We start from the raw sequence: 43225 nt of genomic DNA on the forward strand, positions 1-43225 counted from the left end.
CGTCATGCACTAGGGTGTGGTTTAGCAGCAGATTTTGCAGGTATTAGTGCCGCCATCGGTGTGTGTTATTGGTTTTATGGTTAAAAATCAATTATCGAAATCAATAATATAAATAAAAGGCCGATAAATATATCGGCCTTTTTTTTGTACTAATTGTATTATCTCTAGCTGAGGTTACTTAGTTTGTGTAGGTCGCCATTGTGCCCATTCATCTTGCATATTCTCATGCAATGGGAAACGTTCGGTTGCATTGATACGATTACTATCTGATGTTGTATCTTGGGTCGCAAATGCTATACCACCGGCGAGTATCGTTTCTAATGAGCCTGTTTCTAACTGTGCACCCGAAAATAAACCGACGTCTAATTTAATACCAGAGGCATCCCAAAACTGGCTAGTCTGGTTAATTAAGTGACCATATTCAGCATTTACATGGGCAAACAACGTAATTTCAATCCCTGAGTCATCCAACCTGTATCCATCAATTTGTCCGACTTTAATTCCGCGGAAAAATAGCGGTGTACCGACCTTAATAGAACCTAGTTGATCGTCAACTAATTGGAATGCTAATGCATCTTTAGGTACGGTAGCCTCAAAGCTCGAGTGAGGTTGGGCAACAAAATTATCAATAATTTCTGTGCTGTTACCTGGGATAACACCAATATAAGGACCCGTTAACAGTGTTTCTGGGGCATTAATACCCGCTAAAGAAATTTGTGCATCGACGATAAAAAATTCAGTGTCACTGGCACTAAAATGGTTTACGTAATGGCCATAAATATAAGCTTGTGCATTCTGAGTGTTTAAATCTTGATTTAGTTTAACCTGTGACACTTCACCAATTTTATGCCCTTGATAGCGAATAGCCGCTTTTTCTGACACTTTAGTACTCACAGGCAGAGTGAGGTTGATGACTTTAGCCTGCATGAGTGCGAGTGACTTGTTGTCATATAATCGTAGATTAGGTTGATTATTTTCAGTATCAACTCTGTCGTCTATATGTCCAAGGGTAATACTGCCATTTATTGCACCTTTCAATGGTGCAACATTGATATCGACACCGGCTAAACTGGCATTGATGGCTACAGCGTCATTACGCCAAAAAACCGTAGTGGGCTTAATTAACGGAACAAATTTATTGTCGATATTGATATCGATATTAAATTTATCCGTTTTAGCTAACCAATTGACTTTATTCACTGAGCCTATTTGCATTTTTTTGTAATAAATTGGCGAGCCTTCAGCTAAGTCGGCACCATCAATACTAGTTAAAGTAAAGGGTGTCAGCTGTTGTTGAGCGTAAAGCGTTTGGGCCGATTCAATTGATTCGTGCAGTGTTAAAGTACTATTAGCCGAAAGCAGCATTTCGCTGTTACCCGGAATTAAGCTAATAGCGCCTTCCAACATCGTAGTGAGGTCGCGAGTTTTAACATTAACGCCCTCTAGTGAAGCATTAATGGCTATTGCACTTTCAGGAACAAAGAAGCTTCCCTTAGTCAGCAAACTCTTAAACTCTGGTTGAATTTCAATGTTATATTCAACAGTTGAAAAGTCTTTACTTAAACCAATACTGGTTATCTGCCCAATAGGCAATTGTTTATATCGCACTTGCGCGCCATTACTGACACCTGTGTGAGTCGTGGCAACTACCGTCAATTTAAGTTTGTCTTGACTGAGCAAATCGGGAGCATGTGATGCCAATTCAAATTGCATCGCCTCTTCGGTTATTTGAGTGCCTGGTAAGACATTAATAACACTGCCAGTAACCAGTCTACTGATATTTTTGACACCTTTTAATGATAACTCGGCACCACTTATCCAAAATTGGCTATCGTTGGTAATTAATGCTTTGTAATGATGTTCAACCCGAGCAATAAGCTTCACTCCAGTGCCGGTTAAGGTTACTTTTTCTATTTCACCAATAACGATACCGCGGTAGGTGATGGCGGTGCCTTCATTAACATCTTCACTGCTAGATGCAGTTAAATCAAAATGAACACCTCCAATAGCGGTAAGCTCATCCTCATATAGGTTGTAAACATCACCATTTTGGGCCTTTTCAGTGTAGCTGCCGGTATCAAAGCTGATGCCGCCGGCCAAAATAGACGCGATACTTTCAGTGCTGACTTTTATCCCCGCTAAAGAAGCATCGATTTTCAAGCCCGATACATTCCAAAAATGGGAGTCTTTATTGACTAAATGGGCATATTGTTCTTGAACAAATGCGCTGATAATTATTTGTTTATTTCCGTCGAGGCGATAACTGACAATGCTTCCGACAGGTGCTTGACGGTAAAATACAGGCGAGCCAACATCAATCGAACCCAGTTTAGGGGATTTTAGTTCGATCATGAGTCCTTCACTGCCGGGGAGTATTGCAGGCGCTTCACGTTGTGCTTCAAATACGGTTGCAGAGCGACCATCACCAGGTTGAAGGGCAATATAATTACCAGAAAATAACGTATCGAGCCCTTCAACTCCGGTAATACTTGCTTTAGGTTTTACTAACCAAAAAAGGGTGTTTTTATTGAGGAAAGGGTCGGCACGGTAATCCATAATAACTTTAACGTTTACCCCTTTTAGATCATCGTCAATACCAATGTCAGTGACTTTACCTACCGTCAACCCTTGGTATTTGACCAACGTTTTGCCGATATCAATACCCGTAGCACTAGGGAAATGTATTAATATTTCAATGCCGGATTCTTTAATGCTTTTGACCCCTAACCAGGCACCTAATATCAAAGCAACAACCGGTAATAACCATATTGGCGAGAATAACTTTTTCTTCACAATTTTAGGCGATTCAATTTGTGTCATCAGTGTTTTCCAAGCGGTCCCAAAGTAATCGAGTATCTAACACTTTTGCTGCGACTTGCGTTAGTAAGATAACTAACGCAAATGCTGTCGCGGCAGGTGCAGGTTTTGCGTCTAATAATTGCCCCATATTAACTAAGGCAACTGTTAATGAAATAACGAATAAATCGAGCATTGACCAGCGGCCGATCCATTCAATAATGTGAAACCCAACCATTAATTTTCTTTTTGATATTGGTAAGTTAAAACTAATAGCCGTCAAGTAAGTCGCTAAGCCAATAATTTTAAGCCAAGGTACTAAAATACTGGCAGTGAAAACAATGATAGCAATCGGAAACATACCGGTTTTGACTAAATGACTAATGCCACTAAAAATGGTGTCATTGGTGACCACTCCGCGATTAGTTAACAAGGTAATAGGGTAAATATTGGCGACAACAAGTAAAATTGTCGCGGTAACTAATAAAGCCCAACTTTGTTGGATGCTGGCATAACTACGGCTACTTAATTGACTAAAACAACGTCGACAATGACTGTTACTTGTGACGTTAAGTTTGCGACAAACAGGGCATAAACATAAGCCCATTTTCTTGCCCTGAATATGAGGTAAAACCTCAGTTTTCGGCTCGTTATCGGTATTCGCAGTTTGCTTAGGGCTGTCCACTATATGTTCATTGGATGGTGTAATTGGAGTACTAGGCATCTACATAACTCCACATGTGTTCTAGATTATATTCACGTTGTAAAAATAAGATGATGATAAACAACATTGTAAAACTGAATGTTCCCATACCAAAATACACATCGGAAAAGTCTGATAACTGAAAGGCCGACACGAGAAAACTGATGACATAAATTTCTAACATGGTCATTTGTGATATCAAACCATGATTTTTTAACAATGTAGTGTAGGTTCTTTGCCAAAATGAGTTGTGCAGTTTTAATTTTACAATTACAACTTGAGCCATAATTGACAAAATCAATAGCCCAGGCGCGATAACTGCAGCAACCATTACCGCTAGGCCTACAACCCAATATCCTTCGGCCCAAACCGTCACAGCAGCTTGCAGCACCGTAGTGGTTCGTACACTGCCAAGGAAGTGGATTTCGAGTACTGGCAATAAATTAGCAGGAATAAAAATAATTAACGCCGCAACGCATAACGCTAGCATGCCATTAATGGAGCAATAAGGTGAATCATAGAGCGCCGTGTGGCAACGCGGACAAAGCGCACGGGCACTTGAAGGCAAAGCTCGTTTTCTCACTGCCAAATCACATGATTGGCATAAAATTATAGAATCATGATCATCAAATTCATGCATGAAGAATTAATCTAATCCATAGTAAAACACATTATTGGGTAGCGAAGAGTCAAACCTCTCTGCTTGGCCTTATATTGGCAGAAAAATGAGTTAATTGTTAAATAATCTCGATTTTCTTGTGCTTGATAATATCAGAATAATCAGAACACTTGCATCATAAGTTAACTATGTGAGATTCTATGCACTGTATATAAAAACAGTGAGGATTACATCATGGCAGTGATAACCCAATTTGTCGTGGTCAGAGAAGGGGTGGAAAAGATGACATTTATATCGAAGAAAGAGGCTGATGCCTACGATAAGATGCTCGATATTTCCGATAACCTAGTGCCATTTCTTATTAAGGCAGACCTCGGACTTGATGAAAATAAATGCGAACAGCTGGCATTTTATCTAGCAAACAATAAAGATGAGCTTTCTAACTTGCTAAAAGGCATCGTACAGGTTAAAAACGCTCCTACAGCGAAAACTAAAAAGACTACGGCTAAAACTACATCTGCAGAATAGTCGTATTCATCACTCATTCTTCGATTGAGTGTCAGCTTAAGGAATGGACATGAAAACCGAATTTTACCAAACATTAAATCGTCAAGCACAAGCTTTACTTGAAGGCGAAGATGATTTGATTGCTGCTATGGCAAATTTTTCAGCGTTGCTAAATGACAACCTAGAAGACCTAAATTGGGCAGGTTTTTATATTAAGCGTGGTGAACAATTAGTCCTTGGACCATTCCAAGGTAAAGTGGCTTGTACCCGTATCAATATCGGCAAAGGTGTTTGTGGCACTGCCGCAGCAGAAAATAAAACCCAACGAGTTGCCGACGTTCATCAATTTGATGGCCACATTGCATGCGATTCTGCCAGTAATTCAGAAATCGTGATCCCTGTTAGGCAGGGTAATGAGGTTGTAGCAGTGTTAGATATTGACAGCCCATTACTGAATCGATTCGATCAAGATGATCAAATTGGTTTAGAAAACATGGTAAAAAGTTTCGAAACTTGCCTATTTGGTTAAATAGCGAACAAATTAGATTAAATCATGGTCGCATTCGCTGTCGCGGGCTTTATAATATGCCGCTATACGCATTTGTGCTGGATTTACTGATGAGCGATGATTAAGCTGAGAGTAAGTTTGGTTAAATTGTTAAGGTTTGTTTCAATGACTTTAGCAAACTGGCGGATAGTGATATTTTGTACGTTAAGCCTTAACAGTAAGGTTTAACGAAAGATGAACGACTGCAAGGCAAATTGTATGCCGCATAATCAGTCCCTTTATTAACGTGGAAGTAAAAATGGAATCAACAGACAAGTTGACCGACACCAACGCAATTTTAGCGTATTTATATGAAACCTTTCCTTTATGCTTTATTGCAGAAGGTGAAACGAAGCCATTAAAAATTGGTTTGTTTCAAGATTTGGCTGAACGGTTAGCTGATGATTCTAAAGTCAGTAAAACACAATTACGTGTAGCGCTTCGTCGTTACACAAGCAGCTGGCGCTATTTGAAAGGCGTTAAAGCAGGTGCTAAACGTATAGATCTTGACGGTAATGAATGTGCTGAATTAGAACAAGAGCACATTGACCATGCTATTTTGACGCTTAAAGAAAGCCAAGATAAAGCTAAAGCAAAACGTCAAGCGTTAGCGCCTAAAAAGCCGGCAAAGAAAGTGGCACCTAAACGTGCTCCTGCCGTTAAAAAGGAACGTCCTGCACCGGTAGCGGCTCCAGTGATTAAACTTGTGCCGGCTAAGCTAGAAGATTTAAAACAAAAACAACGCGTTAATGTTAAATTAGGTGCCACACCTGTTCCTGGTGTTGTGACTGATATTAATAAAGAGGATGTGCTTGTTCAATTAGATTCTGGCTTATCCATCAAAGTACGTGCTGAGCACATACTATTATAGAAATTTAAGGAGTACTTGTTGATGCGAAAACTTACCTTGGCCGCGTCAATTGCCAGTTTATTTGTCGGCTTTTCGGCATGGGCAATTTCACCAACGATTCAAATCAGCGAGTTACCTAAACTAGCACAAGAGCCACAACATAAAGTGGCTAGCAAGCGAGTAACAACTTTGTTTACTCGCTCGCATTATCATCGTTTTGTACTTGACGATGCATTCTCTGAGCAAATATATACCCGTTTTCTTGAGCAACTTGATTATCGTCGTAATGTGCTGACTGCGGCAGACATTGCGAGCTTTAGTCAATATCAAAACCAGTTTGATAACATGGTTGAATCAGGCGATATTAGCCCTGCATTTACCATGTACGACCTAGTACAGAAACGTCGTTATGAGCGTTTTGCTTATGCGTTGTCTTTGCTTGATAAAGAGTTCGATTTTACTCAAGCTGGCGATGCGTATGAATTTGATCGCAAAGATGCGCAATGGCCAAAAGATGAAGCCGAAGTGAATGAACTTTGGCGTCAGCGCGTTAAATATGACGCGTTAAATCTTAAATTAACCGGTAAAAAGTGGCCTGAAATTGTTGAAGTGCTCGAGAAGCGTTACAACAATGCCATTAAGCGTTTAAGCCAAACACAAAGCGAAGACGTGTTTCAAACAGTCATGAATGCGTTTGCTCGTAGTGTTGAACCTCATACAAGTTATTTATCACCTCGTAATGCAGAACGTTTCCAAATGGAAATGAATTTAAGTCTTGAGGGTATTGGGGCCGTGTTGCAAATGGATGATGACTACACCGTCATCAAAAGTTTAGTGGCCGGAGGGCCTGCTGCCAATAGCGAGAAATTATCACCAGAAGATAAAATTGTTGGTGTTGGTCAAAAAACCGGTGACATTGTTGATGTCATAGGTTGGCGTTTAGATGATGTTGTTGATTTGATCAAAGGGCCAAAAGGAAGTGAAGTCGTATTACAGATTTTACCGAATAAAGGCGGGGCTAATGCTAAACCTTTTGAAGTGGTCATTACCCGAGATAAAATTCGTTTAGAAGACCGTGCCGCGACCTCAAAAGTGGTTGAGCCTAAAGAAGGCCAGTATGCCAATCGTAAAGTCGGGGTGATTCAAATCCCTGGATTTTATATGAATTTGTCACAAGATGTGGCTAAAGAAATCACTAAACTTGAAAAAGACAATGTTGAAGGGATTATTATTGACCTCCGTGGTAATGGCGGTGGAGCATTAACCGAAGCGACATTACTCACAGGCCTGTTTATTGACATGGGCCCAGTTGTTCAAATCCGTGATGCTAATGGTGGCATTAATCAAAATCGTGATAATGATGGCGCCAGTGCATATAATGGCCCATTGGCGGTGATGGTTGATCGTTATAGTGCATCGGCTTCAGAGATTTTTGCTGCGGCTTTACAAGATTATGACCGTGCACTTATCGTCGGTGAGTCTACCTTTGGTAAAGGGACTGTTCAGCAACATAAAAGCTTGGGTCGTATTTATGACATGTATGAAAAGCCAATTGGTCACGTACAATATACTATCGCTAAATTTTACCGTATTAATGGTGGCAGCACTCAATTAAAAGGCGTTACGCCTGATGTCCGTTTTCCAAGTGCTTTAGAGGCTGGCGAATACGGCGAGTCAGAGGAAGAGAATGCTCTGCCATGGGATAAGGTTCCCGTTGCTCAGTACTCTACTTTAGGGAATATCAACCCTATGCTGATCAACAATCTTGATGTTAAACATAAAGAGCGTATCAGCAAAGATGTAGAGTTCAGTTATATATACCAAGACATTACTGAGTTTAAAAAACATCATAAAGACAAAACAATATCACTTGTTGAGAGTGAACGAATTGCTTCTCGTGAAGACGATGATAAGCGTGCTTTAGACCGAGCAAACGCACGTCGAATCCATCAAGGTTTGGCTGCCGTGAAGTCTTTAGACGATATTGAAAAAACAGATGATAGCAAGTTACCTGATCCCTTTTTAGATGAAACGGCTTATATCACCCTCGATATGGCTGACGTAGAAAAAATAGCTAAAACTAACTCAAAGTAATTTTTTATTACTGTTAAAAAACGCGCTTAGGCGCGTTTTTTCTTAATCACAATCACTAAAAACAGTACCAATTCGATAAAGACCACGCCCATTTAATCATATTGGCATTAGTACCGTTCAAGAGGAACATGTATGAACCAAGCGCAAGAAAAACACCTAAAAGATTATACCAAGCCTTCATTCACCATTACCCATGTTGATTTGAACGTTATTCTGGATGGCAAAAACACTAAAGTGACAGCCATCAGTAAGGTGATCCGTAATGGTGAGCATCAGCATGATTTAGTGCTTGATGGCGAACAACTTTCGCTAAGTACAGTGAAACTTAATGGTGTAGCAGCTAACTATCGTCAACACGACAACCAATTAATAATTAGTACGGACCAAAATGAGTTTGAATTAGAAGTGGTCACTTTGCTTGACCCTGAGGCAAATTCGAGTCTTGAAGGGCTTTACATGTCAGACGGTGCTTATTGTACCCAATGTGAAGCAGAAGGATTTCGCCGGATCACCTATTTCTTAGATAGACCCGATGTTCTGGCTATTTATACCGTGCGCGTTGAAGCCGATAAACAGGCATTTCCATTTTTGTTAAGTAACGGCAATTTAATTGATAAAGGGGAGATGCCTCGTTCTGGTCGTCATTTTGTCAAATGGCATGATCCATTCCCTAAACCAAGTTACTTATTTGCCTTGGTCGCTGGAGACTTTGATTTACTTAATGACAGTTTTACGACTCAAACTGGTCGTGAAGTCAAACTGCAAGTTTTTGTTGATAAAGGCAACTTACATAAAGCTGATCACGCTATGGCATCATTGAAGAAATCAATGAAATGGGATGAAACTCGTTTCGGTCTTGAATATGATCTTGATATTTATATGATTGTTGCAGTTGATTTTTTCAATATGGGTGCGATGGAAAATAAAGGCTTGAATGTCTTTAATACCAAATACGTGCTCGCTGATAAAGCCAGTGCAACAGATGAAGATTATCATGGTATTGAGTCGGTTGTAGGCCATGAGTACTTCCATAACTGGACAGGTAACCGAGTCACGTGTCGTGATTGGTTTCAGTTAAGTTTAAAAGAAGGCTTAACGGTATTTCGTGATCAAGAATTTAGTTCCGATGTTGGGTCGCGCGCAGTTAACCGAATTCATGCTATTCGAGTGATGAAAAATCAACAGTTTGCTGAAGATACCGGTCCAATGTCACATCCTATTCGGCCTGAAAGTGTAATTGAAATGAATAATTTCTACACTGTGACGGTATATAATAAAGGCGCTGAAGTTATCCGCATGATGCACACCATTCTAGGCGAAGAAGGCTTTCAAGCTGGAATGAAGTGCTATTTTGAGCGTCATGATGGCCAAGCGGTAACCTGCGATGACTTTGTTAATGCTATGCAAGATGCTAGCGGTAAAGATTTAACCTTATTCCGTCGTTGGTATAGCCAAGCTGGTACACCCGTTGTGACGGTAAAAGACCGTTTTGATGCGGATAAAGGTGAGTACCATTTAACCGTTACTCAACAAGTGATGTCGCAAGGTGTGAAGGGCCAAACCTTGCATATTCCGTTCAGTGTTGAGCTGTTGGATAGTGTAGGGCAATCAATAGTCAATAAAGTGCTAGATGTGACTAAGGCCAACCAAACCTTTGTGTTTGATGGACTAGAAAGCGCACCTATAGCATCTTTACTACAAGATTTTTCAGCACCTGTTAAATTGGTTTACGATTTTAGCATTGATCAACTTGTGCATCTTATGCGCCATGCTTCTAGCGAAGTGGCGCGTTGGGAAGCATCTGTGCAGTTAGTGAGCCAAGCCATTTGGAATAACGTTGCTCAGTTGCAAAAGCAGCAAGTCATGATGGTTGATACTCGTGTTGTTGAAGCATTTAGAGGCGTCATTTTAGATGCGAATATAGACCAAGCTTTAGTGGCTGAAATTTTGTCTATTCCTACTGCTTCTGCATTAATTGAGCAGGTAGATAGTGTTGATTTAGATGCTTTGGCCAAAGCCAGAGAGTTTGTTGTTGAAGAACTTGCATCAGCTTGTGAAGATGAATTATTGGTACGTTATCGAGAGCTGATACTTTTAGATAACGCTGGTGCTCGTGCATTTAAAAACATTGCCTTGTCATTGTTATGTCAAGTGACCGATACTCATGAATCGTTAGTTGAAAAGCAATATTATTCAGCTAAAAATATGACTGATAGCTTAGGGGCTTTGAAAGCGGCAGCTACAGCCAAACTAGCCTGTTTACCTATGTTATTAAGTGACTTTGAGTCTACGTGGGAATCAACGCCATTAGTGATGGATAAATGGCTGACATTACAAGCGTTAGTGAATAGCGATGAAGTGATAGATCAAATTAAAACGCTGACAAAACACAGCAGTTTTAGTTTTTCTAACCCGAACCGAGTACGTTCATTGATTGGGGCTTTTGCCGCCGCAAACACTTATCAATTTCATCGTGCTGATGGCGAAGGCTACCGTTATTTGACTAAAATTTTAGTCAAATTGAATAAGTCGAATCCACAAGTCGCATCGCGAATGATCACACCATTAATTCAGTTTGCCAAATTCGATCAACATCGTCAGCAATTAATGAAACAGTGTTTAGCAGAGTTAAAAGCTTTACCGGATTTATCGAAAGATTTATATGAAAAAGTCACTAAATCATTGGCCGAATAATAGCGTCAACGACTATTCATCTAGTATGAATAGTTAGACTGTTTAGTATGTTAAAAAGGAGAGCTTGCTCTCCTTTTTATGGAGTAAATTATGGAGTTATTATTTTCTCTTAACGTAAGTTATGAAGCATTTCTACCATATTACCAAGGACTTGCAGAGAAAGTGCAAGTAAGAGATCACCACGGTCGTGTGTTGCATATCAATGGTAAGTATTTTAGACCTTATTTAACCCCTCAAGGTATTCAAGGACAGTTCAAATTAGTCCTTAACCAAGATGGGAATTTCAAATCACTTAATAAATTATAGAGTATTTACTTCAAACGTTTGATTGATTAGTGGTGTGTGAAGTAGCACCCCGTTAATATATATAAGTCTATGAAAATAAACTTTTTTCGTTAATGGTTAAATGACTGTAATTATATCGTCTGTGTTAATTCAAATATAGGCTGGTTTTATTTTGTCGTTTTTACCCCGACATCGTTAATTTTCTTAAACATTTTCTTTTTTTTGACCTTGCTCAATATAGTTAAATGCTGTAACAATGGTGTTGCCTGTGGGCTAACAAGATGTTGGTTAAATTCCTATAACAACTAATCCAACAGGTTACGGAGATGAACTAAAATGAATATTGTTAAAAAAAGATTTAACAAGTCGGCTCTCGCTTTGGGGGTGGTGTCGGCATTATGTTTGGGGATGAGCACTTCAGCCTCAGCCGTTTCTTTTGATTGGGGTGATGTACGAGGTACATTTGATTCAACTTGGACTGCAGGTGCGAGTTGGCGTGTGTCAGACCGCGATTGGAATAATCAAATCGGAAAGGTAAACCAACCACAATTCGATTGGTCTGGTTATTCGGCATTTGGTGGTGCGTTTGGATCAACCAAATATACCTCAACAGAAATTTGGACTCAGCCTGGTTCTTATTCAAGCAACAATGACTTAAGTAATTTGTTGTATGCACAAGGTGATACCACGTCTGAGATTGTTAAAGGTCTCCACGAATTATCATTAAAGTATGAAAACTACGGTATCTTTTTACGTGGTATGTATTTTTACGATCGCAAATTAAATGATGGTGATTATGGCTTTAACGATCCATTAACCGGAAAAGAATTTGATCCTTGTGAAGATAGCAAAGCGTCAGAAGTGCAATGTAAAGATATTCGCTTACTAGATGCATTTGTTTACGGTAACTGGGATTTAAATGACGGCGCTAACCCATTAAGTGTTCGTGTCGGTAACCAAGTCGTTTCATGGGGCGAAAGCACCTTGATTTCTCACGGTATTGCTGAAATCAATGCTGTAGACTTAAATATTCTTAATGCACCAGGTGCGGAGCTCAAAGAAGCATTCCGTCCACAAGGCATGGTTTGGGCATCGTTAGGTTTATCTGAAAACTTAAACCTAGAAGCATTCTATCAGTATGATTGGCAGCCAATTTGGATCCCTACACCGGGGTCAAACTTTGCAACCAATGATTTTGCTGGATATGGTGGCTATAACCAAAATGCACAATTGGGTTTCAACTCCAATCCAGATATCAACCAAGATTTCCTTATTTCAGAATATTCACGTTTATATGAAGCTGCAGCCGCTACTGGGTTTAACTCAGCATATGCCGCTTACATGACTGCTTATTCAACTAAGGTTGCTTTGGTTCAAGATGCTGCAGATCCTAGTGATGATGGCCAATTTGGGGTTAAATTAGGCTATTACTCTCCAGAACTGGGCGAAACTGAGTTTGGTTTTTATTACATGAATTACCACAGTCGTCGTCCAATTATTAGTGGTACTGCCTCTAACTTTACTGCAGAAGCTATTGGTCGTGATTATGGCCGTTTAGCACAAAGTGGTGGGAACATTGACCGCGAACTTTTGTTAAGTATGGAAACCTTTACCAAATCGCAAATTGTATATCCTGAAGATATCCAGTTGTATGGTTTTAGTTTTAACACTTTGGTAGGCGATACTTCTGTTGCTGGTGAAATTTCTCATCGTGTTGATGAGCCATTGCAAATTGACGACGTTGAATTACTTTTCTTAGCGATGCCTCAGCAACTAGCTAATGCGGGTCTTCGTCCTGATTTAGATGGTATTTCACAAATGGATAATGTGGAGCCTGGCTCAAACGCTGAGGGGTATATACTTACCGATACGACTCAAGCACAGGTAACCTTTACCCACTTATTCGGCCCGACATTAGGTTTAGATAATCTAACCATGCTTGCTGAAGTCGGTGGTGTGTGGATCCATGATATGCCTGGTTTTGACGAATTACGTCTAAACGGTCCAGGAACCGCTCGTTCTGGTGGTAACCCAGAAATGACTGGTATTATTGCCGCATTGCATAATGGTCCTGAAACCAATCCATTCCCAACAGATTTTGCGTGGGGTTATCGTTTAGTGGCGAAAGCTGACTTTAACAATGTGTTTGCTGGTGTGAACATGTACCCAAGAGTGATTTTCTCTCATGACGTTGATGGCATTACACCGGATCCAATGTTCTTATTCACCGAAGGCAGAAAATCTGTCGCTTTGGGTGTGAACTTTGATTATCAAAGTCGTTGGGGCGCAGATATTTCTTACAACAGCTTCTTTGGTGGCGTAGGAACAACAAATGCGATGACAGACAGAGATTACATCTCTTTCAACGTCAAGTATTCGATTTAGAAGGATAATTATAATGAAGAAACTGACGATATTATCGGCAGCAGTGATGCTAGCACTAAGTGCACCTGCTGCGCTGGCGAAAGTATCACAAGCTGATGCAGACAAATTGGGTACAACATTAACCCCTATGGGTGCAGAAAAAGCGGCTAATGCCGATGGTTCAATTCCTGTTTGGAGTGGTGGTATTAGCAAACCTATAGCCGGTTACACTAAGGGTATGCATCATCCAGATCCTTTCCCAACTGACAAAGTGCTATTTACGATCACTAATGAAAATAAAGCCCAGTATGCTGAGTTTTTAACCCCGGGTCAGAAACAATTATTTGAAGTATATCCAGATACTTACAAAATGAATGTCTATGAAAGTCGCCGTACTGCAGCCGTACCTCAATATGTTTATGATGCGACTAAAGCCAATGCCGTTAGAGCTGAGTTAGTTTCACAAGGTAACGGTATTACTGGGGCGACCATTGGTGTGCCATTTCCAATCCCTGCTAACGGTTTAGAAGTGATTTGGAATCATATTTTACGTTATCGTGGTGTTGATGTAGAAACCTATCGTAGCCAAGCTGCGCCGATGTCTAATGGTTCTTACACTTTGGTTGAAAACGCTGAGGAAATTCGTTTTGAATATTCTCGTCCAGAGGTGACATTAGAGAAACTTAAAGAAACAAATACATTGTTTTACTTTAAACAAGTTGTGACTCAACCAGCACGTCTTGCTGGTACAGCATTACTTGTAAAAGAAACCATGGATCAAGAGGCTCTTCCACGCCAAGCTTGGACTTATAACACTGGACAACGCCGAGTTCGTAAAGCGCCTAACGTAGCTTTTGATACACCTGGTACTGTGTCTGATGGATTAAGAACAACAGATGATTTCGATATGTTTAACGGCTCTCCAATGCGTTATAACTGGGAATTAGTTGGTAAGAAAGAGATTTATATTCCATACAATGATTATCGTTTACATTCAGATGCGTTGAAATATGACCAAATTTTAAAACCTGGCCATATTAACCCTGAATATCCACGTTATGAAAAACATCGCGTATGGGAAGTCAAAGCGACGTTAAAAGAAGGCATGCGTCATACATATAAAACTCGCGTGTTTTATATTGATGAAGATTCATGGCAAGTTGCAGTAACGGATATATATGATAATCGCGATGAGCTTTATCGTGTTGGTGTCGCTCATCTAATCAACTATTATGAAGTGCCTGCGCTTTGGAGTACCTTAGAAGTGTTCCACGATCTTCAATCTCGCCGTTATTTAGCAATGGGTCTAGACAACGAAGGTCGCATGTATAATTTTGATGCATCGCTTTCTGAAGCTAACTTTACCCCAGACGCCCTAAGACGTGCCGGTATTCGTTAACAAGCCATAAATAAAATGGGGCGCGGTTGCGCCCCTATAAATTGTAAAGGAAGTTTGTATGACGTTTAGCATGCTTCGCAGTGCAGTGGCGATTGGGATTAGTGCATGTTTATATACTACTTCAGTAGATGCTCAACTCGATCCACTCTCTGTTCAGATTCAACCCCTAGCTCAATCCTCTTTATTGCTTGATATTGCTAATGCTGGTGACAAACTTGTCGCGGTAGGCCAACGCGGTAATGTGTTGCTTTTGGACAATAATCAATGGCACCAAGTCGCGACCCCTGTATTGTCTCAATTAACCAAAGTGTTTTTTTTCGACGACAAACAAGGTTGGGCTGTCGGCCATGATGCCACTATCATCCACACTCAAGATGGTGGATTAACGTGGTCGGTGCAGATGCAATCTGCTGAAATAGAGAAACCTTTTCTAGATATTCGTTTTTATAGTCCCGTTGATGGTATTGCGGTGGGCGCTTATGGATTATTTTATCGCACCGCTGATGGCGGTAAAACATGGCAACAAGAATTTCATCAAGAATTATTATTTGAAGAAGATATTGCCTATTTAAATGAACTTAAAGCAGAAGATGAAGCATTGTATTTATCTGAGCGAGCTTCATTATTACCCCATTTCAACCGTTTAATTCGCCTGAAAGATAAACGATTGTTGCTTGTGGGTGAGCTTGGCTTGGTCGCGGTATCGAGTGATAACGGCCAAACATTTTCGAAAACTAACTTTGATTATGATGGTTCAATGTTTAATGCCATTGAAGTTGGCGAAGATGTTTATGTCATGGGCTTACGTGGTCATGTGTTTAAGTCAGACTTAACGCTATCCGCATGGCAAGAAGTTAATTTACCTGTCCAATCATCAATTAATAGCGCACTTATTACCGCTAGTAATGACTTATACCTGGTGGGAAATGCTGGGATTGTGTTGTCAGTAGATGATGATAAAGCAACAATTGTTGCCAGACGCCAAGGTGAAAATATAGTGGCAATTGCTAAAGACAGTAAAGGCCAGTTATGGTTTGCCGGTTCTAAGGGACTGTTCCAGCTTGATTAACCTTTTGGTTAAACTGGACAATTAAAACAACAATAATAGGGCCGAAAAGATGTTAGAAAAACTGGTCAATGGATTTGAATCTCATTTATTCCGCAATCGAAAATGGGTCATCATTTCGTTTATTTTTATTACTTTTTTCTTAGGGTATCAAGCCAGCCAATTAAAAATGGATGCTGCTTTTAGTAAAAATATCCCACTCAATCATTCGTACATGCAAACGTATACCAAACATCAAAAAGATTTTGGTGGTGCTAACAGTATTATGGTGGCGGTAGAAGATACCAGTGGCAATATATTTAACCCGGTATTTTTTGATGCGCTCAAAAATGTGCACGATCAATTATTTTTTATTCCGGGTGTAGAACGTTCTCAGGTTAAGTCGTTATTCTCACCTTCAACTCGTTTTACCGAAGTCGTAGAAGACGGCTTTGCCGGTGGTCCGGTGATCCCTGCTGATTTTAGTAATGATGATTACGGTCTTAAAATCGTTCGTGATAACATTGAAAAAGCTGGCATTGTAGGCCGACTTATCGGTAATGATTACACCTCTGCCATGGTGTCTGCGCAGTTAATGGAGTTTGACCCTCAAACGGGTGAGGCTATTGATACTATTGCGTTTGCAAATCAATTAGAGCAAGAGCTTCGTGGCAAGTTTGAAAACGATAAGATCAAAATTCATATTATCGGTTTTGCAAAAATGGCTGGGGATGTTGCTGAGGGCGCTAAAGGCGTACTGCTGTTCTTTTTAATCGCCATTGCGATTACTGCTGTAATGGTATACCTATTTTCAAAATCGATAGTGCTAACCGTCTTGCCACTAGTGTGTAGTTTGGTTGCAGTATTTTGGCAATTAGGATTATTAACCGTGGTTGGCTTTGGTTTGGACCCAATGTCGATTTTAGTGCCGTTTTTAGTGTTTGCTATTGGTGTTAGTCACGGGGTACAGATGATCAATGCTGTACGTCGTCGTGTGCTTGATGGCCAAACAACTAAAGCCGCTGCAGCGTCCGCATTTCGTAGCTTATTAGTGCCCGGTGGTGTTGCATTATTATCTGATACGGTTGGTTTTTTAACCTTACTGTCAATTGATATTGGTATTATTCGTGAGTTGGCTATTTCTGCATCGTTAGGTGTCGCGGTTATTATTTTAACCAATCTGATTTTACTACCATTGGTGATTTCATATTTTGAATTACCGAGTAAGCAAGACAGTCCTGAAAAACGTCAAAAAATTGAAAATATTTGGCGTGGTTTGTCTAAATTTGCGACCCCTAAATATGCCATTGTCGTATTGATTTCGACTGCGATACTTTACGCGGTTGGTTTTCAACAAGCGTCCAAAATGCAAATTGGTGATTTACAGGGCGGGGCGCCTGCACTGCATCAAGACTCTCGTTATAACCAAGACACTTTCTTTATCACTAAACATTTTTCAATTACAACTGATGTAATGTCTGTGATTGTAGAAGCTACACCAGAAGCCTGTACTTATCATTCATTGTTATCTCAGATAGATCAGTTCGAATGGATGATGGCAAATACACCTGGGGTAGAGTCAACGGCAAGCTTGGCATCTATTGCTAAGAAAGTGAATGCAGGATTTAACGAAGGTAACCCTAAGTGGGAGATTTTACCGCGTACCACCGCGAGTTTAGTCCAAGCCGTTGGCCAAATACCGACAACATCTGGTTTGCTCAATAGTAATTGCTCGGTTATGCCTGTGTACTTGTTCTTAAAAGATCACAAAGCTGAAACCATCGAGGTGGTTGTAGACAAAGTTAAAGCTGTTGCCGCACAACTTAACTCTGACACTTTGCAATTTAAGCTAGCATCAGGTCCTGTTGGTGTCATGGCCGCCACAAATGAAGCCGTGAGCGAAGCTCAGCTACCAATGATGCTATATGTATATGGCGCTGTGTTTGTACTGTGTTTAATTAGCTTTAAGTCACTCAAAGCGACGATAGCGGTAATTATTCCACTTTATGTGGTATCAACATTAGCGCAAGCGTTAATGACCTTGCTTGATATTGGGTTAGCGGTGAGTACCTTACCGGTGATTGCATTAGGTGTGGGTATCGGCGTTGATTACGGGATTTATATCTTGTCGACGATGTCCAATAAACTCAGTAATGGCATGCCGGTGCAACAAGCGTATTTCGAAGCTCTCGTTGAACGTGGTAGTGCGGTTATCTTTACCGGCCTAACGTTAGCCATTGGAGTGAGCACTTGGTTCTTCTCAGACCTTAAATTCCAAATGGATATGGGAATTTTGCTGACATTTATGTTTTTAGTGAATATGTTGGGAGCAATTATTATTCTACCCGCACTTTCAGCGATGTTTTGGCGAAAAAAGTAACTAAAACATGTAATTAAATAAAAAAGGGAGCTTAGCTCCCTTTTTTATTTTGCATAGTTACTCTATGCAAACGACTTAAATGTCATTTTAAACGCTAATCTATGCTGCCGACTGGATTTATAGAGGATGTACCACTAAAATTTTCCTCGATATAGCAGCAATTTAGTAATAAACTTTGCACAAGATCTCAAATATGAGTTTCTTTTGTTAAACGAAAAACAGTTATTTACGTGCTACACACAAAATGACTCGGACCGACACAATCAACAAGCCGAAGCATCCATATAATGATAAGAGCGCTGCCATAGACGCTTAAGGAATCTGCAACATGGCCTTGAAAGATGCAATGCCTTCAGTACTACTGGAAAATGTAGTCAATTTAATTCACACAAAAATCCCTCATTCTCAAGCCAAACAAGTTGAGCAATTTGCCAATTGCCTCTACGCCCATATGTCAAAAGACGATCTCAATGCTCGTAATGACAGTGATTTATATGGTGCTGTAGTGAGCCTTTGGAATGCGCTGAATAAAACGGCCCAGGATCAAACCCACATCCGTGTATTTAATCCTAGCCAAGCAAAACATGGCTGGCAGTCAACTCACAGCATTATTGAGGTTATCCAACTTGATATGCCTTTCTTGGTTGACTCGCTCTCAATGGCGTTAAATCGAATGGGCATCACTGCCCATGTGATGTTACATACGCCATTAGCCGTTGTACGTGGTAATAACAACAATGTGTCAGATGTGTCATTTGTTAATGACACAACAGATAACAGCAATAATGTTGCTGTATTCTTGGTCGAAATTGATAAACAAAATAGTGATGCTGACATTAAAGCGATTGAAAAAGAAATTCAATCTGTACTTGCTGATGTTTCAGCGTCGGTCAATGATTGGCAATTAATGTCAGATACATTAACCGAGACTATTAAGCAATTACCTTCACGTCCATTCCCTGGTGATAAAACGGAATTGAAAGAGTCAGTTGATTTTTTAAACTACTTGAACAACCATCATTTCACTTTGCTTGGCTATCGTTATTACGATTTAAAACGTGTTGAAGGTGATGTTGAGCTTGTTCCTAATATTGAATCTAGCTTAGGGCTAATGAACCGTTCAAAAACCTCACACAGTGAGCGTGGTTTATTACTTTCAAGTTTATCTGATTCAGCCCGTAAAGAGGCATTAGATGAAAGCTTACTTGTTCTCACCAAGAGCTCTGCTAAAAGTCGTGTACATCGTCCGGCTTATGTAGATTATATTGGTGTTAAACGTTTCGATAAAAAAGGCAACGTAATCGGTGAAGATCGCTTCATTGGTTTATATGCTTCAAATCTTTATAACCGTAGCCCACGCGAAATTCCATTATTGGGCGAAAAGGTTCAGCGCATTCTTGATAATTCTGGGCTAACTCCGCGCTCGCATGATTATAAAGCGTTGATGAACATTCTTGAAAACTTACCTCGTGATGAGCTAATTCAAGCTAAAGATCCTGAGCTATCAAACATAGCTCATGGTGTTTTGGAAATGCAAGATCGCGATAAGTTAAAGCTGTTTGTGCGTAAAGACGGTTATGGTCGTTTCTTGTCGTGTTTAGTGTATGTGTCTAAAGACCGCTACAACACTAAGTTACGCCAAGACACTCAACGCATTTTGGCACAACATTTCCAAAGTAATGAAGATGTTGAGTTCACCACGTATTTTTCTGAGTCTACTCTGGCTCGCACTCACTATATTATCAAAGTTGATAATAACAATATGGATGTTGATGTGGCCGCCATTGAAAAAAATCTTATTGAAGCCGCTCGCTCGTGGGATGACAAACTGCACACTGCATTAAACAATGCCGTTGGTGAACAAGCTGGAACAGGACTGACAAAGCGTTATTTAAATGCGTTCCCACCTAGCTATAAAGATGATGTATTACCAAGTTCTGCTGTGGTTGATATGCAGCATTTAGAAGCTTTGGATGATGATCACAAGTTAGGCATGTTGTTCTATCAGCCACAAGAGTCGGCGTTAAATGACAATAAAGTTCGCTTAAAACTGTTTCATAAAGACGAGCCAATTCATTTGTCTGATGTTTTGCCAATGCTAGAAAACTTTGGCTTACGCGTGATCAATGAACGTCCGTACGAAGTGAAAACCAATGATGGCGCGACATTCTGGATTTTAGATTTCTTAATGACAGTGCAAGGCGCTGCCACAGAGAATCTAGCCGACAGTCAAGACCGTTTCCAAACGGCTTTATTGCAAGTGTGGCAGAAGAAGTTAGAAGATGACGGCTTTAACCGCATGGTACTGTCAACAGGCCTCAGTGGTCGTGAAGTGTCTATTTTGCGTGCTTATGCCAAGTACATGCGTCAAATTGATGCAACATTCAGTCAGTCGTACATCGAAGAAACGTTTAGCCGTTATCCTAAATTAGCGGACTTATTGGTGAAAATGTTCATCCGTAAGTTTAACCCTAAACTAAAAACGCGCACCTTAAGTAAGTTCCTTGAACAGGTGAACATACAACTTGATGACGTTTCAAGCTTAGATGATGACCGGATTATTCGTCGTTACTTAGATTTAATAAACGCCACATTACGAACTAACTTCTATCAAACTGCAGTCAGCGGCAAAGCGAAAGACTATATCTCGTTTAAATTTGCACCGAGCTTAATCCCAGAAATGCCTAAGCCGATGCCTAAGTTTGAGATTTTCGTGTATTCGCCTCGTGTTGAAGGTGTGCATTTACGCGGTGGTAAAGTGGCCCGTGGTGGTTTACGTTGGTCTGATCGTCGTGAAGACTTCCGTACCGAAGTACTCGGTTTAGTAAAAGCACAACAAGTTAAAAACACCGTGATTGTGCCTGTAGGCGCAAAAGGTGGTTTTGTGTGTAAGCAACTGCCGACAGAAGGTGGCCGCGAAGCATTATTCACTGAAGGGCAAGAATGTTACCGTATCTTTATCCGTGCGTTATTAGATATTTCAGACAACATTGTTAATGGTGAAGTGGTTCCACCCGCAGATGTTGTACGTCACGATGAAGACGATCCATATTTGGTTGTTGCTGCTGACAAAGGCACGGCAACATTCTCAGATATTGCTAATGCGATTGCGATTGAATATAACTTCTGGTTAGGCGATGCGTTTGCTTCTGGTGGTAGTAACGGTTATGACCACAAGAAAATGGGTATTACTGCACGCGGTGCATGGGAGTCGGTTAAACGCCATTTCCGTGAAATTGGTGTAGATTGCCAAACGACTCCATTTAGTTGTGTTGCGATTGGCGACATGGCTGGTGACGTATTTGGTAACGGTATGCTGTTATCTGAGCAAACTCAATTGGTCGCTGCATTTAACCATATGCACATCTTTATTGACCCTACGCCCAAAATTGCAGAAAGCTATGCTGAGCGTCAGCGTTTATTTGTACTGCCACGCTCAAGCTGGGAAGACTATAACGCTAAACTGATTTCTAAAGGCGGCGGGATATTCTTACGCTCTGCTAAGTCAATTAAATTGACACCAGAAATCAAGAAAATGTTGGACACTGACAAAGACACCATGAACCCAACTGAACTGATGAAAGAACTACTGAAAATGCCAGTAGACTTGATTTGGAATGGTGGTATTGGTACCTACGTTAAGTCGAGCAAAGAATCGCATGCTGAAGTAGGCGACCGTGCCAACGACACCTTACGTGTTAATGGTAAAGAAGTACGTGCAAAAATCATCGGTGAAGGCGGTAACTTAGGTTGCACTCAATTAGGCCGTATTGAATACTGCGCTAATGGAGGCCGTATGAATACCGACTTCGTCGATAACGTTGGCGGTGTAGATTGTTCAGATAACGAAGTTAACATCAAAATCTTCTTAAACACGTTAGTGGCAGAAGGTGAGTTAACCGTTAAACAGCGTAACCGTTTACTTGAAGACATGACTGACGAAGTCAGTGAAATTGTGATTAAAGATTGTAAAGATCAAACCCGTACGATTTCGGTTACCCAAGTACATGGTGTGTCACAGCTTAAAGAGCAAATTCGTTTTATTCAGTATCTTGAAAAAGACGGTAAACTTGACCGCGCACTTGAGTTCTTACCAACTGATGACGATCTTGCCGAACGTTTAGCCAATGGCCGTGCTTTAACTCGTCCTGAGTTATCGGTATTAGTTGCTTACGCTAAAATGGTACTTAAAGAACAGCTCGTGACACCTGAAATCACTGAAGATGCATTTTTAAGCAAGTTATTAGTGGCTTATTTCCCTAAAAAGTTACAAGCAAAATACGCTGATAAAATGACCGCACATCCTCTACGTGGTGAAATTATTGCTACATCATTAGCTAATGAATTAGTTAATGATATGGGCTTTAATTTTGTACAACGTATGCAAGATGAGACCGGTGCAACAGTTGCTGAAGCGGCTATTAGTTATACTATGGCCCGAGAGATCTTTGGTCTTGATGAGTTAACCGCTTCTATTACTGAGTTAAATGGTGTTATTCCGGCACATGTGCAGGGTGAAATGCTACATCTGTTACGTCGTAATATGCGTCGAGCATGTCGTTGGTTTATTCGTCATCGCAATCGTGCTCATGATATTGATCAAACAGTGGCATTCTTTAAGCCTGTATTTGAACAGCTTAAAGCTAACGTTGACCAGTATATGATTGAAGCTGAAGTTAAAGTGATTTCTGCTGAAATTACTACTCTAGTAAAAGAAAATGTCCCTAAAGCAGTTGCACTAATTGTCGCTAAAATGAGTACATTATTCTCTGCGTTAGACATTGCACAAATTGCTCAAATCGAGAATAAGTCAGTTGATCTGGTATCAGAAACTTACTTCAAACTCGGTGCAAAAGTTGAATTACATTGGTTCTTAGAACAAATCAATGCTCAACCTGTAGCAAACCATTGGCAAGCACTTGCTCGTGCGGCATTCAGAGAAGAACTTGATTGGCAACAACGAGCATTAAGTTCTGCAGTATTACGTACTTGTACAGATACTTGTGATGCAGATAGTGTTATTAATCAATGGATTACATTAAACAAACCATTGCTTGAAAGATGGTATCACATGCTAGCCGACTTCAAGGTTTCTCAAACCCATGAATTTGCTAAGTTCTCAGTCGCCTTAAGAGAACTGAACTTGCTGATTTTGCATTGCGAAGGTCAGAAGTAGTTTTTATAATGTGAATAAGCCCTGGCGATTGCCGGGGTTTTTTTTAGGTCTAGGAGAAAACATGTTTTACAAACTCGCGCAAAAAGTAATGTTTCAGATGGACCCTGAGTTAGCCCACAATATCGCGATTGGCAGTTTGAAAATGACCGGAAACAATCTGTTAAATTGTTTCTATCGTCAACAGGTTAAATCTGCTCCTGTAACCTGTATGGGACTGACGTTCCCAAATCCTGTCGGCTTAGCTGCAGGATTAGATAAAGACGGCGAGTCAATTGATGCTTTTCATGCAATGGGTTTTGGCCATATTGAAGTCGGGACAGTAACACCACGGCCACAAGCCGGTAACGATCAACCGCGTTTATTTCGATTAAAACCTGCCAAAGGCATTATTAATCGCATGGGTTTTAATAATAAAGGTGTCGATAATCTGGTACGTAATTTAATGGCCAAAAAGTCTGACATTATGGTTGGCGTGAACATAGGTAAAAATAAAGACACTCCAGTAGAGCAGGGTAAAGATGACTACCTAATTTGTATGGAAAAGGTTTATCAATATGCGAGCTATATTGCAGTTAATATTTCCTCTCCTAACACTCCTGGTTTACGTTCAATGCAATACGGTGAGTTATTAGATGACTTACTTAGCTCAATTAAAGCCAAACAAACTGAATTAGCCGCTAAACACGGTAAATATGTGCCAGTGGCGCTAAAAATTGCGCCTGATTTAAGCTCAGAAGAAATTAGTGCTATAGCTGATTCATTGATGAGTAATCAGTTTGATGGTGTTATCGCGACCAACACCACCTTAAGCCGCGATAATGTGGTTGGATTAAAAAATGCTGAAGAAATGGGTGGCTTAAGTGGCAAACCGTTGACGGATTTATCAACACAAGTGATCAAACAATTAGCGATCTGTTTACAAGGTAAGATCCCGATCATTGGTGTTGGTGGGATCAATAGTGCAGCAGATGCTTTAGCTAAATTTGACGCTGGCTCAACTATGGTGCAGATATACTCTGGTTTTATCTATCAAGGTCCTAAATTGGTTGATCAGATCGCTAGAGCTTATTGTAAAAAATAGTGACTAAAATATAACGTTATTGATCAAAAATCATGCCGCGATCGAATTTTAGATCATTCGATCGCGCTAACACTATGAAATTTATGTTATAATTTATAATTAAATTTTGATATTGGGTGAAAAATAAACTATTATGCACAAGTGTTCAACATTTAGGTGCAGATTGCCATGTTATTAATGCCAAACAAGGACTGGCATTGGGAATACAATGAAACTTGCAAGCAGCTAAGTATTTCATTGGGTTCCGAGATGGAGTTCTTAACCCCATACAAGACAAAACTATTAATTCCAGATGCGTTAACCGCAACTGAATTTAATCTTGAACACGCAAAATTCTACATTAAAATGCTCGAAACACTTCCTAAAGTGCTACACATCTCTGATGCAGGTATTGTACAAACCGCTTTAAATGCCACCGCTGCCCATTTTTTATTACAATCGCAAATGCCCAAGTCTTGGTTTTTCGATGTGAGTGATGAGTGTGTTTATTGCGAAGTTGGTAAGTTATTTCAACTTAATTGTGGCTATTCAAAAGTATTAGCATTAGTGGTTGATAATGGCTTACAAGCCGCAACAGTGATGATTCTATCGCAATACTGTCAGTTATCAGACAGCAAATCGCTAGTACAATTCGACACCATTAAAGTGATGCATAATCGTTTGCACCCATTGCGTAAAGCCAGACAAGTCGTGGCAGCTTAATATTGAAGTTAATGTGTGTAATAAAATAATGCCAAACATAGAGTTTAGCATTTTTTTTAGCTCATTTTCTTAAAAAAATTTAACTCATTTTACGCAGCACACTAAGCGGCGCAATACGTAATACCCAATGCAAAATAGCCCATGGATAACTCGGTACATAAGCATTAGCTTTCTCTTTTTGAATCGCTTTCACCATAGCTTTACAACCTGTCTCGGTGTCGACAATAAACGGAACCGTTTTAACTTTTTCATTAATCTCACTGCGAATAAAGCCAGGGTGTATACACGTCACTTTTATTGGTGTGTTCATCACATCGATACGGATACCTTCAGATAACGACGTTAAGGCTGCTTTTGTAGCCGCATAAACGGTCATGGCACGTCTAAATCCACGCACTGCACTAATCGATGAAATAGTGACAAGATGGCCATTGTTTTGCTCACGAAAAATGGCCATCGCAGCTTCACACTGGGCAATGGCAGCAATAAAGTTAGTTTGCGCAGTTTGTAAGTTAGCTTCAAAAAAACCGCTACCAATTGCAGCACCTTTGCCCATTCCAGCATTAACAATGACGCGGTCTAGTTGGCCTAACTCTTGTTTAAATTGACTAAATACTTCAAATACTTGTGGGTGGTCGTTCACATCAAGTGATTTAATTAACACCTGTATATTGGGATTAATCACCAATAATTCTTGCTTTAATTCTTCGAGGCGGTCTATTCGTCTAGCACACAAGGCTAGATTATGGTTTTGCTTAGCAAATTCAATTGCCATACCGCGGCCTAAACCTGAACTCGCCCCAGTGATTAATATGTTTGTCCGTTTCATAATGTGCTCTTTATTTTTGTTTTAATTGTTTTGCTAAATGTGTTGAGCATCATCACTTAACGATACTCACAAAGTGAATATAACTTAAATCAAGCTGCATAAATGGCGTTGCTCCCCATCAAAAAAGCTATGCTCATTTAAGGTAATTAAACTCAGTCGTTGTCGTTTTAACTGTAATTGGCTCACACCGCAATTAACTAGCTGTTTATTGATATTAAAAAATTGACCTTCTGGTACTGATAATATTTGCATTATCGCGGCACTAATTACGCCACCAGAGGTGAATACAAACACAGTGTCATTGTCATTTGTCTGCTCGATCAGTTGTTGTAATCCTTGGTTTACACGTTGAGTAAAGTGCTGCCAAGATTCGTTATAGTTATAGTTATCGTTAGCGTTAGCGTAATTTGATTGTTGTTGCCATTGCTCAATGGCTTGACTAAATAATTCGATAAAGGCCCTGGTGGGTGAAGCTTGTTGTTGGAGGTAATGCTTCATCGCTTCTGGATTGGCTAAGTCTGGTCGATAAACCGCAATCACATTTTCATGATCAAACTCATTCCAAAGAGTACTTATCTGTAATGACTCATTCAATAAAAGTGGTGACAACGTCGATAAACAAGCATCACGAGTTTGTTGATGACGAGTCATGTTGCCGCAAATAACATGCTTAGGTTGAATTAAGCGTTGGTTAAAATACTCACCCAAATGCCTTGCTTGGCTATGGCCTAAACTTGATAAGTTGTCATAGTTATTAGCGCCAAAGCTTGCTTGCCCATGGCGGATTAAATAAATATTCGCCACGGTTATCCTTTTTGCTTCATTGCACGTTTACAGCGCCACAATAAATAATGTGAAAAAATCCAAAATTGTTTGAATGCAGGGTTGCGTGTTTGTTTATGGTGATAGCGATAATAAATTTGCTGCACTATGCCTGCTAAACGGAATAAACCAAATACTTCATAAAAGCGAAAATCTTCAATAGTGATGTCCATTTTGTCACAGTAATATTTCACCACTTGCTCGCGAGTGAGCATACCATCAAGGTGTGTGGGTTGGCGGCGAGTCATTTGAGCTAAAAAGTCATCGTCGGCTTCAACCCAATAGGCGAGGGTATTGCCCAAATCCATCAATGGATTACCGAGTGTTGCCAGTTCCCAGTCAAGTATTCCATTGACCTTACTGATGTCATCTGGATCTAACACCACGTTATCAAACCGAAAGTCATTGTGGGTTAGGCAAATGGTTTCTTGTGCTGGTTTATGTTGTTGTAGCCAAGTCATCACACTTTTACCAGAGGGCACATTCCAAGTTTTAGCTTGAGTGTAGCGCTGGCTCCAGCCATCAATCTGACGCTGAGTATAACCTTCGCCTTTGCCGATGTGGTTAAGGTTAGCGGCATCAATATCCACTTTGTGTAACTCGATTAAACAATCAATCACATTGGTGCAAAGGGTTCTGGCTTGTTGTTTATCGACTTTTAAGCCTTTAGGAAGATTTTGTCTTGGGATAATGCCATTGAGCTTTTCCATGACATAAAACTCAGTCCCTAAGACATTGTCATCATCGCAATGTACCAGCATTGCAGGCACATAAGGGTACACGGGTTTAAGTGCTTGCTGTAATCGATACTCGCGCCCCATGTCGTGAGCACCTTTGGCTTTGGTGCCTTTAGGTGCACGGCGTAAAATAAGATCGCGATTAGCGTAGCTTAAACAGTAAGTCCAATTGGATGCACCGCCAGTGTACTGGGTTATAGTTAACTCACCTTCAAGCCCATTAATGTGCTGTTTTAACCACGGGTCGATAACCGCTGCGTCAAAATCCTCGCCGGTACGAACCGTTTTAGCTTTATCAAGATATTGTTGGTTCATTAAGCTTGTTCCTCCCTTAACAATTGCCTAAGACGCTGTGTTTGTTTTAACACTAGTTTAAAATACCAATGTAAAGGCAATAAACGTTTTAACTGATAAAGCCGTTTGCCTTGTTGATGTGTCAGTAATAGAAATTGTTTGTTCTTTTCGCCTTGATAGGCGATATCTGCCACTTGTGTTGCATTGATAGGTGACTTATCAAATAGCTTACCCATGAGTTTTTCCATGGTTGGTAATTGGGTGCGTAAGCTAGTACCAAGATTTGTTTTAAAAAAGCCAGGGCATAACACGCTAACATTAATATTGTCATCGGCAAGTTCTAAGCGCAACGTTTCTGACAACGATACCACAGCCGCTTTTGATGCATTATAACTGGACATAAATGGGATTGGGGTTAAACCCGCTTGTGATGCCACATTCACAATACTGCCAACACCTTGTTGTTTAAAAAGCGGTACAAATTGCTGACACATGTTAACGATACCAAATAAGTTGATTTCCATAATCCAACGCCATTGCAACATAGGTTCAGCTTCTATTTTATCTGCAGAAGCCACGCCGGCATTATTGATTAATACATCGATATGTTGCCAACGCTCATTCAGTACTTTTACGAGGGCTGTAATGCTGTCTGTGTTGGTGATATCGCAAGGCACGAAAAAAGCCTTGCCTCCTAACGCTTCGATTTCTTGGCACACCTGTTCGCCAGCTGGTTGATTAATATCTGCAACGCACACTTCGGCATGCTGACTCGCCCATTTAAGCGCAAGAGCTTTACCTAAGCCCGATGCCGCGCCGGTGATCACCACATGTTGTTGTTCTATTGGTTTCATTGTTATCACCATTATTGGTACTTTGCTAACTCAAGACGCGACACCATGGCCATATGCACTTCATCCGGTCCATCGGCTAAACGTAAACTGCGGGCCATTGCTGCAAAACCTGCTAATGGTGTGTCATGGTTCATGCCTGCACCACCATATATTTGAATCGCCATATCGACGACTTGGGTCAGCATATTCGGGACAACCACTTTAATTGCAGAAATATCGGTCATGGCGTGCTTGACGCCTAAGTTATCAATTTTCCACGCGGCATTAAGTGTCAATAATCGAGCTTGCTCTATTGCCATGCGCGCTTGGGCTATACGTTCAAGATTACCGCCTAATTTGATAATAGGCTGACCAAAGGCGATTCGAGATTTACCGCGCTCAATCGCTAATGATAAGGCTCGTTCTGCTGCGCCAATCGCGCGCATACAGTGATGAATACGACCGGGGCCTAATCGACCTTGAGCTATTTCAAAGCCTTTACCTAAACCCATAATGACATTACTTTTGGGCACACGAACATTAACGAGCTCCATCTCACCATGGCCATAAGGTGCATCATAATCACCATAGGCGGTTAGCATACGTGTGATGCTGACCCCAGGCGTGTCCATCGGCACCAATACCATGCTATGACGTTGGTGTTTTGGTGCGTCGCTATGAGACAGTCCCATAAAGATCATGATCTTACTATTTGGATGGCCCAAACCCGTTGACCACCATTTGCGGCCATTGATGACAACATCATCACCGTCTTCAATAATAGTGGCTTGCATATTGGTGGCATCCGACGAAGCCACGTCAGGTTCTGTCATCGCAAATACTGATCGGATTTCGCCAGCTAGTAGAGGTGTTAACCATTGTTGCTGTTGTTGCTTATCACCAAAGTGATAAAGCACTTCCATGTTACCGGTATCTGGTGCATTACAATTGAAGATTTCTGGGGCCAGAAGCGATCGCCCCATTGCTTCAGCTAAGGGGGCGTATTCAACACAAGTCAGCCCTTTACCTAATGTGGCATCAGGTAGAAATAAATTCCATAATCCTAGTGCTTTTGCTTGAGCTTTAAGTGCTTCTATTTGCGGTAACAGTTGCCAACGTGTCCAATCGCAACTGTGATTGATTCGTCTATTTTCTGCGAGTAATTCAGCTTCAATTGGGAGGATATATTGATTAATAAACAACGTTACTTTCGCTAAATATTGTTGTGATTTTTCTGTAGCGTAGATATTCATTTAAGCATCCTGTGTGACGTAAGCCTCAGTTATTGTCAGTATGTGACCAAGCTATTGTTAAGAGTTCAGCATATCGCAGTATTTTGAGTGAATGAAATGAAATAACATGCTAGGTTGTAATGAATGCCATTCATAGATGTGTGTGGCAAATTCATTTAACAATAGAGGTCAAGATGGCAGATACTAAAGCAATTCAGCAGCTTGACCTTAATTTGTTGAAAATATTTGAAGCGCTTTATTCTGAACAAAACATGACTTTAGCGTCAAAATCGTTGTTTATAACGCCATCAGCAGTAAGCCATGCGATAAAACGATTACGTTTAGTGTTAAACGACCCGCTATTTGTACGCCAAGGCCTGCAAATGCAACCGACAGCTGCTTGTCAACGTATGGCTCCGCAACTTATAAGTGCGCTAAATCGAATAAGGCAAATACTGCAGCAATGTGGGGAGTTTGACCCGCTTACTACGGAGCAAACTTTTAAAATAGCCATTCATGAGGCCCTAGAAAGCCAAATAATGCCGACGCTGATTAAGCAAGTTTCGCAGTTAATTCCGCATGCGAAAATAGCCAGTATGTCATTGTCTCGGGAAAATATAGCGCGTCAATTAGCCAATGGGGAGGTGGATTTAGCCATTGATGTTGCGCGAGCGGTGAATGCCCCTTTAGCTCACAAAACCCTATTGTCAGATCCATTTTGTGTGTTGATAGACCGTCGACAACATGCAATGTATTTAGAGCCTAGTACGAAGCTGACTCCAACCGACTATGCCAATGCTGAGCATGTAGCAGTATCGAGCAGGCCCACTGGCCGAGTAATGGAAGATATTTTGTTACAACAACAAGGTATTAATCGGCACATTAAATACCGATGCCAGAGTTACCAAACAGCCGCGAAAATTGTCATAGGGTCGCCTTTTATGTTGACCTTACCGCGCTCTTTAGCGGAGCAATTTACACATCCAGATTTACATGTGTGCACAATGCCATTTGAACTACCGGACATTGATACCCATTTATATTGGCACATGAATACTGAGACCGATCCCGCTTTTGTGTGGTTAAGAGCACAAATTGAGATGGTTATTGTTGCGAAGTAATCATCTTTATTGCGGAATAGAAACGCTATTGAGCAGAAATATCGATTGGCATATCGAACCAGATCAAGCTGCATTATTACGATAGATGCAGCATGGAGTAATTAAGGGTCCCTTTTTAGCCATTATAATAAAGTCTACTATATTTGTCGGTTGCGAAGCACTATCGTGAACAACTCATCAACAAAACACAGCAGTGATAAAACAGTCCTGTTACTGAGTCTATTTTATACTATAACTAACATTGCTGAGTTCGTGTCAGTTTTCATCTCATAACCATTTTAATAATAATCATAATGTCATGGTGCCTGTATGAACCCAATTAATATGTTTTTTCGTAAAACGACAATTGCAAACCGTTTATTAGGAATGTTGGCATTAGCAATCATTGCTACTGTTATCGTTTTCTGGTTTTCATTAACACGAGTTGAAAACGTGTTAATTAATGAAAAAGAAGCCAAACTGAATGCTTTGGTAGACATCGCTACCACCATCGCGGATAAATATTATCAAGATGCTCAGTCTGGAATCCTGAGCGAAGATGAGGCCAAAGTCATGGCTTTGGCAGCAATTGATAAATTACGCTATTCAGGCAATGAGTATTATTTCAGTATTGATACTCAAGGGACGATGATCCAACATGCTTTTGCTAAGCAATTAGTCAATACCAAGGTATTAGCAATGCAAGATCCAAATGGCGTTAAGCTGTTTGAACAAATGATCCAACGTACCGAACAGCAGGATTCAGCACGAGTAGATTACATGTGGAACAAACCACAACAGGAACAACCTAGTCCAAAAATGTCAGTGGTCAAGCGTTTTAAGCCCTGGGGATGGATTATCGGGACGGGTATCTATGTCGATGATATTCAAAATGATAAAAATCAATTTATTACGCAATACTTATTGTTATTGGCTCTGGTTTGGCTGCCTGTCATCTTATTGCTGTTTTTTATCATTCGCAGTATTTCAGGGCCGATGATTGAAACCATTAGCGCGTTTAAAAATATTGCCAAGGGCGAGGGGGACTTGACCTTACGTTTGTCTGAAGAGGGTAATGATGAACTCAAACAAATCGCACATCATTTCAATGCTTTTATTGATAAAATCCAGAAAGTCATTATATCTGTCAGCCACTCGGTTGATGAGTCGAGTCGCTTAGCACAAAATATGTCGACGATTGCACAGCAGGCCAATCAAATCTCATCTAACGTACAAGCCGAAACTGAGAATGTGGCAACCGCGATAAATGAAATGTCGATGACCGCATCAGAAGTGGCTTCTAATGCGCAACTGGCAGCAGACAGTACCCACCATGCTGATAAAGAGGCAGACAAATCTGCTAACGTTGTTGATAATGCGATGAAAAAAATATCTGAATTATCCAGTGAATTAACCGCGACAGAAGAGGTTGCTAAAGGCTTACAAGTAAGTTCAAGTAAGATTGGTCAAATTCTGGATGTGATTGTGGGAATAGCAGATCAAACTAATTTGTTAGCGTTGAATGCTGCCATCGAAGCCGCTAGAGCGGGAGAAGCTGGTCGAGGTTTTGCTGTTGTTGCTGATGAAGTTCGAACGCTTGCTAGCCGAACTCAAGCTTCAACAAGTGAAATTAATCTTATCATCGACGCAATCAGAAGTGCCATTGACAGTGTTAATGCTTCTGTTGCTAGGGCTAAAGTCAAATCATCTGAAACGGTCAATGAAACTCAACAAGTTGTAGTTGCGCTTGAAAATATTAAGTCTTCAATTGAGAAAATATCGCAAATGAATGTTCAAATAGCAGCAGCCACAGAAGAGCAAAGCACTGTTATTGGCGAACTGAATATGAATATTACTCGCATCAATGACATGTCGTTAGAAAATCGAACTCAGAATGAGCTCATTAACAAAGGCAGTATGGATATAGAACAAGGTGCTATTCAGTTACATCAACTTGTAGACCAATTTAAAGTAAAATAACCCGCCGTTAGTCAGGTTGGTTCTATAAGCCTGACTAGCTTCCGTTCGAGATAATGAATGATGCCCAAACAGCTCTTTATCTCACAGACTCTATAACTTACTATCGATGGTGTTTTCACTTGAAACAGCCATGTTATTGATATAGTAACTGACTGATGAAAAAATCATTATGAGTTAAATACATCGCAAGTTTGCGATAGCAGACTTGAAATAAATCCATTTTAGCGATTTATTTCACCTGTTCACTCAAGTTGAGGTTAATTATTCTCTCAGAAATAGATTGAATTATTTCAGCAGTACTAGTGTGATATTTGCACCATAATGTTGATGACATCTTGATATGAGATATTGTACTGGCGTGAGAGGTTAATTATCTTAGTTTTATAAGTTTGAATATGCTCTTGTTTAAGCAGGTTTACTTGTTTCTGCTCAACAATAGTATTGACCGTGTCTTGCAAGATTAATAAACGGCGCAAACTGAAATCCAACGAGTCGATATACGCTGTCATTTGCTGCTTATTACGGGCATTTTCAAGGTTTGTGGTAGTGCGTTGTTCGAAGTCTAACTCATCAAACGCATCCATCATTTTCTGTAAATTTAAATCTTCACTCATAAGTATGATTTTTTACGTTATTTTTATAAATTATATTCATTTTTATTGAATAAGTCACTCTTTAACTTGATTTGTGGGTATGTTGATATACTAAGTTAACGGTACTTTTTGAGTGTAATAATATATCGTTAACAATACTTGTTGAATATACTCATTCTCGGTAACCTAAGATTTTGATCTACAAGGAGGAGTCATGTTAGATCTATTGCCAGACTTATTTGATCACTACCCTGAACAATTGACGTTGTTGTCAAATCCATGGAAAGCATTCGGCGCAAAATCGATATTCTATGGTGAAGTCGTGACCGTTAAATGTTTTGAAGACAATTCAAAAGTAAAATCTGAATTAGCTAAAAAGGGTCACGGTAAAGTATTGGTTGTTGACGGAGGTGGCTCAACAAGACGTGCATTGCTTGGCGACATGATAGCCTTAAGTGCATGTGACAATGGTTGGGAAGGTATTATCATTAATGGTTGTATTCGTGACGCTGGAACCATTAACACCATGTTAATTGGTGTGCAAGCTTTAGGCGCTAATCCCATTAAAACTGACAAAAAAGGCGTAGGAGAGGTCAATGTCACAATTGAGATTGCTGGCATCAGTATTTCTCCTGGAATGATGATCTACGCAGATTTAAATGGTGTTGCTGTCAGTAGGCAGGCACTGGATTTAGCTATTTTAACTTAAAATAGCGACAGACAAGGAAGCAAAAATGAAACTAATAAAGTGGTTGTTAGCAATAGTGCTAACGTTAGTGATAGGTGTAACTGTCTACCTCACAATGTTTTTCGATTTAAATAATTTTAAACCGCAAATTGTCGATGCGGTAAAAAAACAAACTGGCCGTGATTTACAAATCAGCCAAGATTTAAGTTGGAGCGTGTTTCCATCTTTAGGCATCAAGCTTGGGGGCATTTCGTTATCGAACCCAAATGGGTTTACCCCAGCTTCGATGCTTGATGTTAATGAGGCCGTGGCTAATGTGGCGTTGATGCCATTATTTAGCCAACAAATTGAAGTTGATTTATTAAAGCTTGATGGCTTAACACTCAACTTAGTCACTCAAAAAGACGGCAAGACCAGTTTTGATGGTTTGACTGCTGAAACATCGGCAGAAAAACCGCAATCAACCTCAAGCAATTCAGAAGCGATGTCTTTACAGACCTTAGATATTGGCGGCATTGAACTTACCAATACGAATATCAATATTATTGATATGGCCAGCAATACCACTCAAACCTTCAGTCTAAAAAGTTTTACTTTAGGACAGTTCAGCCTAGGACAATTCGCTGATTTTGCTTACGAGTTTTCAGCGACACTGCCTGATATGCAGTTAGCGTCATCTGGGCAAGGCAACGTTAAAGTCGACCAAGCATTGCAGAATGTCACGATTAATGATTTTGACATGGTGCATAAAGCCCAAGGCGATAGCTTGCCAGGCAAAGCGATTACCGCAGAGCTGAGTACACAAATGACGATGGCATTAGATGCAAAAACCATTGAGCTGCAATTGACTAAAATGTCAGCTATGGACTTAGCTGCCACTGGCGATATTAAGATTAATTATGGTAATAGCATTCCTAAAATTGCGATGAATCTTGATGTTGGCGATATTGATGTCGATGCATTACTGCCAAAGCAAGAAGGCGATGCGAAAGAAACTGAGGCAACATCTGAAACTGCGTCAACTCAAGAACCTGATTTATCGGCATTAAAGAGTATAGATTTAACTCTAAACTTAACCGCTAAATCAATTAAAGTCAGTAATATGTTAACGCAAAATTGGCAAATGAAAATGGCCATAAATAAAGGTGTATTAACGTTATCGTCGCTGACTGCCGATTTATATGAAGGTAAGCTAGTACTTAGCGCTAAGCTTGATGGTCGTAAAGCGGTACCAACTTATGTGTTTGATAAAAAATTAACTGGTGTGCAAATTCGTCCGTTATTAATCGATGCTGCTGAAGTGGATTTACTTTCTGGAACAGCGAGTTTTGAAGTTAAAGGCAGCGGTGCCAGTTTGATTGCTGATAATCTAAAAAACAATCTTAATGCAGAGGGTCAGTTTGAAGTAGCAGATGGCTCGTTGTATGGGGTTAACATTCCACAGATGATCCGTAGCGCGCAGCAAAAATTGAAAGGTGATTTATCGGCAGATAAGAAAGAAGAGCTGAAAACCGATTTTACCAGTTTGACCGGTAGTTTCACGATGAAAGATGCTGTTGTGACTAACCCTGATTTAGCGATGGCTTCACCGTTAATTCGCTTAAATGGTAAAGGCACAGCAAACATTGCCACCGAAGCGTTGGATTACACCTTAACAACCAGTGTCGTTGGGTCATTATCAGGACAAGGCGAAGCTGCTGATGAGTCACTGAAAGGTATCGACATTCCGTTAACTATCAAAGGTACATTCCAAGAGCCTAAGTTTGGCATTGATACCAAAGCGTTATTGGAAGGCCAATTTAAAGATGAGGCTGATAAAGCTAAAGAAAAGCTAAAAGAAGGATTGTTTAAGAAGCTTGGAATTTAAATCATCCATTAATGACAAGGGCTGTAGGTGCTTCGATATGAATAATACTACAGCCTTATTCAAAGCGGCTTTGTTACTGCTATACGGTTTGCAGTTAACTAACCTCAACTCGGTGTAAGAAGTGGGATATGTGAGTCGAAATGACAATATTTAGCCTATTTTATATCAAACTTGTCATTTGTTTTGCTAACAAGGCGCATTGGTACGTCAATAGCTAACCTATTGCAAGTCAATGCAACACAGTTAGCGAGACAAAGGACTGTTTTATAACCGTTTATTATCCCGAGTCGAGGTTATCTAGGCTAAAAATGGATAGTAATGTACAGTAATAACAGTATGGTTAGCCTAATCAAATTATTGAACACTGTGAACCAGTGGATTTATTAATGCTAATGTTATGCCATAAAAAAACGGACAAGTGTTCACTTGTCCGTTTTTTTATGGCTGAAATTAACTGAGTGTTTAACTTATACCAATAGCTATTCTAGCCTTTGTTCATTAATTGTGCCTTATTGGCAAAGCTAACTAGCTATTGGTCATAATCAATTTCAGTATCTGTCCTGGTTGGATCAATTTACTGTTTTGTAAACTGTTCCATTCGATTAACTCTGCAACGGTAACCTTATATTTAAGTGCTATACGCGCTAAAGAGTCACCTGATTGTACGCGATAGCTAACCGTTTTATCATTGCTTGCAGTGAGAGAGGCGACTTCATTAGGAAAAATAACTAATGATTTGCCAATGGCTAACGTGGATTGTTTTTTAAGATTATTCCACTTCATTAGTTGTGCGACGGTCACTTGCTGTGACTGCGCTATCTTCCATAATGAATCACCAGATTTAATGGTATAAGCTTGCTTGTTCGAGCTTGATTTAACCACGGTTCTACGCGCGAGTACTTGGTCTGCGGTCATGGTGACGAGATCGGGATCTTTTGCCGCAACAGGAATAATTAAAAAACGACCAGCAACAATATTATTGCCTTTAATACCGTTACTGCTTCTTATTAATGTTGCAGTGGTTTCAAATTGGTCGGCAATTTCACTGATGCTGTCACCAGATTTAATTTTATACCGAACCCAGTTAATACGGGAGTTTGGTTCAATAGTGGCTAATGCTCGTTTAAAGGATGCCGCTTTTTCACTAGGTACAATCAATTGATGTGGACCTTGTGGGGCGGTTGCCCAGCGCTTTAAACCTGGATTAATCGCTTTTAAATCATTTATGTCAATTTGAGCCAAATCAGCAGCTAAGTTAATGTCGAGTTGGCTTTCAATATTGACTACCTCTATCTGAGGTGAATTATCAATAGGGATTAAATTGATACCGTACTTGTCTGCATGTTTAATGACATCGGCCAATGCTAATAACTGAGGCACATAATGAGCCGTTTCCCGAGGCAGCGATAGTGACCAGAAATCTGTCGATTTTCCACGGGCTTGGTTATGTTTTATTGCATTGAATATTCGGCCTTCACCTGAGTTATAAGCGGCAATGGTATATAACCAATTGTGATCCATTTTGGCGTAGAGGTATTCCATTAAATCTAAAGCAGCTTTTGTCGATGAGGCAACATCACGGCGTCCGTCATACCACCAATTTGTCTTTACACCGAACGACATGGCCGTTGGCGCGGTTAATTGCCATAACCCCGAGGCATCACTTGGTGAATAGGCGAGTGGGTCAAAGCCACTTTCAACAATAGGTAACAATGCTAGCTCTAAAGGTAAATTACGCTTTTTTAACTGTTCGACAATGTAATACAGATATGGCTGAGCACGTTGAGTCACGATTTCTAAATGCGTAGGATTCTCGATGTACCATTGGCGGTATTGAGCCACTAAAGCATTATCGACAACAGGAAAGCGCATTTGATTGCCGATCATGAGCCATAAATCGTTAACTTGAGCAACTTGTTCTTCAATTTGATCAAGGGTTACGGTCGCTGATTTTTTGTTTTTAGCGTTAGCTGTAACAGTGTGGGTTGTACTATCAGAACTTGGCTCTGCAGTATGGAGTGTCTGGCACCCCGTTATAGCCAGCATACTGCCAGCTATAATAATCAAGTTTGCTTTCATTTGAAGATACACTTCCTCAAGTTCTCAGGGCGTTAAAAAAAGGGCGAACATACCAAATGCCTATGAGACTCTTTTGGTCATGCTTTAGTTCAGTTTGGCATTGTAGATTAAATTATTTGGCATGTCTTATTAAAGTGTTTTCATGTTAATCTAAAATTGATTTTTCCATTCCCTTAACAATGTAAATGTCTGAATATCATCTATATTTGTTATTTTGTATTCTGTTGATATTGCGACTTGAGTCTCATTTAGATGACAACGTAGGAACGGGTTTATGGCTTTTTCTGTCGCGATTGTGCTAGGTATCGTTGGTATGTTTTGTGAGCGTAATTGGCCAACTTTGTGGGCATAATCAATCAACTGTGAATTATTTGGTGTGACATGTAAGGCGAAATCGACATTGGATTGTGTGTATTCATGAGCACAAAAGACTTGGGTTTGGTTGGGTAAGTTTGCCAGCATAGTTAACGATTGCAGCATTTGTGTCGGTGTGCCTTCGAATAAACGTCCACATCCGCCACTGAATAAGGTATCGCCACAAAATAATTTATCATCAATATAATAGGCAATATGACCTAAAGTATGCCCAGGAACTGCCATCACTTGGGTAAGCCCTAAATGAGGTATCTCAATATTTATATCCGATGAAACGGTTAAAGGATGGGTTAAACCATCGATAGGTTCGTTACTCGGACCATAAACAATAAGACGGTTGTTGAAGTGCTGCTGCAGTTGTTTTATACCGCCAGTATGGTCGCTGTGATGATGAGTAATGAGTATGCCGACTAAATTAAGTTCTGTTGTAGCTAGGTAATCGATAACACTTTGGCCGCAGCCAGGATCAACTACATAAGCATCAAGGCTACTTGTTTGATGAATTAACCAGAGGTAGTTGTCATTAAAAGCTGGAATGGTATGAACGTTAAGCATAATCTGACTCGAGTGATGATTGACTATCTGTTAGGGTAACGGATATCGTTAAATAACTTCAAGTGAAGTTATCCTGAAAGTATCAATGATGGTTAGCTGAACATTAAATGAGCTATGGTAAAGTTGATGGGTTGAGAGAATATGACATTTTTGCAAAGTAATCGTTGGCGGGCTCCATGTTAAAACCCCTTATTTGGCAAGATTTACCTTTTGGTGAATTATTGCAAGCTGAGATTGAAGCAAAATTAGCCCCATGGTGGCCGCGAATATTTGGCTATCATTTACTTAAAGCAGGGGCGTTAAGTAGCCAGTTAAACAGTTTACATTGCAGCATAGCACGGCATTTTTCTGTTTATGATGGTGCAGATGCGAGTATTCAAGCCGATCCGCATCATTTACCTGTACAACAAAGTGCCATTGATGCGGTGTTAAGTTGTTTTCTTTTAGAATTTGAATCAGACCCTTATCAAATTTTACGAGAGTTCGACAGAGTGCTCATTAGCAGTGGTTATATTTTTATTGTTGGTTTTAATCCCATCAGTCCGGCTTTTATAGGCAAAATATTGCCTAAATATCAAACTCAGTTACCTTGGAACGGGCAGTTTTTTATGCCATCAAGAGTTAAAGATTGGCTTGGGTTACTGGGATATAAAGTACTAGCAGATGAACGGTTAATGTACCATTCGTTATTAGGGCACCGCGGAGTCAATACGCCTAATCAACCGAGCAAACCTCAACAAGCACCATTGTGGCAAAAAAGTATCGCCAACTGGCTACCTAGTACTGGCAGTGTTTACTTAATCGTGGCTCGAAAAATGACGACGCCACTTACACCGATTAAAGATAAGTCGAAGGTCAAAGCGCCTAACTGGTCAACGGCGCCATCGGCAGGTCGTACCGGGTTAACTCACACTCCGAGTATTGAGACCCAGACATTAAACAATTCAAAATCATAAAAAGTAACCTCAACTCGGTTTAAGAGATGAGGTCCGTAAGCCAAAATCAGAAGAGTTGAGCTATTTCATAGCAAAATATTACTTTTGCTACCAGGGCTGATTGAAGCGGTAATATCTAGCTTATTGCAAGTCAATGCACCCCGTTAGCGTAGCAAAGGACTTTTTGATAACCAGTGATTATCCCGAGCTAGAGTTAAATAGCGATGACCTCACTATTCTGGGTGATAACCGGTATCAGCTTGTCGAGGCTTAGCTTCAGCCGCTTTGCGTGCTAATACATCACAACGTTCATTTTCAATGTGGCCGGCATGGCCTTTTACCCAGTGCCAGTCGATCTTGTGTAATTGACTTACCGCATCTAGACGCTTCCATAAATCGACATTTTTAACTGGTTGTTTAGTTGAGGTTATCCAGCCCTTTTTCTTCCAACCATGGATCCAAGTCATAATACCTTGGCGCATATACTGGCTATCGCTGGTTAAAATAATATTACAGGGTTCGTATAAGGTTTCTAACGCGATAATTGGGGCTAAAAGTTCCATACGATTATTGGTTGTTAATGAGAATCCATCGGCGATTTCATGTTGCTGATGTTTATATTTCATTACCACGCCATAACCGCCAGGTCCTGGATTTCCTAAGCAAGAGCCATCAGTAAAGATATACAGCTGTTTGAGTTCGGCCATCAAGTTGTTACCATAGCGAAATATTCGCGCCAGTATACTCAATTTATACAAAGGCGAGGGCTGAATGAGTAAAAAATATGAACATTATTTCTAGTGCAAGTCGTCAAGTGATCCTCGATACCGAAACTACCGGTATGAACCAAGCGGGTGGACCGATTTATGTGGGCCATCGCATTATTGAAATTGGTTGTGTTGAAGTGATTAATCGTCGCTTAACAGGTCGAACGTATCACCAATATATTAATCCTGGTCAAGCGATTGATGAAGAGGCAATTCAAGTTCACGGTATTACCAATGACCGTGTTGCCAACGAACCGCGTTTTCATCAAATAGCCAAAGATTTTATCGATTTTATCGATGGCGCTGAAATTGTCGCTCATAACGCCAACTTCGACGTGAGCTTTATGGACCATGAGTTTTCAAAACTCAATCCAATTGGGCCTAAAACCAAAGAGATTTGCAGTATTCTCGACAGTTTAGCCATTGCAAAGCGTCTGCATCCAGGACAAAAAAATAACTTAGATGCGTTGTGTCGACGTTACGGTATCGATAATGGCCGCCGTACTTATCACGGCGCATTACTCGATGCGGAAATTCTTGCTGATGTTTACTTAATCATGACAGGTGGACAAATTAAGTTTAATTTGTCTAATGAAAAAGCGGGTCAAGAAGGTGGCGGAATTAAAAATATCGATCCGGCGGCGTTTAATCTTAAAGTCGTTGGTGCATCAGCCGATGAAATACTATTACACGAACAACGACTTGATCTCATTGCGAAGTCAGGTAAATGTCTCTGGAGAGGGTAAACCAACCTTTATGAGTGCCACTCGCGCCGGTTATCTTGCTATTTCATGTTTATTGTTGCTGAGTCTTATCTTTGCTTGGCAACCTAATGCCCAAGCTGCAATGGTCAATGCATCGCAAGCAGCAGAACTTAAAAATCGTTTTCGAATCGATTATATGGTTGATCATTTAACGTTAGTTATCCAACGAAGCTATGGTTCTGCGCCTGTCGTGGTGATTTTACCTGATGGCAGCAAATGGTACTCAAATCGTCATCCTCAAACGGTAAAATGGGTAGATGGTATTGCTGCCGATATGATTTATATCGAAAAACCGATGCCAGGGCCTTGGCAGTTATTAGGCAGTGTGGTTGAAGGATCGACAATACAAAAAATCTCTGCATTAGACATTGCTGTGCAACCATTACCGCAACCACTTTATCAGGGTGAAAGGTTAAAAGTTACAGCAAGACTCTTGGGTGATAATTTAACCATGAGAATGCCGGGTTTGGAGTATATGGTCGAATGGACTGCACGTTTTACCAGTGCGCATCTTCCAACTGACGACAATTTCGCAACGGGTACCATTATTGTTGGTGCTTATAAAGACAATGGTGAATTGTTGGACGAAACACCTGACGATGGCATCTTTACCGGAAGCCATAATTTACAACAACCTACCGGTCATTATGTACTCAATGTCACTGCACGAAATAATGTCTTTGAGCGTGAATATGTGATGCCGTTTGAGCTCTTGCCACAACCAATCAAAGTCAAAATGGTACCCAATAGCGATCCATTAAAAGGCATATGGCAGATACAGTTAACGGTTGATGAATCTGTGGTGAAATTAGCAGAAACTCATTTTGAGTTTGACTTAGTCGGCCCTGCTGGGTTGTTGCTGCCTATTACCTTGCAAACCATGACCAGTGCAGATCAAATTCTATACTTACCTAAAGTGACTGAGTTTGGCAGTTATCGTGTTAAAGGCAGTGTGGTTTCTACTACGGTTGATGGCCGAGAAATTGTGCTCAATTTACCTGAAATGTTTTTTAATTTAGTAGAGCCCCCAGCTCCAGTCCCAACAGTTGAAGAACTTGCTGAAAAAGCGGCTATTCAAGCTGAAATTGAAGAGAAAGTCGCTAAAGACGATGCGATGTTCTGGATTATTACCATTAATGGCATACTTTTTTTCGTTGGTATTATTGGTTTGGTGATATGGCGTAAAAAACAAACGCTGGCAAAGGCGATGGCTGCGGCGGAAGAAAGGTTAAAGCAAAATCCAGTGAATGAAGATAAACCTAAAGACAGTATTCTAGAAAGCGTCGACTTAGATGATATTGATTTGAGTATGCCAGATGATAAAAATTAAGCCACTGAAGTGAGTGGTTTTTGTACTAAAACTTGATAATTGTACATTTTTTAACTAAATGAGCGAAAACAATTAAAAAACTGTTGACGATTAATTATCACAACTTTATTATTCATCGCACTTGTGTGGAGCGGTAGTTCAGTTGGTTAGAATACCGGCCTGTCACGCCGGGGGTCGCGGGTTCGAGTCCCGTCCGCTCCGCC

Annotated in this window: 33 protein-coding genes and 1 tRNA gene (1 of these 34 only partly in view); 22 read left to right on the plus strand and 12 right to left on the minus strand. The window is 40.3% G+C overall.

Annotated features, from left to right (window positions below):
* A protein-coding gene (locus tag AAEY98_RS10760) for a spore maturation protein (RefSeq protein WP_162023288.1) crosses the window boundary here: on the plus strand, positions 1 to 84 show its 3' end. Its footprint begins 1143 nt before the window's first position; 84 of the gene's 1227 nt are visible here — the last part of the coding sequence; the start codon falls outside the window, past its left edge; the stop codon is at positions 82 to 84.
* Positions 85 to 174: 90 nt separating this feature from the next.
* Here AAEY98_RS10760 and AAEY98_RS10765 read toward each other — a convergent pair whose 3' ends face one another.
* The 3 genes from AAEY98_RS10765 to AAEY98_RS10775 all read right to left on the minus strand — a co-directional run bounded on the left by AAEY98_RS10765 (position 175) and on the right by AAEY98_RS10775 (position 4139).
* Positions 175 to 2820, minus strand: coding sequence for a PqiB family protein (locus AAEY98_RS10765; protein WP_351016861.1), 2646 nt, complete (start codon positions 2818 to 2820; stop codon positions 175 to 177).
* Positions 2807 to 3403, minus strand: coding sequence for a paraquat-inducible protein A (locus AAEY98_RS10770; protein WP_101087225.1), 597 nt, complete (start codon positions 3401 to 3403; stop codon positions 2807 to 2809). Before AAEY98_RS10770 ends, AAEY98_RS10765 begins: the two co-directional genes overlap by 14 nt.
* 109 nt (positions 3404 to 3512) lie before the next feature.
* Complete coding sequence (locus AAEY98_RS10775; RefSeq protein ID WP_011637688.1) at positions 3513 to 4139, minus strand: paraquat-inducible protein A; 627 nt, start codon at positions 4137 to 4139, stop codon at positions 3513 to 3515.
* A gap of 213 nt (positions 4140 to 4352) precedes the next feature.
* Between AAEY98_RS10775 and AAEY98_RS10780 the strand changes: the two genes are divergently transcribed.
* The 13 genes from AAEY98_RS10780 to AAEY98_RS10840 all read left to right on the plus strand — a co-directional run bounded on the left by AAEY98_RS10780 (position 4353) and on the right by AAEY98_RS10840 (position 25242).
* Positions 4353 to 4646, plus strand: a complete 294-nt coding sequence (locus AAEY98_RS10780; protein WP_101086979.1) for a YebG family protein — start codon at positions 4353 to 4355, stop codon at positions 4644 to 4646.
* A gap of 49 nt (positions 4647 to 4695) precedes the next feature.
* On the plus strand, positions 4696 to 5154 hold the full coding sequence (gene msrC / locus AAEY98_RS10785; RefSeq protein ID WP_101086980.1) for a free L-methionine (R)-S-oxide reductase MsrC: 459 nt from the start codon (positions 4696 to 4698) through the stop codon (positions 5152 to 5154).
* A gap of 277 nt (positions 5155 to 5431) precedes the next feature.
* On the plus strand, positions 5432 to 6043 hold the full coding sequence (gene proQ, locus AAEY98_RS10790) for an RNA chaperone ProQ (protein WP_011637685.1): 612 nt from the start codon (positions 5432 to 5434) through the stop codon (positions 6041 to 6043).
* Positions 6044 to 6064: 21 nt separating this feature from the next.
* Positions 6065 to 8116 (plus strand): carboxy terminal-processing peptidase, encoded by a 2052-nt coding sequence (gene prc / locus AAEY98_RS10795; protein WP_162023286.1) that lies wholly within the window; start codon positions 6065 to 6067, stop codon positions 8114 to 8116.
* 132 nt (positions 8117 to 8248) lie between these two features.
* Positions 8249 to 10810, plus strand: coding sequence for an aminopeptidase N (gene pepN, locus AAEY98_RS10800; RefSeq protein WP_162023285.1), 2562 nt, complete (start codon positions 8249 to 8251; stop codon positions 10808 to 10810).
* A gap of 90 nt (positions 10811 to 10900) precedes the next feature.
* Positions 10901 to 11116, plus strand: a complete 216-nt coding sequence (locus AAEY98_RS10805; RefSeq protein ID WP_162023284.1) for a DUF2835 domain-containing protein — start codon at positions 10901 to 10903, stop codon at positions 11114 to 11116.
* 315 nt (positions 11117 to 11431) lie between these two features.
* On the plus strand, positions 11432 to 13480 hold the full coding sequence (locus tag AAEY98_RS10810) for a DUF1302 domain-containing protein (protein ID WP_101086984.1): 2049 nt from the start codon (positions 11432 to 11434) through the stop codon (positions 13478 to 13480).
* Positions 13481 to 13493: 13 nt separating this feature from the next.
* Positions 13494 to 14858, plus strand: a complete 1365-nt coding sequence (locus tag AAEY98_RS10815) for a DUF1329 domain-containing protein (RefSeq protein WP_101086985.1) — start codon at positions 13494 to 13496, stop codon at positions 14856 to 14858.
* Positions 14859 to 14916: 58 nt separating this feature from the next.
* A complete protein-coding gene (locus AAEY98_RS10820) occupies positions 14917 to 15927 on the plus strand; it encodes a WD40/YVTN/BNR-like repeat-containing protein (protein WP_101086986.1) in 1011 nt (336 codons plus the stop codon).
* Positions 15928 to 15976: 49 nt separating this feature from the next.
* Complete coding sequence (locus tag AAEY98_RS10825) at positions 15977 to 18283, plus strand: efflux RND transporter permease subunit (protein WP_351016866.1); 2307 nt, start codon at positions 15977 to 15979, stop codon at positions 18281 to 18283.
* Positions 18284 to 18611: 328 nt separating this feature from the next.
* Positions 18612 to 23459, plus strand: coding sequence for an NAD-glutamate dehydrogenase (locus AAEY98_RS10830; RefSeq protein ID WP_350978011.1), 4848 nt, complete (start codon positions 18612 to 18614; stop codon positions 23457 to 23459).
* Between the two features lie 61 nt (positions 23460 to 23520).
* Complete coding sequence (gene pyrD, locus AAEY98_RS10835) at positions 23521 to 24540, plus strand: quinone-dependent dihydroorotate dehydrogenase (RefSeq protein WP_350978009.1); 1020 nt, start codon at positions 23521 to 23523, stop codon at positions 24538 to 24540.
* A 168-nt stretch (positions 24541 to 24708) separates the two neighbouring features.
* Positions 24709 to 25242, plus strand: coding sequence for a cell division protein ZapC (locus tag AAEY98_RS10840; RefSeq protein WP_011637675.1), 534 nt, complete (start codon positions 24709 to 24711; stop codon positions 25240 to 25242).
* 79 nt (positions 25243 to 25321) lie between these two features.
* Here AAEY98_RS10840 and AAEY98_RS10845 read toward each other — a convergent pair whose 3' ends face one another.
* From AAEY98_RS10845 to AAEY98_RS10865, 5 genes are all read right to left on the minus strand, one after another.
* Positions 25322 to 26071, minus strand: a complete 750-nt coding sequence (locus tag AAEY98_RS10845) for an SDR family oxidoreductase (RefSeq protein ID WP_182743771.1) — start codon at positions 26069 to 26071, stop codon at positions 25322 to 25324.
* An 84-nt stretch (positions 26072 to 26155) separates the two neighbouring features.
* The gene (locus AAEY98_RS10850; protein WP_351016869.1) at positions 26156 to 26875 is read right to left on the minus strand and encodes a histidine phosphatase family protein; all 720 of its coding nucleotides are present in this window, start codon (positions 26873 to 26875) and stop codon (positions 26156 to 26158) included.
* A gap of 2 nt (positions 26876 to 26877) precedes the next feature.
* Positions 26878 to 27945, minus strand: a complete 1068-nt coding sequence (locus AAEY98_RS10855) for a phosphotransferase family protein (RefSeq protein ID WP_351016872.1) — start codon at positions 27943 to 27945, stop codon at positions 26878 to 26880.
* Entirely contained in the window at positions 27945 to 28778 is an 834-nt protein-coding gene (locus AAEY98_RS10860; RefSeq protein WP_101086993.1) for an SDR family oxidoreductase, read from the minus strand. The genes AAEY98_RS10855 and AAEY98_RS10860 overlap by 1 nt, the downstream gene beginning before the upstream one ends.
* Before the next feature lie 11 nt (positions 28779 to 28789).
* On the minus strand, positions 28790 to 30010 hold the full coding sequence (locus AAEY98_RS10865) for an acyl-CoA dehydrogenase family protein (protein WP_101086994.1): 1221 nt from the start codon (positions 30008 to 30010) through the stop codon (positions 28790 to 28792).
* A 173-nt stretch (positions 30011 to 30183) separates the two neighbouring features.
* On the opposite strand from AAEY98_RS10865, the gene AAEY98_RS10870 reads away from it, so the two are divergent.
* Together AAEY98_RS10870 and AAEY98_RS10875 are read left to right on the plus strand one after the other, a co-directional pair.
* Complete coding sequence (locus tag AAEY98_RS10870) at positions 30184 to 31110, plus strand: LysR family transcriptional regulator (RefSeq protein ID WP_174839640.1); 927 nt, start codon at positions 30184 to 30186, stop codon at positions 31108 to 31110.
* A 309-nt stretch (positions 31111 to 31419) separates the two neighbouring features.
* Positions 31420 to 33069, plus strand: a complete 1650-nt coding sequence (locus AAEY98_RS10875) for a methyl-accepting chemotaxis protein (protein WP_351016875.1) — start codon at positions 31420 to 31422, stop codon at positions 33067 to 33069.
* Positions 33070 to 33368: 299 nt separating this feature from the next.
* Here AAEY98_RS10875 and AAEY98_RS10880 read toward each other — a convergent pair whose 3' ends face one another.
* Entirely contained in the window at positions 33369 to 33683 is a 315-nt protein-coding gene (locus tag AAEY98_RS10880) for a hypothetical protein (protein ID WP_101086997.1), read from the minus strand.
* Positions 33684 to 33876: 193 nt separating this feature from the next.
* Between AAEY98_RS10880 and AAEY98_RS10885 the strand changes: the two genes are divergently transcribed.
* Positions 33877 to 34371: a putative 4-hydroxy-4-methyl-2-oxoglutarate aldolase gene (locus AAEY98_RS10885; RefSeq protein WP_101086998.1), complete on the plus strand. Its 495-nt coding sequence runs from the start codon at positions 33877 to 33879 to the stop codon at positions 34369 to 34371.
* 25 nt (positions 34372 to 34396) lie between these two features.
* Positions 34397 to 36217, plus strand: coding sequence for an AsmA family protein (locus AAEY98_RS10890; RefSeq protein WP_351016878.1), 1821 nt, complete (start codon positions 34397 to 34399; stop codon positions 36215 to 36217).
* Between the two features lie 525 nt (positions 36218 to 36742).
* Here the strand turns inward: AAEY98_RS10890 and AAEY98_RS10895 are convergent.
* Together AAEY98_RS10895 and gloB are read right to left on the minus strand one after the other, a co-directional pair.
* Positions 36743 to 38296, minus strand: a complete 1554-nt coding sequence (locus tag AAEY98_RS10895; RefSeq protein WP_101087000.1) for a lytic transglycosylase — start codon at positions 38294 to 38296, stop codon at positions 36743 to 36745.
* A 150-nt stretch (positions 38297 to 38446) separates the two neighbouring features.
* Complete coding sequence (gene gloB / locus AAEY98_RS10900; protein ID WP_351016881.1) at positions 38447 to 39226, minus strand: hydroxyacylglutathione hydrolase; 780 nt, start codon at positions 39224 to 39226, stop codon at positions 38447 to 38449.
* A gap of 176 nt (positions 39227 to 39402) precedes the next feature.
* On the opposite strand from gloB, the gene AAEY98_RS10905 reads away from it, so the two are divergent.
* On the plus strand, positions 39403 to 40182 hold the full coding sequence (locus tag AAEY98_RS10905; RefSeq protein WP_162023269.1) for a methyltransferase domain-containing protein: 780 nt from the start codon (positions 39403 to 39405) through the stop codon (positions 40180 to 40182).
* A gap of 212 nt (positions 40183 to 40394) precedes the next feature.
* Here AAEY98_RS10905 and rnhA read toward each other — a convergent pair whose 3' ends face one another.
* Positions 40395 to 40868 carry a ribonuclease HI gene (rnhA, locus tag AAEY98_RS10910; protein WP_351016884.1) on the minus strand — a complete coding sequence of 158 codons (474 nt, stop codon included), beginning with the start codon at positions 40866 to 40868 and terminating at the stop codon, positions 40395 to 40397.
* A gap of 77 nt (positions 40869 to 40945) precedes the next feature.
* Between rnhA and dnaQ the strand changes: the two genes are divergently transcribed.
* The 3 genes from dnaQ to AAEY98_RS10925 all read left to right on the plus strand — a co-directional run bounded on the left by dnaQ (position 40946) and on the right by AAEY98_RS10925 (position 43223).
* Positions 40946 to 41674: a DNA polymerase III subunit epsilon gene (dnaQ, locus tag AAEY98_RS10915; protein WP_101087004.1), complete on the plus strand. Its 729-nt coding sequence runs from the start codon at positions 40946 to 40948 to the stop codon at positions 41672 to 41674.
* Positions 41675 to 41684: 10 nt separating this feature from the next.
* Positions 41685 to 43022 carry a TIGR03503 family protein gene (locus AAEY98_RS10920; RefSeq protein WP_182743765.1) on the plus strand — a complete coding sequence of 446 codons (1338 nt, stop codon included), beginning with the start codon at positions 41685 to 41687 and terminating at the stop codon, positions 43020 to 43022.
* Positions 43023 to 43149: 127 nt separating this feature from the next.
* Positions 43150 to 43223 (plus strand) — tRNA-Asp (locus AAEY98_RS10925).
* Positions 43224 to 43225 lie beyond the last annotated feature (2 nt).

The sequence above is a fragment of the Shewanella sp. AC91-MNA-CIBAN-0169 genome (assembly GCF_040310165.1).
In the GTDB taxonomy this organism is placed as follows: domain Bacteria; phylum Pseudomonadota; class Gammaproteobacteria; order Enterobacterales; family Shewanellaceae; genus Shewanella.

What these genes read in the sequence shown, in the direction of transcription:
- AAEY98_RS10765 (WP_351016861.1), bottom strand. Translation starts at nt 2,820, where the DNA reads ATGACACAAATTGAATCGCCTAAAATTGTGAAGAAAAAGTTATTCTCG.
- AAEY98_RS10770 (WP_101087225.1), bottom strand. Translation starts at nt 3,403, where the DNA reads ATGGGCTTATGTTTATGCCCTGTTTGTCGCAAACTTAACGTCACAAGT.
- AAEY98_RS10775 (WP_011637688.1), bottom strand. Translation starts at nt 4,139, where the DNA reads ATGCATGAATTTGATGATCATGATTCTATAATTTTATGCCAATCATGT.
- AAEY98_RS10780 (WP_101086979.1), top strand. Translation starts at nt 4,353, where the DNA reads ATGGCAGTGATAACCCAATTTGTCGTGGTCAGAGAAGGGGTGGAAAAG.
- msrC (WP_101086980.1), top strand. Translation starts at nt 4,696, where the DNA reads ATGAAAACCGAATTTTACCAAACATTAAATCGTCAAGCACAAGCTTTA.
- proQ (WP_011637685.1), top strand. Translation starts at nt 5,432, where the DNA reads ATGGAATCAACAGACAAGTTGACCGACACCAACGCAATTTTAGCGTAT.
- prc (WP_162023286.1), top strand. Translation starts at nt 6,065, where the DNA reads ATGCGAAAACTTACCTTGGCCGCGTCAATTGCCAGTTTATTTGTCGGC.
- pepN (WP_162023285.1), top strand. Translation starts at nt 8,249, where the DNA reads ATGAACCAAGCGCAAGAAAAACACCTAAAAGATTATACCAAGCCTTCA.
- AAEY98_RS10805 (WP_162023284.1), top strand. Translation starts at nt 10,901, where the DNA reads ATGGAGTTATTATTTTCTCTTAACGTAAGTTATGAAGCATTTCTACCA.
- AAEY98_RS10810 (WP_101086984.1), top strand. Translation starts at nt 11,432, where the DNA reads ATGAATATTGTTAAAAAAAGATTTAACAAGTCGGCTCTCGCTTTGGGG.
- AAEY98_RS10815 (WP_101086985.1), top strand. Translation starts at nt 13,494, where the DNA reads ATGAAGAAACTGACGATATTATCGGCAGCAGTGATGCTAGCACTAAGT.
- AAEY98_RS10820 (WP_101086986.1), top strand. Translation starts at nt 14,917, where the DNA reads ATGACGTTTAGCATGCTTCGCAGTGCAGTGGCGATTGGGATTAGTGCA.
- AAEY98_RS10825 (WP_351016866.1), top strand. Translation starts at nt 15,977, where the DNA reads ATGTTAGAAAAACTGGTCAATGGATTTGAATCTCATTTATTCCGCAAT.
- AAEY98_RS10830 (WP_350978011.1), top strand. Translation starts at nt 18,612, where the DNA reads ATGGCCTTGAAAGATGCAATGCCTTCAGTACTACTGGAAAATGTAGTC.
- pyrD (WP_350978009.1), top strand. Translation starts at nt 23,521, where the DNA reads ATGTTTTACAAACTCGCGCAAAAAGTAATGTTTCAGATGGACCCTGAG.
- AAEY98_RS10840 (WP_011637675.1), top strand. Translation starts at nt 24,709, where the DNA reads ATGTTATTAATGCCAAACAAGGACTGGCATTGGGAATACAATGAAACT.
- AAEY98_RS10845 (WP_182743771.1), bottom strand. Translation starts at nt 26,071, where the DNA reads ATGAAACGGACAAACATATTAATCACTGGGGCGAGTTCAGGTTTAGGC.
- AAEY98_RS10855 (WP_351016872.1), bottom strand. Translation starts at nt 27,945, where the DNA reads ATGAACCAACAATATCTTGATAAAGCTAAAACGGTTCGTACCGGCGAG.
- AAEY98_RS10860 (WP_101086993.1), bottom strand. Translation starts at nt 28,778, where the DNA reads ATGAAACCAATAGAACAACAACATGTGGTGATCACCGGCGCGGCATCG.
- AAEY98_RS10865 (WP_101086994.1), bottom strand. Translation starts at nt 30,010, where the DNA reads ATGAATATCTACGCTACAGAAAAATCACAACAATATTTAGCGAAAGTA.
- AAEY98_RS10870 (WP_174839640.1), top strand. Translation starts at nt 30,184, where the DNA reads ATGGCAGATACTAAAGCAATTCAGCAGCTTGACCTTAATTTGTTGAAA.
- AAEY98_RS10875 (WP_351016875.1), top strand. Translation starts at nt 31,420, where the DNA reads ATGAACCCAATTAATATGTTTTTTCGTAAAACGACAATTGCAAACCGT.
- AAEY98_RS10880 (WP_101086997.1), bottom strand. Translation starts at nt 33,683, where the DNA reads ATGAGTGAAGATTTAAATTTACAGAAAATGATGGATGCGTTTGATGAG.
- AAEY98_RS10885 (WP_101086998.1), top strand. Translation starts at nt 33,877, where the DNA reads ATGTTAGATCTATTGCCAGACTTATTTGATCACTACCCTGAACAATTG.
- AAEY98_RS10890 (WP_351016878.1), top strand. Translation starts at nt 34,397, where the DNA reads ATGAAACTAATAAAGTGGTTGTTAGCAATAGTGCTAACGTTAGTGATA.
- AAEY98_RS10895 (WP_101087000.1), bottom strand. Translation starts at nt 38,296, where the DNA reads ATGAAAGCAAACTTGATTATTATAGCTGGCAGTATGCTGGCTATAACG.
- gloB (WP_351016881.1), bottom strand. Translation starts at nt 39,226, where the DNA reads ATGCTTAACGTTCATACCATTCCAGCTTTTAATGACAACTACCTCTGG.
- AAEY98_RS10905 (WP_162023269.1), top strand. Translation starts at nt 39,403, where the DNA reads ATGTTAAAACCCCTTATTTGGCAAGATTTACCTTTTGGTGAATTATTG.
- rnhA (WP_351016884.1), bottom strand. Translation starts at nt 40,868, where the DNA reads ATGGCCGAACTCAAACAGCTGTATATCTTTACTGATGGCTCTTGCTTA.
- dnaQ (WP_101087004.1), top strand. Translation starts at nt 40,946, where the DNA reads ATGAACATTATTTCTAGTGCAAGTCGTCAAGTGATCCTCGATACCGAA.
- AAEY98_RS10920 (WP_182743765.1), top strand. Translation starts at nt 41,685, where the DNA reads ATGAGTGCCACTCGCGCCGGTTATCTTGCTATTTCATGTTTATTGTTG.